Here is a 56,964-nt window from a genome sequence, read left to right on the forward strand (position 1 = left end):
CGGTGGCCGCATTATCACGCTCTCTTCGGTATCCGGGATGATGGGCAATCGCGGCCAGGTCAACTACAGTGCGGCGAAAGCAGGCATTATTGGTGCCACCAAGGCGCTGGCGATTGAACTGGCTAAACGTAAAATCACGGTTAACTGCATCGCGCCGGGGCTGATCGACACCGGCATGGAAGGGCTGGAGCCGCAGGTGATTGAAGAGGCGATGAAGATCGTGCCGATGAAGCGCATGGGTGCGGCTGAAGAGGTCGCCGGGCTGGCGAGCTATCTGATGTCCGATATCGCCGGTTATGTGACGCGTCAGGTGATTTCGATTAATGGAGGCATGCTGTGATCCAGCGGGTCGTCGTAACCGGCATGGGCGGCGTGACCGCCTTTGGGGAGTCCTGGGCTGAGATCTCGGCACGCATCCGTGCTGGCCGCAATGCGGTACGTTTTATGCCGGAGTGGCAGGTTTATGACGGACTGCATACTCTGCTGGCCGCGCCCGTGGATGATTTTGTGCTGCCTGCGCACTACACCCGCAAGCGTATCCGCGCCATGGGCCGGGTTTCGCTGCTGGCAACGCGCGCGACCGAGCTGGCACTGACTCAGGCGGGCCTGATTGATCATCCGGTGCTGACCAGTGGAGAAACGGGTATCGCCTACGGTTCGTCGACCGGCAGCACCGGGCCGGTCAGCGAGTTCGCCACCATGCTGACGGAAAAGCACACTAACAATATTACCGGCACCACCTATGTGCAGATGATGCCGCATACCGCTGCCGTTAATGCCGGGCTGTTTTTCGGCCTGCGCGGCCGGGTGATCCCGACCTCCAGCGCCTGCACCTCTGGCAGTCAGGCGATTGGCTATGCCTGGGAAGCGATTCGTCACGGCTATCAGACGGTGATGGTGGCGGGGGGAGCCGAAGAACTCTGTCCGTCGGAAGCCGCAGTGTTCGATACGCTGTTTGCCACCAGCCAGCGTAACGACGCTCCCCACACCACGCCCGCGCCTTTTGATCAGCAGCGCGATGGTCTGGTGATTGGTGAAGGGGCAGGCACGCTGATTCTGGAGTCGCTGGAACATGCTCAGGCGCGCGGCGCCACCATTTACGCCGAGCTCACCGGTTTTCACACCAACTGTGACGCGGCCCATATCACGCAGCCGCAGCGGGAAACCATGCAGATTTGCATCGAGCGGGCATTACAGAGTGCAGGAATTACAGCGTCAGAGGTGGGCTACGTGAATGCGCACGGCACAGCCACTGAGCGCGGTGATATGGCCGAAAGTCTGGCGACTGCGGCGGTATTTGGCGAAACCACGCCCATTTCTTCATTGAAATCCTATTTTGGTCATACGCTGGGTGCCTGTGGGGCGCTGGAAGCCTGGATGAGCATTGAGATGATGCGCGAAGGGTGGTTTGCGCCAACCCTGAACCTGACACAACCCACCGCCGACGGTGGTCAGCTGGATTACATCATGGGTAAGCCTCGAGAGCTGGAGACCGACTATATCCAGAGCAACAATTTTGCCTTTGGTGGAATTAATACCTCACTGATCTTCAGGCGCTGGCGCGGCGTCTGATCTCAGGCCCGTGCTGCACTGGCACGGGCCGGTTTATCTTTCAGAAGAAAAAACCGGACGATAATCAGCCTTTGATTTACACTGTCACCCGCCGCATCACTGTCGGCGATCCCTATTTTTCACAGGATAGTTATGTCTTTGCCCTTGCCGCCCGACGATCACGATGAGCCGATTCGCCAGTCACTTGACGATGCGCACTTTGCGATAGTGGTGCTTGCGGTGACCTCGGTAACGCTTATAATCTTTGTGCTGATGATTACGCTCTGGATGAGCTGACGCAGACAGGGGATCCAACGGACTGAATAAGGAGAAGGCGATGGACTCCGGAGATGATAAATTAATCGCAATTATCGGTTTACTGGCTGCCTGCCTGATCGGGGTGACCTTCCTGTTTACGATGGTCTGGCTTACCGACGTTCGTCATCCTGCCGACCCCACGCTCGACGTTCAGTCCTGTCACCCCAAAAAGTCACCGTCTCAGCCTGTCTGATTACGCGTCGCAAACTTAATCTGCTGACTGCGCAACACCAGCGCTAACGCCTCATGCAGGTTCCGGTTGCCATTGGGATCGGCTAATCCCAGCAGCGGACCTGGCGAACGTCGGTCATCGGCCCAGGCGGGATATTCCACCACCGGATAGAGCGATATCCCCTCCACCGCAATGCCCTGATCCAGCGCCACCGCCACATTTTCACTGATCTCCTGTAGCCAGGGCGCACGTGCATCACCTTCTGCGCCGGTTTCGGCAATCAGCATCGGACGCCGGAAGCGTTGCCAGCACTGCGCCAGCAGAATATGCAGCGGCTCGCGCACCGGATCATCTTGTGACATTGGCTGATTGGGGAAAAACCAGTGGTTGTCGGGATAGTAGTTCAGGCCCAGAATATCCAGGCAATCTTCACTGCCGCCTAACTCCTTATCAACGCGGCCAGCCAGCATATCCCAGGCTTCAAACTGCGCCTGGTGATGCGCATCGGCATAAGGCTTGCTGTCCGGGTTATCAGGATGATGGGCAATCTGAACCAGCGGGTCGGTCAGCACAAAGCGTGCCTCCGGATAGACGTCGCGAATCGCATGAATCGCCGCCAGCGAGGCGCGGACCAGCTGGCGCTTCAGCTCTTTACCACGCTGTGCGGCATGGGGATTAAACCAGGCGACATCCGCACCGGCCCACGACCAGAATGAGATTTGATTCACCGGCGTAAAAAAGGGGCGCTCAATGCCCTGGTCGCGCATCAGTTGCGCCATCGCGCGGGCGAACCGGCTAAAATGATCAACAAATTCGGCTTTCCAGATATTAAGATGATCGGGATAACCAAAGTGCGCCAGCTCCCAGATGATCTCCATCTGCTGACGTCGTGCGGCGTCAACCATGGGCAGAAAGCTCTGCCAGTCATACTGACCGGGAATCTTTTCAATCAGATGCCAGCGCGCACCGTCGCGGGCGGTCAGCAGATGCTGCTCAGCCAGCGCGGCATAATCTTTTTCCAGCAGCATATCGTGTCCGCTGCTGATCACCATATCCAGACGTTTCCCTGGCGTACGGCAGGCGGTGGAGCAGGGGAAACTTCCCTGGAAAAAGCTGCGAAACAGGCTGGGATGGTAGCGCTGGCGGGCATCTGTAAGGGATTGATGAGACATATTCCTCTCCTGCCGGACAAATGCCGGTCACAGATCGTCCGGTTAAGTCTAGACTAAAAAACGCCCGTGACCGCTCACTCAATCGGAGCAGAGGTATGGCGTCAGACGCCGGGCCGGGGAATAATAAAAATAACTGCATTTTACAGGGAATTTTCATGACCGAAGCGTTTGAGCTCTCGCAGCCATCAGAACAGACCAGCTGGCTGGAAACACGGCTGGAGCCTCAGTGTCAGCGCCATCCAGGGCTGAGCGGTGTCCATCAGCTGAGCGACGGGCTGGATGCCTTTGCTGCCCGCTATCTGCTGATGCAGAAAGCGGAGCGTTCACTCGATATTCAGTATTACATCTGGCAAAACGATCTCTCTGGCCGGCTGCTGTTCAGCGCTGTACTGGAAGCAGCCCGGCGCGGCGTGAAGGTACGGCTGTTGCTGGATGACAATAATACGCCGGGTCTGGACGAGACGCTGGCCCAGCTTAATCGCCATCCCAATATTGAGGTCCGGCTGTTTAACCCATTTTCGTTTCGCACGCTGCGAGCGCTGGGCTATCTCACTGATTTTGCCCGTCTGAACCGCCGCATGCACAACAAAAGCTTTACGGTGGATGGCGTGACGACCGTGGTCGGCGGGCGCAATATCGGCGACGAATATTTCGGCACCGGTAATGAACCGCTGTTTGCCGATCTCGACGTGATGGCGATTGGCCCGGTGGTGAAAGAGGTTGCAGAGGATTTTGAGCGCTACTGGCACAGTAAGCCGGTGTCCCCGCTGCAGAAGGTGCTGGATGACGAGGCGCCGGAAGAGGACAGTGTGAGTCTGCCAGCAGAATGGCGTCACAGTGAACCGGTGCAGCGCTACCTGCAGCGGCTGGAAAATTCATCGCTGCTGCAGGAGCTGGAAGAGGGGACGCTGGCGCTGACCTGGGCAAAAGCGCGCCTGCTGAGTGACGATCCGCGTAAAGGGCTGGGTAAAGCACGCGCCAGAAGCCTGCTGCCGCAGCGGATGCTGGAGGTGATTGGCACGCCACAACAGCAGTTCGACATCATCTCGGCCTACTTTGTGCCAACCCGCGCAGGTGTCGCCCAGCTGCTGGCGCTGAAGCGCAAAGGGGTGAAAATTGCCATTCTGACCAACTCGCTGGCGGCCAACGATGTGTCGATTGTTCATGCCGGTTACGCTAAATGGCGCAAAAAGCTGCTGCGCCACGGCATTGCGCTTTATGAGCTGAAACCGCAGGCGGGCGTCCCTGAAGCCCCGCACGACCGGGGCTTAACCGGTAATTCTGGCTCCAGCCTGCATGCCAAAACCTTTTCGGTGGACCAAAAAACGTTGTTTATCGGCTCGTTTAACTTCGATCCCCGTTCAGCCGTGCTGAATACCGAGATGGGACTGGTTATCGAGAGTGCGGCGCTGGCCGGAGAAACGCATCAACGTTTCAGCCAGTCGATGCGCGATCGGGTATGGACACTGCGGCTGGATAAGTGGGGACGGGTAAACTGGCTGGAGTATCCGGATGAGCCGCAGCAGATCGTGCACAAGCACGAGCCGGGCTGCTCCTGGTGGCAACGGCTTCAGGTGCGGTTAGTGTGGCGACTGCCGATTGAGTGGCTGCTGTAAGATCCAGGATGGACCCTGCGCGGGCTCAGGGAGCATACGCCCTTCGCAAAGACGCAAAACCCGCCATCCATGGCGGGCTCAGCGCGGGCCATCCCTGGCCCGCTATGCTTTGCTACTGGCGTTTGCTCCCATCGCTTTAATTTTTTGTGCTGTCTGTATATAACACCATCAATTCCCTTGTCCGGCCTGTTTGCGCTCAAACTTCCCGGAGAACAGGAACCGCAGCAGCGGGATGCGCAGGTGAATCTCATACAGCAGAAACGCGATGCCAAACACCATCAACAGGCCAACGAAGAAGCCCAGCGTGTTATTTTCGATGCGCGGCGTGACATAAATGCCATACAGCAGCGTCAGCGGATGGTGCACCAGGTAGATAAACAGCGATGCATTGACCAGATACATGATGCGCGGTGAATGCGCGTTCAGCAGTTTGTGACCAAAGCAGAAGCAGACGTTCAGCATGCAGAGGCCCATCAGCGTCGTGATGATCGCATCCAGCTCATATAACCAGCCATCGCCGCTGCTCAGTCGCTGATTGGTACAGTAGGCGACAAACATCAACACCGCGCCAATCCACATCACCGGATTAAACCGTACAAACAGCTGCTTCAGCGGTGGATGCTTCCACGCCAGCGCCCCGAGCATAAAGAATGGCAGATAGAAAAGTGTCTGCATCACAACAATGCTGAACAAACCATCCATCAGCCAGGCGGGCTGAAACATAAACACCAGACGGCGGAACACGCACCACACCAGCGCCCACGCCAGCATGCCAGCGGTCAGTGCACCCCAGCCAACCCGCGTGTAATCAATGGTGCGATGCTGATCGCGCAACCAGCGGAACGTCACCATGCCCAGCGTAGTCAGCATCACCAGCACCACCAGGAACCACAGGTGTGAAATCAGCTCCCACATCAGGTTATTAAACTTCTGATACGGCGTGAAACGCGGCCAGTCAGCCAGTTTATCTGTCCACGCTTTCAGCATGAAAAATTGCGGCAGCGTGAGCAGCGGAACGGCGGTGAGAAGCGGTATCCCCACGCGTTCCAGTCGCACCTTCAGGAAACGGCGTGGCTGATAGCGCAGATACAGCATGTAGGAGAAATAGCCCGAGATGACAAAAAAGACCTGCATGCGAAACGCATGGATAAAATCATTCAGCAGCGTCAGCCATAACGAGGCCTCCTGGCTGTTTACTGCCCATTTCTGTGCTGAGTAGATGAGGGAAACGTGAAACGGCACCCCCAGTAACATCAGATATGCGCGGATGGAGTCGAGGAAGTATTCACGTTCAGGTTTTACAGTACTCATAAAGTTCCAGTTCGTTAGTACGTTTGGCCAGTTTCACCCTGAAACCGGATTATGCTCTGGCAGAATTCTACCTGGGATAAACCGGGTATACTATCAGTGGAATCCGTAGTGTCTAATTGTCCTAAAAGTAGCGTTAAGCCTGACGAAATGCGGGAACAATGTTGCGCATAAGCTGTCGGAAAACCGAATAATCCTTTAAGATAAACGGGTTTGATTTAAGCACACGAAAGGGGGGGATGTGCTGACTAAAGAAAAAAATAAAGCCGGACTGATGAAGGTACGCTGGATTGGTACTGCGGTTCTGCTGGCGTTGTACGCTAATAACAGTTGGGCGTTTAACATCGATGATGTTGCAAAACAAGCCAAAGCGTTGGCAGGGAAAAGCTTCGAAGCGCCTAAAAGCAATTTACCCTCTCAATTTCGTGAAATGAAATTTGCTGATTATCAGCAGATCCAGTTTAACCACGATAAAGCGTATTGGGGCAAACTGCGCACGCCATTCAAGCTGGAGTTCTATCATCAGGGTATGTACTTCGATACCCCGGTGCAGATTAACGAAGTGACCGCCAGCGCGGTGCGCGAGATTAAATACAACCCCGATTATTTTAATTTCGGTAATGTAAAACATGACGCGGATGCGGTGAAAAACCTCGGTTTTGCCGGTTTCAAAGTGCTTTACCCTCTTAACAACAAGGGTAAAAACGATGAGATCGCCAGCTTCCTGGGTGCCAGCTACTTCCGGGTAATCGGTGCCGGTCAGGTTTATGGCCTGTCGGCGCGTGGACTCGCCATCGATACGGCACTGCCGTCCGGTGAAGAGTTCCCGCGTTTCAAAGAGTTCTGGATTCAGCGTCCTAAACCACAGGACAAACAGCTGGTGATCTATGCACTGCTCGATTCGCCGCGCGCGGCGGGTGCGTATCGCTTTGTGCTGCATCCGGGTGAGGCGTCAACCGTTGATGTGCAGTCAAAAGTTTACCTGCGTGATAACGTCGGCAAACTGGGTATTGCGCCGCTGACCAGTATGTTCCTGTTTGGTCAGAATCAGCCATCCACGGTGAACAACTTCCGTCCGGCACTGCACGACTCGGACGGTCTCTCCATCCACAATGGCAACGGGGAGTGGATTTGGCGTCCGCTGAATAACCCGCGTCATCTGGCGGTGAGCACTTACACCATCGAAAATCCAAAAGGTTTTGGTCTGCTGCAGCGCGGGCGTGACTTTAACAACTATCAGGATCTTGATGACCGCTATGACCTGCGTCCAAGCGGCTGGGTTGAGCCAATCGGCGACTGGGGTAAAGGCCGGGTTGAACTGGTTGAAATCCCGACGGCAGACGAAACCAACGACAACATCGTTGCGTTCTGGACGCCAGAGACACTGCCAGAGCCTGGCAAAGAGATGAACTTCAAATACCGTCTGCATTTCTCGCGCGACGAAAACCAGCTGCACTCCGATGATACGGCCTGGGTCAAAAATACCCTCCGTTCAGCGGGTGACGTGAAGCAGTCTAATCTCGTGCGTCAGCCGGATGGCACCGTGGCTTTCACCATCGACTTCGTGGGTAAAGACATGAGTAAGATGGCGGAAAACAGCCAGGTGGCCCCGCAGGTCAGCGTCGGCAAAAATGCCGATGTGGTTGAGCAGAGCGTACGTTATAACCCGGTCACCAAAGGCTGGCGTCTGGTGTTGCGTCTGCGTGTGAAAGATACCAAGCAGTCCACCGAAATGCGTGCGGCCCTGGTAAGCGGCGACAAGACATTGACGGAAACCTGGAGCTATCAGTTACCTGCCAATGAATAAATCCACTTTTACACCTCAACGTTATGTGGAATCTCTGCCGCTGGATGCGGCAGGGAAGGCCCGCCTGAGCGTCTCATTGCAGAATGCCGGCGAGTTCCACTTCATCCATGATGCGCTGGGCAGGGATGTCGCAGCCAGTGATCGTCCCGACGATGCGCCGTTAAAATCGGTCTCATCGCGGGTCGAAATGGCCTGGCCCGATTCGCTGGCTGACGGCCAGCAGTTAGGTAAAGATTATCTCGACCGCACCACGCTGAAAGCGATGCCGAAGGTCAAACGCTCACTGATGTTCCCGGAAGCCTGGCGTACCAACCCGGTTGCCCGTGCCTGGGACTCACTGCGTGGACACAAATCGGTGCCGCGTTATGCCAATGCGGAAGAGCAGCGTGCCGAAGAGAAGTGGCGTCATGTCGGTTCGATTCGCCGCTACATCCTGCTGATCCTGACCATTTTCCAGACCGTGGTTGCCACCTGGTACATGAAGAGCATTCTGCCCTATCAGGGCTGGACGCTGCTGGACCCGATGGAGATGATCAATCAGAACTGGCAGCAGTCGGTGATGCAGATCCTGCCCTATGTGTTGCAGACCGGCATCCTGTTCCTGTTCGCTATCCTGTTCTGCTGGGTTTCAGCCGGTTTCTGGACTGCCCTGATGGGCTTCCTGCAGCTGTTGATTGGCCGTGACAAATACAGTATCTCGTATTCAACGGTCGGAGATGAGCCGCTGAATCCGGAACATCGTACCGCGCTGATTATGCCGATCTGTAATGAAGACGTTGAACGTGTCTATGCGGGTCTGCGTGCAACCTGGGAATCCGTGGTTCGCACCGGGAACGCTGAACATTTTGACGTCTACATTCTCAGCGACAGTTACGATGCGGATATCGCCATTGCCGAGCAGAAAGCCTGGATGGAACTGGTGCGGGATGTTGGCGGGGCGGGCAAGATCTTCTATCGCCGCCGTCGTCGTCGTGTGAAGCGTAAAAGCGGTAACATCGATGACTTCTGCCGTCGCTGGGGTAGCAACTACAGCTACATGGTCGTACTGGATGCCGATAGCGTCATGAGCGGTGAGTGTCTGACCGGTCTGGTGCGCATGATGGACGCGAATCCGAATGCCGGTATCATCCAGTCGTCGCCGAAAGCCTCAGGTATGGATACGCTCTATGCGCGCTGTCAGCAGTTCGCTACCCGCGTCTACGGTCCGTTGTTTACTGCCGGTCTGCACTTCTGGCAGCTGGGCGAGTCTCACTACTGGGGCCATAACGCCATTATCCGCGTGAAACCCTTTATTGAGCACTGTGCGCTGGCCCCGTTACCGGGTGAAGGCTCCTTTGCCGGTTCGATCATGTCGCATGACTTCGTTGAAGCCGCGCTGATGCGTCGTGCAGGCTGGGGCGTCTGGATTGCTTATGACCTGCCGGGCTCTTATGAAGAGCTACCACCGAACCTGCTGGATGAGCTGAAGCGTGACCGCCGCTGGTGTCATGGTAACCTGATGAACTTCCGCCTGTTCCTGGTAAAAGGGATGCACCCGGTTCACCGTGCGGTATTCCTGACCGGTGTCATGTCCTATCTGTCGGCTCCGCTGTGGTTCATGTTCCTGGCGCTCTCCACTGCCTTACAGGTGGTGCATACGCTGATGGAACCGACCTACTTCCTGCAACCCAGACAGCTGTTCCCGGTCTGGCCGCAGTGGCGTCCTGAGCTGGCGATAGCGCTGTTCTCAACCACGATGGTGCTGCTGTTCCTGCCGAAGATGCTGAGTGTGGTGTTGATCTGGTTTAAAGGATCGAAGGCCTACGGTGGTCCGCTGCGCCTGCTGGCATCACTGGTGCTGGAAACGCTGTTCTCGGTGCTGCTGGCACCGGTGCGCATGCTGTTCCATACGGTGTTCGTCGTCAGTGCTTTCCTTGGCTGGGAAGTGGTGTGGAACTCACCGCAGCGTGATGACGATGCCACTCCATGGAGCGAGGCGTTTAAACGTCACGGTTCGCAGATGGCATTAGGTCTGGTGTGGGCAACTGGTATGGGACTGCTGGATCTTAACTTCCTGTGGTGGCTGGCTCCGATTGTCTTCTCACTGATCCTGTCGCCGTTTGTTTCGGTGATGTCGAGTCGCTCAACCCTGGGGATTAAGAGCAAGAAAGCCAAATTGTTCCTGATCCCGGAAGAGTACTCGCCGCCGCAGGAGCTGGTCGATACCGATCGCTATGTGCTGCTGAACCGCGAACGCGCGCTGGAAAATGGCTTTATGCATGCCCTGTTCCATCCCGCCTTCAACGCGCTGGCAACGGCACTGGCGACATCGCGTCATAAGCAGAGTCAGTTACTGGACTATGCGCGTGACCGCCGTGTGGATCAGGCGCTGAGCGATGCTCCGGATAAACTGGGTCGTGAACAGCGTCTGCAGTTGATCAGCGATCCGGTGGTGCTGGCCCGTGTTCACACCCGACTTTGGGAAAATGCGGACAAGTATCATCAGTGGGTAGAGAGTTATCAGAAACTTAACCTCAACCCGAACGCGCTGGCAAAAAACGCGTAATCTGAAAAAGCGGCAGCGATGCCGCTTTTTTTATCGGATTAAAACAGCGTCAGGATGATAAATTGAGTGCTGGACGCTACCGCAGGTAGCGCGTGACGACTTCAACGGCTGTTCAGGGCGGATATCAGTGGTGAAAGGGTTATTAAAGACAGGCGTTATCGTTGCGGCTGTGCTCTGTTTAAGCGGATGCGGCAGTATTATCAGCCGTACCGTGCCCGGACAGGGGCACGGTAATCAATATTATCCCGGCGTGCAGTGGGATGTGCGTGACAGCGGGTGGCGGGTACTGACTATCCTTGATCTGCCGCTGTCCCTGGTGATGGACACCCTATTGTTACCGGTGGATGCCAGTCACGGTCCTTACGAATAACTGCGATCGGAGTCGCTGTTATCATCCTCCCACTCTTGTGCCGCTGCTTCACCCTCTTCGGTGTCAAGCGGCGGCTCCAGCTGGAATTCGCCATCATCCCACTCGTGCAGCGTATTTTCCGCCAGCCACTCCTGACGCAGCTCCACTTCATCAAAGTCAGCATCAAAAATAGCCTGTGCGCCTTCACCGCTGCGGAAAGGCAGACATTCACCCGCATCACCTTCATCTGCCAGGAACTCAGCCTGCCACATGATATCGCCGTCCTGCATCACATATTTCTGCAGACCAAACTGACCGATTGAGGCTTCTTCTTCATCCACTTCAGGGTTGTTAGCGAGAAACTCCTCACGTGCAGCATCAATCGCTTCCTCTAACGTACTGTACATGCTCATCGCTCTTCTCCTTACGGGTTCATTAACTACGGATTGTTTTGATTTCAGTGAAGGATAGACGAAATCTGAGGGAGGGAAAGGGCAGGGCGGTGCAACTGGCGGGAAATAAGCCATTTCCCGCCAGCCAGGGTCAGATCATCTTTTGCGGGAAGTGCAGAACAGGTTGAACAGACTCATGAATCACCGGTGCGGAGTAGCGGATACAACATTTTATACAGGGCTTCACTTTCTTAAAATTAATTCTGGCGATCGAAAGTGCCTGACTCAGATTATATAGTGTGCCGATAAATATCAGCTCGTCTTTATCTGGCAGGCGTTTGCACCCCTTTCGATGCAGATAATGATAATTGTCCTGATCGGTGCTGATAGTAACGTAATAGTAGAGACCTTTGTTCATATAATCTGTCCCGTTAGAGGTTGCTGTGTATTGTCTTTTTATAATTTTAGTCAGGTCCATTAAAGGTCTGACTGTTACAAATGAAATTACCGATAAGCATAAACGACTACAAATTCCATAACGATCTATCAGCACGTTAAAAAAAATCAAAATGGAATATAAGCCAAATTAACCAAGTAATTGATTGTAAAATAAGTTAATTTTTATAGATTCATAAGCGCGGAGATACCATTAAGGCTGGCTAAATAGGATTAGGCCTGGAATACGGAATAAATAGCGCCAGATGAAATTAAACCGAGATCGATGCAATATTAATTAATAAAAAGCTAAAGTGCGCGCGCAGCGCTTTCCGGTAAAGGAATGGGTTAGCGAGTTTAACGGTAAACAGAAAGAAATTATATTCCGTCTATAGTCCCATACTCATCACTGGCACTGAAATATGGCTGAAAGGATTCTTCTGTGATGAGCGACTGATTTATTTAGCTGGATGTCGGGTCAGAAACGCGCTAAATGCCTGGCGGACATTTAGCGCGAACTGATTAATAACGTGAAGGCTCGCCTTCGGGGCGCGTTTTAAAGCGGCGGTGGAGCCACATGTACTGTTCGGGGGCCAGCAGGACGCCCTCTTCGACCACTTTATTCATTCTGGCGGCGGTCACTTCATCGCTTTCCAGCGTAAATTCGGCGCTGATGTCAGGCAGTATCATCAGTTCATAACCACGTCCGCCGGGCAGACGACGTGGCACGAAGGGGATAACCGCCGGTTTGCCGGTGCGGATCAGCAGATGAGTGCCCACCGTCGTGGCTGCTTTTTCCACGGCAAAAAAGGGCACAAAGACGCTGCTACGCGGGCCATAATCGTGATCGGGTGCGTACCAGATGATGTCACCGTTCTTCAGTGCGCGGATCATGCCTTTGAGATCTTTCCGGTCGATCATGCTTTTATTCGATCGCATCCGGCCTTTTACCTGCAGCCAGTCGATCAGTTTGTTGTCATTAGGACGATAGACGCCAATGCCAGGATTATGGATGCCAAACATGCGTGCACCAATCTCCAGTGTCAGAAAGTGCATGCCAATGAGCAGTACGCCACGCTGACTATCGCGCGCCTGCTGGATATGCTCCAGTCCCGAAGGCTTATGCCATTTGTTGATGCGCCAGTCCGGCCAGAACCACGCCATACCGGTCTCAATCAATCCCATGCCGACTGATTCGAAATTGTGCTTAACCATCGCTTCGCGTTCATTAACCGGCATATCCGGAAATGTTAATTCCAGATTACGTCGGGCTATATTGACGCGGCGCTTCATAAAACGCATCCCAATACGACCAATATTGCAGCCGAGCACATAAAGCAGGGGATAAGGAAGTAGCACCAAAAGATAAAGAGAAGCGACACCCAGCCAGGTCAGCCAATAGCGCGGGTGAAGCAGTTCTCGTGAAAACTGAGGCAACTGAGTCATGTGAAGGTTAATTTTCCTGCGTCGCGCACCATTCAGTGCTGATATCTCATTGATTTACGCCATTGTGCCAGTTTTTATCGTGCGTATAAATATCACTGACAGAACAGGCTACTGCAGGCTGATGTTAAATAACCAGATAGTGCCGGAAAAAACAGCAATCCGCGCATAATTCCGAGACTGGCCTTTGCATCCCGGTGAAATCAGGTATCATGTGCCCGCTAAATTTCTCCTATTGATAACAGGAAAGAACACCATGCCAGTGTTACATAACCTCGTTTCCAATAAAGAGCTAAAGGCGCGCATGCTGGCTGAAACCGAGCCGCGCACTACTGTCTCTTTTTATAAATATTTCCAGATTGCCGACCCTAAAGCCTTCCGCGATGCGCTCTACCTTGGCCTGACGTCACTCAAAGTCTTTGGCCGCGTCTATGTCGCACATGAAGGCATCAATGCGCAGATCAGCGTGCCCGCCAGCCAGTATGAAAAGATGAAAGCGTGGCTGTATGGCTTTGACCCGGCGCTGAACAACCTGCGAATGAATATTGCGCTGGATGACGATGGAAAATCATTCTGGGTGCTGCGTCTTAAAGTGCGCGACCGCATTGTGGCGGACGGTATTGAAGACGACAGCTTTGATGCCAGCGACGTGGGTCAGTATCTTAAAGCGGCAGAAGTTAACGCAATGCTGGACGATCCTGACGCCCTGTTCGTTGACATGCGTAACCACTACGAATATGAAGTGGGTCGCTTCGATAATGCACTGGAAGTACCTGCTGATACCTTCCGCGATCAGCTGCCGATGGCGGTTGATATGTTGCAGGATCAGAAAGACAAAAAGATCGTCATGTACTGCACCGGCGGGATCCGCTGTGAAAAGGCGAGCGCCTGGATGCGGCATAACGGCTTCGAGGATGTCTACCACATTGAAGGCGGCATCATCGAGTATGCCCGACGCGCCCGTGAACAGGGATTACCGGTTCGCTTCAAAGGCAAAAACTTTGTGTTTGATGAGCGGATGGGGGAGCGGATCTCTGACGACGTGCTGTCGAACTGTCATCAGTGCGGCGAACCCTGTGATACCCATGTCAATTGCGTGAATGACGGCTGTCATCTGCTGTTTATCCAGTGCAAAAGCTGCGCAGAGAAGTTTGAGAACTGCTGTAGCCCGATCTGTCAGGAAGAAGCAAAACTCTCACCGGAGGAGCAGCGCGCTCGCCGGGCGGGACGTGAGAATGGCAACAAGATCTTTAACAAGTCGCGTGGCCTGTTAAACATGACTATTCCGTCGCCAGTGAAGAAATAAGCGTGGCCGCCTGAAGTGAGCTTCAGGCGGCTTGCTGTTTTACTGGCGCACACCTTCAACCGAGATCATCAGCTCAACCTTCTGCGAAGCTGGCCCCAGATCTTTGGTAATATTAAAATCTTTCAGTGTAATTTCGCCTTCGGCTTCAAAGCCTGCGCGGTAGCCGCCCCACGGATCTTTGCCTTCACCCAGCATTTTCGCCTCCAGCGTCACCGGTTTAGTCACGCCATTCAGCGTGAGATCGCCGGTAATCTTTAGCTCGTCACCCTCTTTCTTCACTGCTGTAGATTTGAACGTTGCCTGCGGGTTTTTGCTGCTGTTCAGGAAGTCAGCGCTACGCAGGTGCTTGTCACGCTCCGCATGATTGGTGTCAACGCTACTGGTGTTAATGGTCACGTCAACTTTATCTGCGGCCGGGTTCTTCTCATCGAAGGTGAAGCTGCCGTCAAAATCTTTGAAGGTGCCGTAGAGCCAACTGTAACCCAGATGCTGAATACGGAACTGAATAAAGGCGTGCTGGCCCTCTTTATCAATCTTATAGTCCGCGGCATTGGCAGTCATTGAACCGAGCAGCAGGCTGGCACCGGTCATCGCCAGCAGGGTCTTCTTAAACATATTATTTATCCTTTTCAGAGGGAGAGGGGAGACGTAAACCTGACATCCGTTTTAGGGTGATATCGCGATCGATAAGGTGATGCTTAAGCGCAGCCAGACCATGCAGTACCGACAGGACCACAACCGTCCAGGCTAGCCAGAGATGAATGTCGCCTGCCAGGTCTGCCTGTTCGCCTGCGCCGCTGAACAGCGCGGGCAGCGTAAACCAGTTAAATACGGCGATCGGTTTGCCATCGGCGGTGGAGATCAGATAGCCACTGATCAGAATGGCCAGCAACAGGGTATAAAGGAGCAGGTGCGCCACTACCGAACTGATGCGCACCAGCGGGGAATAGCTGCTCAGCGGCTTTGGCGGCGGGGAAATAACGCGCCACAGCAGGCGAAGGATCAGTGTCAGCAACAGGATGACGCCAATACTTTTATGGATTTCCGGTGCATCGTGGTACCAGCTGTCGTAATAGCCGAGACCCACCATCCAGAGTCCCAGTGCAAACATGGCATAAATCGCCAGCGCCATTGACCAGTGTAGTAGCACAGCAACCAGTCCAAACTGATGAGGTGTATTACGTAATAACATAATGTGGTTTTCATGAAGAAATAATCTGAAATAAGCATCCACATTATGAAATATAAAAGCAATCGACCTTACGCTTCTATAAATTTTAATTTCCGGGATGAAAAGGTTGAATAAAACTGCGGTGAAATGACCAGTATTACTGAATGAGATATTTCTGGCGGGTTAGTCGTCAACGTTAAATAACGTTAATTAACGATATGGGCGAAATATAAATCACCATTATGTCAGTAAGATTCATTTTTCGTCAGATTATGTCAACAGGGCGGCATCAGACTGATGCCACCCGTTATCAGAGTCAGAAACGCGAGAGGCGGAAGGGGGACAAATCAAAGGAGAACGGTTTTTGCTGTGCGAATTCCGCAGCAAGCTCGCCTAACACGCTGGCAAATTTAAAACCATGTCCGCTGAGTCCAGTGATTAACAGGCGGTCAGGTTCACCCGGCAGGGTATCGATAATAAAGTCTTCGTCCGGGCTGAAATCGTAGCTGCAGGCTTCGCCATGCAGACAGACGCCGACGCCAGGTAAAAACTGACGGAGAAAACCAAAGGCCTCACTGCCGTCCGCCGCTACCGCGCCAAAAGGTTTACGATCTTCAGGCTGCTGCATCAGCTGACCGCCATCATGGCGACCTACCTTCAGTGCGTTATTATCCGCTGGAAAGCCGTAAAACTGGCTGCCATCTGCCATTTCAACCGTAAAGCCGGGAAACTTATTATTCTCGCTGTAGCGGCCATCTGCCTGATACCAGGCAAATACTTTGCGGGTAGGGGCGACCGGCAGGCCAGGGATTAATTTGCCGACCCAGGTGCCAGCGCTTATCAGCATTTTGCGGCCCCGATAGATGCCATCCAGAGTGGTGACCTGCTGCAGGTCGCCATCACGACCAATCTCTGAGACCGGGCAGTTAAACAGCTGCGCACAGCCCGCCTGTTCCGCCAGCTGGATCCAGCTCCGAACCGCCTGTTCACATTTCAGAAAGCCGGACTGCGGCTCAAAGACGCCCAGATAACCCTCTGGCACGTTGATTTGCGGCCAGCGCTTACGCACGTCATCGGGCTGCATCACTTCGATATTGAGCTGCCAGCGGCTCGCGCTGTCGATAACGTTCCGGATAAAGGGGGAGTGGTCAGGTGCAAGGTTAAGTACGCCGCTGCGGTGCATGATGCGCTCACCGGCGCGCTGTTCCAGCTCATCCCACAGCGTCTGCGCCCGCAGAACCAGCGGAACATAACGTTCGCCTTCACCATACGCGTGACGAATCAGCCGGCTCTCGCCATGATGCGTTCCCTGATTGTGGGGAGGATGGGCGCTGTCGATCATTAGTACCGATAAACCCGCCTGGGTAGCATAGTAGCCAGCCGCCGCGCCCACTGAGCCGCTGCCGACGACGATAAGATCATAAATCATGATAACGACACTCTAAGAGTCACATAATCAAAAGCATACCAGAAACAGAAACGAAAAAGGCACCCCTGAGGGCGCCTCTTTGATGCGGCAGAAATTAATGCTTATTGAGGAGTCGTTCTGGTTGCTCGGCTGATTCTATCTTGGCGATGCCTGCTTCGAGGATCGAGATAAACTGCCTTGCCACATCCGTTGTCAGCCAGTAGGTCGGGCCAACATCCGCTTCTTCTTCTTTTTGATCCTGCGACGACAGCGAGTGCAGGCGGATCATCATGGCGTCATAGCTATCAACGGTACTGATGTCCCAGCCCACCAGTGGATGGGTCTGGATAACGTCTTTTCTTCTGTCCATTATAACCTCCTTATTACTCGTTAAACGAAGTGCATGATGAGGTTCAATGCGGCTTTTTTATTCCGATAGCGAAACAATTATAACAGTAAACCCGGGTATCACTGTTTAAAAAATGCCGTGAGCCAGCTTCTCACAGAATATTTGCGTTTGAAAGGAGGGCGTTGAAAAATAAAATGCCTGACGGGCAGGCATTTTTATCACTGTTCAATGGGCATGCAAAAAGCGGGTTAAGCCGCGTGAACGGGCTTAAAGTGCCGGGGTTTCCGGCACGATGCCGCCGCCACGTTTTTGCAGTGTTTCTGCCAGACGGGCAAAGTGCTGCTGAAGCTGCTCATCATGGTTTTGATTTTGGGCTTCCAGCGACAGATTGTGCACCAGCAACTGACTGGCACGATCGTCAAGACAGAAAATCAGACTGGAAAAGGCATTTTCCAGCACCGTTAAACGACGCTGCTGATCACCAATCAGTGCTAACAACTCACCAAAGGTCATCGCCTCTTCCGGTTTATCAGTAGTCATGGTGTCGCACCTCCTGTTATGCGTGACGAGCGCAAGGATAGGGCATTGATCATTAAGAGTCTAGATGCAGAGAGGGGGAAGTGCGAGAGGGGAGAAAAGATAAAAAAACCGGGTGGCGACACCCGGAAAAAAAGCACAGTGGCGGTTAATCAGTAATGAACCAGTCGTCAGCGCTTTCCCACGTCTGCTGCAGGATTTCGCTGATCTGGTCGCGCGTCTCTTTTCCACCGCCCAGCACGCTGAGATTGTTAGCACTGGCGTAACGTACCTTGACGTGATTGGTCGAGTCAGGGAACTGTTCGTCGATGCGGCGCGATAATTCATCGCTTAACGCTTCTATCGCGCCAGCAGGAAGAGGTCGGGTATTGGATACGGTAATTTCAACGCGCATAATAGCCTCCGGTTAAGATACTGTATATATTTACAGTATTGGTGGTCCGGAGGCAAGTAAAATTATGCGATGCGCCAGTTCAGCGTTTCACCGGCCAGGAACGGCACCAGTGAGTGGCTGCCGAGCGCAATTGACTCCGGCACCTGCCACGGCTCACGCACCAGCGTGATCGTCCCCTCATTCAGTGGCAGACCGTAAAAACGCGGGCCATTTTCAGAACAGAACGCTTCAAAATGTTCCAGCGCATTCAGCTCTTCAAAAACGGTGGCGTAGGCGGGCAACGACGTCGGCGCATTAAAAACGCCCGCACAGCCGCAGCTGGCCTCTTTAAGATGACGCAGATGCGGCGCGGTATCGGTGCCAAGGAAGAAGCGTGGATTCCCGCTCGCTACCACTTTACGCAGCGCTTCCTGATGCACGTTGCGCTTAAGGATGGGCAGGCAGTAGAGGTGCGGGCGAATTCCGCCCACCAGCATATGGTTGCGGTTAAACATCAGATGCTGCGGGGTAATGGTTGCGCCCAGCGTCTCACCGGCATCAGCAACATATTCAGCGGCGTCCTGCGTCGTAATGTGCTCCATCACCACTTTCAGTGCCGGAAACTGGCTGCGTAGCGGCACCATTACGGTTTCAATAAAGCGGGCTTCGCGGTCAAAAATGTCGATATGTGCATCAGTCACTTCACCATGGATCAGCAGTGGCATACCGAGCGTCTGCATCCGATCCAGCACGCGGGCAATCGACGCGATATTGGTCACGCCATGACTGGAGTTGGTGGTAGCGTGCGCCGGATAGAGCTTCGCCGCGGTGAACAGACCGGCGGTGAAACCGCGCTCAAGCTCATCAGGATCCAGCGAGTCGGTCAGGTAGCAGGTCATCAGCGGCGTAAAGGCGTGGTCGGCGGGCAGTGCCGCCAGAATGCGATCGCGGTACGCTTCACCGGCCGCCACGCTGGTTACCGGCGGCACCAGGTTTGGCATCACAATGGCACGACCATTCACCGCGCTGGTATAGGGCAGGACCGTTTTGAGCATCTCATCATCCCGCAGATGAATATGCCAGTCGTCAGGGCGACGCAGGGTAAGTTGCTGAGGTTGTGCTGTCATCAGTGAAGCTCCGGCAGAAAGGAAACAAAAGGCGTGTTTTGGCCGGGGTCTAAGCATAAGGATTCAGGCAACCGTTTGCACCTGCTTTTTATGCCGCCAGAGAAAATCCGCGCCAGTAGGCGCGGAAATCGGGATTACTGCGTAAAGGGAATGACCAGTTCGCCAGGCTTCACTTCCAGTCCTTTGGCAAATTTCTTCGCCAGCGATTCGCCTTTGCTGCGGTCAGCGCTGAGCACATAGGCGGGTTTTTGATCAAAATAGCTTTTCAGCGACTGATTCAGGTAAGGCGTCAGCGTCTTCATGATTGAGGCCATTTTTTCCGGGGCAACCTGGGCATCGACAATCTCCAGATCGCGCAGATAAATGGCGCCCTGCTGCTGATCATAAACCGGCTGAGCACGCATCTTCAGTTGCATATCGGCCTGCTGCGGGCCAAACAGTGAGGTCACATTAATTTTAGCGTTGCCGGAGAGCGTCACTTTACCCGGCTCTTCGCGGCCAATCTGGCTGGTCAGATTGTTCAGCACGATGTGTGCGTTAACCAGTCCGGAAACGCCAATATCTTTCTCGTAGTTGTTGTGCTTATGCAGCGCCTGATTCACTTCCTGTTCGCTGATGGTGTATTGCGTCAGTTGATTACAGCCGCTGACCAGCAGCGCCATCAACAGGGCAGTCAGCCCGAAAAAAGCCTTTTTCATCGATCTTTATCCTGAATATCAGAGCCAGTAAACAGGCCATAGCCTGCCTGAATGCGTGACGGGTGTCATCAGGAAAGGGATGAGAAACGCCGCAGCGTCTCTCATCAGGGCGGGACTAATGCGCTATCGAAGAGAGCAGATTAACCTGGGTCTGTTTGGCCATGTTATCGCGGTAGTCCGCCACCCGGCTCGGCCAGTCGATACCGGCGACCAGCGTCAGGGAGCGCAGTAGCGGGAAGAGATTAAAATCATCTTCCGACAGTTCGCCGTTTACCGCATTAGGCTGAACGATGAGTTTGTCCAGTTTGCGCAGATCCTCACTCACATTCTTAATCAGCCCGGCAGAGTGACTCTTCAGCGTTTCAAAATCACCGAGGCTCGCCTGTTTTTTGCTACGGAAATAGGCACGCGCCTCAGGTGTCGCGAATTCGGCAAAGGCCGCTTCGGCAATGCGCGGCAGCAGCAGTTTATTGACATAGCTGTTCATGTGGCGCAGCCAGTCGCCAATCGCCGGGTTCAGCGCGCCGGTGATCAGCGGCGCGCCATCCTGCTGATCGACGTAATGCACGATCTCCATGCTTTCAGGCATTGCGCTGCCATCCTGCTTTTGCAGAATCGGTGCCATTTTCTGCCCGATCAGTCGTTTTGGCGTCTCTTCATCGTCGTTGAGCATCACCACCAGCTCAACCGGCTTATTCTTCAGACCGAAAATCATTCGCGCCTTAACGCAGAAAGGACAGTGGTCATAGATATAGAGTTTCATCCTGATCTCCCGGATTTTTACAGGTTTAGTGTTTAACAGAGTGAATCAATTCATCCTGTTTTCGGGCGCTCAAAAAGTATGGAAGAGATTACCCTGCAGGGCAAACCTGCCAGCCAGGATTGGTGGCTGTAGCCGGGCGAACCGACGGGTCATCGCTGTGATAACAGAGCAAAATCAACCTCTTTAAAGCTAAACCGCTGTAACGTTTTACCGCAGCCCAGGCGGCGGTTATAGTGAAAGCCGGGTAATGACGGCTTTCACTCACAGCCATTGATTTCAGGAGTCAGGATGTTTGGCTATCGTTCTGCCGCGCCCAGGGTGCGATTAACCACCGATCGACTGGTGGTCCGTCTGGTTCACGAACGTGATGCCTGGCGAATGGCAGATTACTATTCGGAAAACCGCCTGTTTTTAAAACCGTGGGAGCCGGTGCGCGATGACAGCCACTGCTACCCGTCGGGCTGGCAGGCGCGCCTCGGGCTGATTTCCGACATGCATAAGCAGGGGTCGGCCTTCTATTTCATTTTAATGGACAGCGATGAAACCGAAGTGCGGGGCGTGGCGAACTTCAGCAACGTGCTGCGCGGTTCCTTTCACGCCTGTTATCTCGGCTATTCACTGGGTGAAAAGTGGCAGGGGCAGGGGCTGATGTTTGAAGCCTTGCAGTCGGCTATCCGCTATATGCAGCGCCAGCAGCATATTCACCGCATCATGGCGAACTACATGCCGCACAACCAGCGCAGCGGCGATCTGCTGGCGCGACTCGGTTTTGAAAAAGAGGGTTACGCGAAAGATTATCTGCTGATCGACGGACGCTGGCAGGATCACGTGCTGACGGCCTTAACCCTGCGGGAATGGACGCCTGACCGGCGTGGACAATAATGAGGACGCGAGCATGAAGATGGCTTTATCCGCGCAGGCATTGCGCGTGCTGGGCTGCCTGCTGGAGAAGCAGGTCACCACGCCAGAGCAGTATCCGCTGTCACTGAATGGCGTAGTGGTGGCCTGTAATCAGAAATCGAATCGCGAGCCGGTGATGGAGCTGAGTGAAAGCGAGGTACAGAATCAGCTCGATCAGCTTGAAAAGCGTCATCTGGTCACCGGCAGCAGCGCCGCCGGACAGCGGGTGGTGAAATATGAGCAGCGTTTCTGTAATTCCGCGTTTGGTACACTGAAACTCAATAGTGCGGAAGTCGCTCTTCTCACCCTGCTGCTGTTGCGCGGGCCGCAGACGCCAGGTGAACTGCGTACCCGCAGCGGTCGTCTGCACGAGTTCAGTGATGTCGGCGAAGTGGAGCAGACGCTGAAAGGCTTGATGCAGCGCGAAGACAGTGCACAGGTCATCCGCCTGGCGCGTGAGCCAGGCAAGCGTGAAAGCCGCTTTATGCATCTACTGGGCGATGAAGATGACGCGCATCAGGCTGCCGACGCGCCGGAGGAGCAGGGCGACCTGGCGGCGCGCGTCACTACGCTGGAACAGCAGGTCGCAGCACTTCAGGCACAACTCACCCAATTGCTGCAACCGGAGAGCTGAGATGACATTACGTATTGGCGTGGTGGGATTGGGCGGTATTGCACAGAAAGCCTGGCTGCCGGTGCTGTCGGCTGCGACAGACTGGACGCTGGTGGGGGCGTTTTCCCCGAATCAGGCCAAAGCCCGCCCGATCTGTGACAGCTATCGCATGCAGTGCTTTGGCTCACTGAATGAGTTAGCCGCAGCCTGCGACGCGGTGTTTGTTCACAGCAGCACCGCCACCCACTATGAGGTGGTCAGGGCGCTGCTGCTGGCAGGAAAAGATGTCTGCGTCGACAAGCCGCTGGCTGAAACCCTGGAGCAGGCTGAAGCGCTGGTGGCGCTGGCGGAAAAACACCAGCGTAAACTGATGGTGGCCTTTAACCGCCGGTTCGCCCCGCGCTATCAGCAGCTGCGGGCGGAGATGGCTGGCGCGGCTTCTCTGCGGATTGAAAAGCACCGTAGCGACAGCGTCGGACCATGGGATCTTCGCTTTACCCTGCTTGATGACTACCTGCATGTGGTGGACACCGCGCTCTGGCTGGGCGGCAAGCCGTTTCGCCAGGTTCAGGGACGCATTGATACCAACGAGCAGGGGCAGATGCTCTATGCCGAACACCATTTCGCTGTTGAAGGCCTGGCGATCACCACCAGTATGCACCGGCGCGCAGGCAGTCAGTGCGAGCGGGTCAGCGCAGTGTGTGACGGTAAGTGCATCGACATCAGCGAGATGCGCGACTGGCAGGAAGAGCGCAGTGATGGCCTGCTAATCACCCCGCCGCCCGCCTGGCAGAGTCATCTGACACAGCGCGGCTTCAGCGGTGCCGCACGCCATTTTATTGACTGCGTACAAAATCAGACGAAGCCTGAAACCAGCGGTGAGCAGGCGCTGATGGCGCAGCGTGTGGTGGAAAAACTGTGGCGTGAGGCGACGCAGGAATAACGCCTTGTAACACTCCGTGCTGGTCATTTCCCTCCGTGGCAGTAGACTGTCGCCGGGCATCCTCGGGTGCCCGCGCTAATTCTCCTTTTTTGCCGATTCTTTTCAGGATGCGCCGTCAATTATGAATTTGTTGAAATCGCTGGCAGCGGTCAGTTCTATGACCCTGTTTTCCCGCGTACTGGGCTTTGCCCGGGATGCCATCGTGGCGCGGGTGTTTGGTGCCGGAATGGCGACCGATGCCTTTTTTGTTGCGTTTAAACTGCCCAATCTGCTGCGCCGTATTTTCGCTGAAGGCGCATTTTCTCAGGCGTTCGTGCCGATTCTGGCTGAATATAAAAGCAAGCAGGGTGAAGAGGCGACGAAACTGTTCCTGGCGTACGTCTCAGGCCTGCTGACGCTGGCACTGGCGCTGGTCACGGTGGCGGGGATGATCGCTGCGCCCTGGGTCATCATGGTCACGGCCCCCGGCTTTGCCGACAGTGCCGATAAGTTTGCCCTGACCAGCTCGCTGCTGCGGGTGACGTTCCCCTACATTATGCTGATTTCGCTGGCCTCGCTGGCGGGGGCGGTGCTGAACACATGGAACCGCTTCTCGGTGCCGGCGTTTGCGCCAACCCTGCTGAATGTCAGCATGATTGGTTTTGCGCTGTTTGCTGCGCCGCACTTTCATCCACCGGTAATGGCGCTGGCCTGGGCGGTAGTCGCGGGCGGCGTGCTGCAGCTCGGCTATCAGCTTCCTCACCTGAAAAAGCTGGGAATGCTGGTGCTGCCGCGTCTTAATCTGCGCGACGCGGGCGTGTGGCGAGTGATGCGTCAGATGGGACCGGCCATTCTGGGCGTTTCCGTCAGTCAGATCTCGCTGATCATCAACACCATCTTCGCCTCGTTTCTGGTTTCGGGTTCGGTCTCCTGGATGTACTACGCGGATCGCCTGATGGAGTTTCCTTCGGGTGTGCTGGGCGTGGCGCTGGGCACCATTCTGCTGCCGTCGCTGGCTAAAAGTTTTGCCAGCGGCAACCATGATGAATATTCCCGACTGATGGACTGGGGTCTGCGCCTCTGCTTCCTGCTGGCGCTGCCGAGTGCCGTGGCGCTGGGCATGCTCTCCGGTCCGCTGACCGTGGCGCTGTTCCAGTACGGTAAGTTCACCGCCTTTGATGCATTGATGACGCAGCGTGCGCTGATCGCCTACTCCGTCGGACTGATGGGCCTGATTGTGGTTAAGGTGCTGGCGCCGGGCTTCTATTCCCGTCAGGACATCAAAACGCCGGTGAAAATCGCGATTATCACGCTGATCATGACGCAGCTAATGAACCTGGCGTTTATTGGCCCGCTGAAACATGCCGGTCTGTCACTGTCGATTGGTCTGGCGGCCTGTCTGAATGCGTCGCTGCTCTACTGGCAGCTGCGTAAGAAGAATATCTTTATGCCGCAGCCGGGCTGGAGCAGCTTCCTGCTCCGCCTGCTGATCGCTGTAGTGGTGATGGCCGGCGCGCTGTTTGCCATGCTGCAGTGGATGCCGGCCTGGGAACAGGGCGCCATGCTGTGGCGACTGCTGCGTCTGGCGGCGGTTTGTGCAGTGGGTGGCGGGGCTTATTTCCTGGCGCTGGGGCTGCTGGGCTTCCGGCTGCGTGACTATGCGCGGCGCACGGCTGTGTAAAGCTTGCCGCAATAAATAAACTCAACGCGCAGGGAACAGGGGCAGAGGAGGAAAGCGTCCCGCGCCCTGGACAAAAACGCCGGGAGCGTTTTTGAACAATGCGAAGCGTTGGCCCGGCAACGGGCGCACCTCAGGGATGAGGTGCGTAATCGCGCGGGCCGAGCGGCCAGGGATTGGCTTTAGCGTCTTTCCGATCTGCCCCTGTTCCCTGTGCAGGCTCAATTTCAAAGCTAATCATGGTGAAGGAAAAAACGCACCAATAAAAAATCCCGCACCAGGCGGGATTTTTTTTCGCTACTTTTCGGCTCAGGCTTTACGACTTAACGTCGCCTGGCCTTTACCCATCCCATCCGGGCCATAGAAGGCCTGAGTCTGATGCGGCTTCAGCACTTCAAGTGCATTTTCCGTGTAGCGAATCTGATGCTGCAGCAGCATGCCATTATGAACATTGGCATCCTGCAGACGACGGGTATGCTGCTGAATAGTGTCCCAGCGGCGCGCCATGTCGTTCTGACCACGATAAGGTGCCGATGTCGCCTGACTCTGTTCAGCGGTGCGGCGCATCTCATCCAGATAGTTCAGCGTACTGAGCAGCGCACTTTTATCTTCGGTGATGCGCTGTAACAGGTTGCTGTTAATGCTGCCCGCTGCCAGTTGCTGCTGCTCTTCTTCCAGCACCGCTGAAAGCGACGCCAGCACGTCCTGCATCTTATCTAATGTGGTCTGCAAATTACTCATGGGAATTAATTACCCTCTAAATACGCCTTAGTGTCGGCAATCAGCGCATCGGCGATTTTGCCGGCATCCATCTTCAGTTCGCCATTACGAATGGCGGTTTTCAGTTGTTCAACGCGCTCGACGTTAATATCTTTGCTGCTCGGCTGCATCAGCTGCGACTGCGCGCTGCTCAGGCTGACCTGAGCTGCAGCGGGGGTCGTGGCTGCTACCGGGCTGGCACTCTGACGCACTTTGCTGCTGCCAGACTCACTGCTGTCGCGGCTCTGTACGGTGCTGGCGGGTTTCAGAGGTTGCGTTCTGTCAATGCTCATATTCGGGCTCCTGTACGGTCAGGGGAAGTCTGCCACCTGAATCATAATAGCGTTATCGCTTTGTTGATTCTTCTATCGGCAGCACTGCGGGCTTCTTTAACACTTTACAGCGTTATAAGAATATTCCCATCCTCGCGCACCTTACCGCTGACAATCTGGCCATTTCCCATCCTCACCCGAACTGACTGCGAGCGGGCGGCATTGTTCAGCGCCTTGCCTTCACCGCTGGCGTCAAAGCCGTCGCCGCTGGCAATCACCATCACATTCTGACCCGCCTTAACACGCCATGGCTGACGCAGCGTGGAGGGATTAATCGGCTGTCCTGGCTGGATATCACGCAGCACTACGGCGTCTGCGACTGCGTCCGCATTCAGCAGGGCGCGGGCAGGCAGGGTATCAAGGCGGCCGGTCTGCAGCGTGAAATCACTTTCGCTGACGCTGCTGCCCTGGTTCAGCAGCCGGGTCGCTACCAGATAGGAACCGGTGACCTGAACCTGTACCTGGATATAACGGCGATTCTCATCGCAGTTTGCCGCCACGCTCATGTTGCCCCATAACCGGCTATTGCCTGGCAGGGTAAACTTAGGCGTCTCACAGGCTGGCCATTGCTCTTTCGGCGTGCGAACTACTACCACCATGCCTTCAGCATGCTGAGCGTCACGCGCTTTAAAAAATTGATTCAGTTGTGCATTGAGATCCCCGGCAGCAGCCGGCAGGGCGATCACGACCAGCAGGCTGGTCAGAAGAGTCAGATATCGACGCATTGTGCAGTTCCTCACTGATGATGGCGACGAGTGTACCCGTTAAGAAAAATCCTCAATTGTCAAAATAGCGGTCATTTAAGGCGTTATTCAGACGATGACGGCTTGCTTTTTCAAATTAAGCTGCGAGCTCGAAATTCTCATATGCGGAGGAAACATGCTCGACAAACTGGATGCGGCGCTGAAATTTGGAACGGAGGCCCTCAACCTGCGTGCTCAACGTCAGGAGATCCTGGCGTCAAATATTGCCAACGCCGATACCCCTGGTTATCAGGCCCGGGATATCGACTTTGCCAGCGAGCTGAGTCGGGTGATGTCCAATGGTCGTGCGGAAGGCAGCAGCATGGCGTTAAAAGTCACATCAGCTCGCCACATTGAAGCACAGACAAACGGGGCGCCATCAATGGATATGCTTTATCGCATTCCTGACCAGCCGGCTGCCGACGGCAACACCGTAGATATGGACCGTGAGCGTACACAGTTCGCGGATAACAGCCTGAAATATCAAACCGACCTCACCCTCATCAGTAGCCAGATCAAAGGCATGATGAGCGTGTTACAAGGGCAATAATTATGGCCTTGCTGAATATTTTTGACATTGCCGGCTCAGCGATGACCGCGCAATCACAGCGATTAAACGTCAGTGCCAGTAACCTGGCAAACGCCGACAGCGTCACCGGCCCCGATGGCAAGCCTTACGTGGCAAAGCAGGTGGTCTTCCAGACTGATGCGGCACCGGGTTCAGCGACCGGCGGTGTGAAAGTGGCACGCGTCGTGGACGATCCTACCCCTGCGAAGCTGGTCTATGACCCGGGTAACCCGATGGCCGATGCCAAAGGCTACGTGAAGATGCCGAACGTGGATGTGGTTTCTGAAAGCGTCAACACCATGTCGGCGTCACGCAGCTACCAGGCCAACGTCGAGGTGCTCAACACCGTGAAGTCGATGATGATGAAAACCCTGACGATCGGGCAATAACGGAGAAAAATTATGGCTATCGCGGTAGGCGTTAATGAAAAGCTGGACCCCACGGTCCTTAGCTCATCCAGCACCAGTGGCACCGGCAACAACGCGCAGGATCTGCAGAATCAGTTCCTGACCATGCTGGTGACGCAGTTAAAAAACCAGGATCCAACCAATCCAATGGATAACAGCCAGCTCACCACGCAGCTGGCACAGATCAATACCCTGAGCGGCATTGAAAAACTGAATACCACACTGGGATCTATCTCCGGACAGATCAGCACCAGCCAGTCGCTGCAGAGCTCCACGCTGATTGGGCATGGCGTGATGGTTAATGGCGGACAGATTCTGGTAGGCAACGGCACCACAACGCCATTTGGCGTGGAGCTGGCTTCCGCCTCTACCGGCGCATCCGCCACCATTAAAGATGCCAATGGCACGGTGATCGACACCGTCGATCTGGGCGCGCTGAGCGCTGGCGTCCACACCTTCTCGTGGGATGGCAAGCTGACTGATGGCTCTGTCGCACCGGATGGTAAATACAGCGTTGCGATTGCCGCAAGCAATGGCAACACACAACTGGTGGCACAACCGCTTAACTACGCCTACGTCAATGGGGTGAGTACTGCGAACAACACCACAAAACTGGATCTCGGCACCATGGGCTCCGCCACCCTTGACGACGTACGTCAGATTCTCTGATTAACCTGTAGACAGGAAACAAACACATGTCATTTTCCCAAGCGGTCAGCGGCCTTGGTGCTGCTTCAAGTAACCTTGATGTCATCGGTAACAACATTGCTAACTCCGCGACAGCGGGCTTTAAATCCAGCACCATCGCGTTTGCCGATATGTTTGCCGGTTCTAACGTCGGTCTCGGTACCAAAGTCGCTGCGGTGATCCAGAACTTTAACGATGGCGCGACCACCACGACCAGCCGTGGCCTGGACGTTGCGCTGAGCGGCAACGGTTTCTTCCGTATGACCGACAGCAGCGGCGGCGTCTTCTATTCACGTAACGGCCAGTTAACGCTGGATGCCAACCGTAACCTGGTGAACACCCAGGGTCTGAACGTGACCGGCTATCCGGCAAGCGGTTCACCGGCCACCATCCAGGCGGGTGCGAACCCGGTGGCGCTGAAGATCCCTACCACGCAGATGTCAGCCCGCGCCACCACTACCGCCGGTCTGGTTGCCAACCTGAACTCAACGGATACCACGCCAACGGTGACCACCTTCTCGACGGCGAACGCAGACAGCTACAACAAGAAAACCACCGCCACCGTGTTCGATTCGCAGGGTAATGACCACGCGCTCGACATGTATTTCGTGAAAGACACTACCAGCAACAGCTGGACCGTCCACACCATTGATGGCAACACCGGCACCTCAGCGGGTGACTTCAGAATGGCGTTTGACACCAGCGGTAAGCTGACCAGCGTCTCTAAGCTCGATGCCACCGGTGCCGTTGTGAGCACCACCACGGATGGCACCGTCGGCCTGACGCTGAACGTAGGCGGCGCCAATGGCGCGGTCGCCAATCAGCCGATCAACCTGAGCATGCTGGGCAGCCTGCAGCAGAACACCGGCGCTACCACCTTTGGCAGCCCGACGCAGGATGGCTATGCGCCAGGCGATCTGACCAGCTACGCGATCAATGATGACGGCACCATTACCGGCAGCTACTCAAACCAGAAAACCCAGCTGCTGGGTCAGATTGTCCTGTCGAGCTTCTCAAACCCGGAAGGTCTGGAATCGAAAGGCGACAACGTCTGGCAGGCTTCGAGTGCATCCGGTCAGGCAGCCATTGGTCTGGCTAACACCGGCACCTTCGGCTCACTGACGGCGGGCGCACTGGAATCGTCCAACGTCGACATGAGTAAAGAGCTGGTGAACATGATCGTCGCACAGCGTAACTATCAGGCGAATGCGCAGACCATCAAAACTCAGGACCAGATTCTCAACACGCTGGTTAACTTACGTTAATTCGCTAACAGGATTGCCATATGGATCACGCGATATATACCGCGATGGGCGCGGCCAGCCAGACGCTGGATCAGCAGGCGGTTACCGCCAGCAACCTCGCCAACGCCTCTACCCCCGGTTTTCGTGCACAGCTGAATGCGCTGCGCGCGGTGCCGGTGAGTGGCTGGTCGCTGCCGACCCGTACGCTGGTCGCCGCCTCTACACCCGGCGCCGACATGAGTCAGGGCGCGATGGATTACACCGAGCGTCCGCTCGATGTGGCGGTGCAGCAGGATGGCTGGCTGGCGGTGCGTACCGCTGACGGCAGCGAAGCCTATACCCGCAACGGCAATATGCAAATCAGTCCGACCGGTACGCTGACGGTTCAGGGCAATCCTGTGATGGGCGATGGCGGTCCGATTGTGATCCCGCAGGGTACGGAAATCACCATTGCGGCAGACGGCTCCATCACCGGGCTGAATGCCGGTGATTCACCGAACGCCACGGTTCAGCTGGGCAAGCTGAAGCTGGTCAGGGCAACCGGGCAGGAGCTGCAGCGCAGTGATGACGGCATGTTCCGTCCTACTGCGTCGACGCAGGCGACCCGCGGTGCTGCACTGCAGGCTGACGCCACTATGCAGGTGATGCCTGGCGTGCTGGAAGGCAGCAACGTCAAACCAGTGGAAACCATGGTCGATATGATCGCCAACGCCCGACGTTTTGAGATGCAGATGAAAGTCATCACCAACGTCGACGAAAATGAACAAAAAGCCAATCAGCTCCTGAACATGAGCTAAGGCGCGAGGATAACAACATGATTCGTTCTTTATGGATCGCTAAGACCGGTCTTGATGCGCAGCAGATGAACATGGACGTCATTGCCAACAACCTGGCAAACGTTAGCACCAACGGTTTTAAACGTTCACGTGCCGTGTTCGAAGATCTGATGTACCAGACTATGCGCCAGCCGGGCACGCAGTCATCAGAACAGACAACGCTGCCATCGGGCCTGCAGATCGGTACCGGTGTTCGTCCGGTGACCACTGAGCGTCTGCACACCCAGGGCAACCTGTCGCAGACCAGTAACTCAAAAGATATCGCTATTAACGGTCAGGGTTATTTTCAGATTCAGATGCCGGACGGCACCTCTGCGTATACCCGTGATGGCGCGTTTCAGGTTGATCAGAACGGCCAGCTGGTGACCAACTCCGGTTTCCCGGTGCAGCCAGGCATTACCATTCCGGCCAACGCCACCAGCATTACGGTGTCGCGTGACGGTGTGGTCAGCGTGACGCAGCAGGGGCAGGCCCAGGCCGCGCAGGTCGGTCAGTTAACACTGAGCACCTTTATGAACGACGCCGGTCTCGATAGCGTGGGTGAAAACCTCTACAAAGAAACGCAGGCATCGGGCGCACCGACAGACAGCACCCCAGGCCAGAACGGCGCGGGTCTGCTCTATCAGGGCTACACCGAAACCTCGAACGTAAACGTGGCGGAAGAGCTGGTCACGATGATTCAGACGCAGCGCGCTTACGAAATCAACAGCAAGGCGATCAGTACCTCTGATCAGATGCTGGCGAAATTAACTCAGCTTTAATCCCGAACAGGGCCAGCCCGTGCTGGCCTGAATGACAGACATTAATAAGGTCGTGACGCCGTGGCGAAGCAACAGATTCTCAAGCCTGGACATTGGTTAGTCGCCTCGTTGCTGCTAACCCTCAACGGATGTGTCCTGGTCCCGCGTACCCCGCTGGTCGAAGGTGCAACTACAGCGCAACCAATGCCGTCCGCGCCACCGGTGGTCAACGGCTCTATATTCCAGGGCGTCGCGCCACTTAACTACGGCTATCAGCCGCTGTTTGAAGATCGCCGTCCACGCAACATCGGCGATACCCTGACCATCACGCTGCAGGAAAACGTCAGCGCCAGCAAAAGCTCCTCAGCCAGTGCCAGCCGCGACGGCAGCAACAGCTTTGGTGTAAGCGGCGTGCCGACGGGTCTGGCAGGCCTGGTGGGTGCAGGTGGCGAAAAAGCCAATCTCAGCGCCGAAGGCAAAAACGACTTCGCAGGTAAAGGCGGCGCATCTGCCAATAACACCTTTACCGGCACCATTACCGTCACCGTGGATCAGGTGTTGTCAAACGGCAACCTGCACGTGGTCGGTGAAAAACAGATCGCCATTAATCAGGGCACGGAGTTCATTCGCTTCTCGGGCGTGGTCAACCCACGCACCATCAGCGCCAGTAACGCCGTGTTATCTACCGCTGTCGCCGATGCACGTATTGAGTACGTCGGAAATGGTTACATCAATGAGGCGCAGACCATGGGCTGGTTCCAGCGTTTCTTCCTGAACATCTCGCCGATGTAAGAGGTTTCAATGAAAAAGTTAACGCTGTTACGCGCCGGGCTGGCGCTGCTGCTGGGCGTCAGCCTGCTGGCCAAAGCCGATTTGATTCGCGATTTAACCACGATACAGGGCGTACGTGATAACCAGCTGCTGGGCTACGGCCTGGTCGTGGGCCTGGATGGCACCGGTGACCAGACCACGCAGACGCCATTTACTACCCAGACAGTGAGCAACATGCTGTCACAGCTTGGCATCACCGTGCCTGCGGGCACCAACATGCAGCTGAAAAACGTGGCAGCCGTTATGGTGACCGCTAAGCTGCCGTCGTTTGCCCGTCAGGGACAGAACCTGGATGTGGTGGTCTCATCACTGGGTAACGCCAAAAGCCTGCGCGGCGGCACGCTGTTAATGACGCCGATGAAAGGGGTTGATAACCAGGTCTATGCGCTGGCGCAGGGCAACATCCTGGTCGGTGGTGCGGGTGCCTCTGCGGGTGGCAGCAGCGTTCAGGTCAACCAGCTGAACGGTGGCCGTATCACCGGCGGTGCAACGGTTGAACGTGAACTGCAGAGCAACTTTGGTTCGCAGAACACCATTAACCTGCAGCTTAATAACGAAGACTTCTCAATGGCGCAGCGTATTGCTGATGCGATCAACGCCCGTGGCGGTTATGGCGCAGCGCAGCCGCTGGATGCCCGTACCGTGCAGATCCGCGTGTCACCCAATAATGGTGCGCAGGTGCGTCTGCTGGCCGAGATCCAGAACATTGATGTCTCGATTCCGGTTGAAGATGCCAAAGTGATCATCAACTCCCGTACCGGCTCGGTAGTCATGAACCGCGAAGTCACGCTGAATCAGTGTGCAGTGGCGCAGGGCAACCTGTCAGTGACGGTTAACCAGCAGCAGAACGTCAGTCAGCCTGATACACCGCTGGCCGGTGGTCAGACCGTGGCGACGACGCAGACCCAGATCGATCTGCGCCAGACCGGCGGTGCGCTGCAGCGCGTCAATGCCAGCGCTAACCTGAACAACGTAGTGCGTGCGCTGAATGCGCTGGGTGCATCACCTATCGAACTGATGTCGATTCTGCAGTCGATGCAAAGTGCCGGCTGTCTGCGTGCCAAACTGGAAATTATCTGATGGCTGATATGCAATCTGTCACGAGTCCGGCTTTCGACAGCCGCTCCCTGAATGATCTTAAACGCCAGGCGAGCAACGATCCGAAAGGACATGCGTTGCAGGTTGCACGTCAGGTCGAAGGGATGTTTGTACAGATGATGCTGAAGAGTATGCGTGATGCGTTGCCGCAGGACGGCATTATGGGCAACGAGCAGACCAAACTCTTTACCTCTATGTATGACCAGCAGATTGCACAGGAGATGGGCAAGCGTGGCCTCGGCCTGGCGGAAACCATCGTCAAACAGATGCAGCCCGCCACCGCGCCGGATGAAAAAGCCGGTACGGTGCCGATGAAGCTGGATAACAGCTTTATTCTCAGCACCAGCGGGGCCACACCACTGCCCGCCCAGCAGCTGGAGCAGATGGTGCGTAAGGCGATGCCGCGTCTGCCGCCGGTCGCATCACCGACCGGGCTGCCGAGCGACAGCCGTGAGTTTATCGCCCAGTTGACGCAACCGGCACAGGCTGCCAGTCAGCAGAGTGGCATTCCGCATCACCTGATTCTGGCGCAGGCGGCGCTGGAGTCGGGCTGGGGCCAGCGTCAGATCCTGACCCGCGACGGCAAGCCGAGCTATAACGTGTTTGGCATTAAAGCCAGTGGCGACTGGAAAGGTGAGACCACCGATATCATGACCACCGAATATGAGCAGGGTGCAGCGAAGAAAGTGCGTGCCAGCTTCAGGGTGTATAACTCCTATTTCGAGGCGCTGACGGACTACGTCAAACTCCTGTCCAATAACCCACGCTATGCGGCGGTAACCAACGCCACATCGGCAGAGCAGGGTGCGCAGGCGTTACAGGCGGCAGGCTACGCCACCGATCCGAAATATGCGCAAAAGCTGGTGGGAATGATTCAGCAATTCAAAAGTATGGGCGACAAAGTCGTCAAAGCGTACAGCCAGGATATGGGCGACCTGTTCTGATCATTACGCCTCAAGTTTCACTTAAGCAAGCCGATAACATCCCTATAGCCAGAAGCGTTTTCGCCTGCTGGCGCCCACTTTGATGTCTGCCAGCCCGGTTGACGGGGAACGTAAGGAACCGAGATGTCCAGCATAATTAACTCCGCGATGAGCGGATTGAGTGCCGCGCAGGCCGCTCTGAGCACTACCAGTAACAACATTTCTAACTACACCGTGGCGGGCTATTCACGTCAGACCACGGTACTGGCGCAGGCGAACAGTACCCTGCAGGGCAACAGCTATTATGGTAACGGCGTGAATATCACCGGTGTACAACGTGAATATGATGCGTTCATTGCTACGCAGCTGCGCGGTTCCAGCGCGAACTACAGCGCGGTAAGCACTCAGCACAGTCAGATTTCAAACATTGACGACCTGCTGTCGACCTCGACGACCAGCCTGTCGACCTCGCTGCAGGGCTTCTTTACCAACCTGCAGAACGTGGTGAGCAACGCCAACGATCCGTCCGCGCGGCAATCAATGCTCAGCAATGCCCAGGGTCTGGTCAGTCAGTTCCAGACCTCAGCGCAATACCTGAACAATATGCAGAACAGCGTCAATGCGGATATCGGTTCCAGCATCAAGCAGGTCAACACGATTACCAGCCAGATTGCCGATCTTAACCAGCAGATTGGCAAACTGAGTACCGCCAACGGTGCCGCACCCAACGATCTGCTCGATAAGCGCGATCAGCTGGTGAATACCCTGAATAACGTGGTTGGCGTGACCGTATCGCAGCAGGATGGCGGCGGCTATACCGTCGCGATGGCAAATGGCCTGACGCTGGTGAATGGCGACAAATCTCACGATCTGGTGGCGATGAATTCCAGCAGCGATCCGACGCGCACCACTATTGGCTATGTCGATAAGCAGGCGGGCAACGTTGAGATCCCGGAAAAACTGATCACCACGGGTTCGTTGGGCGGTCTGCTGGCCTTCCGTACTCAGGATCTGGATCTGGCACAGAATCAGCTGGGTCAGTTAGCGGCTGCGTTTACTACCAGCTTTAACGATGTCCACAAACAGGGCTTTGACAGCAACGGCGACCAGGGCGTCGATTTCTTTAATATCGGCAGCCCGCTGGTCGTGAGCAACAGCAAAAACAGCACCGCTGCCTCGGTTACCGCAGAGTGGACCGATACCAGCGCGTTGAAAGCCACTAACTATAACGTCAGCTTTGACGGCACGAACTGGACTGCCACGCGTGCCTCTGACAGCACCGCAGCCGCCATCACGCAGAGTACCGATGCCAGTGGCAATACCACGCTGAGCTTTGACGGCCTGAAACTGACCGTTGGCGCCACGCCTGCACCTGCCGCTAAAGACAGCTTCCTGGTGAAGCCGGTCCAGAATGTGGTTAACGACATGTCCGTCGCCATCACCAATGAATCTCAGGTGGCCGCAGCAGGTGCCGTAGGCGGTGAGAGTGATAACCGCAATGCACAAAAGTTGCTGGCTCTGCAGGACGCGAAGCTGGTCGGCGGCAATGCCACGCTGTCACAGGCTTACGCGACCATCGTCAGTAGCGTGGGCAATAAAACCAGTTCACTGGAAACCACCAGCGATACACAGAAAAGCGTGGTCAGTCAGCTGACTGAGCGCCAGCAATCGGTCTCTGGCGTAAACCTCGATGAGGAGTACGCCAACCTGACTAAATATCAGCAATATTACATGGCCAATGCGCAGGTGCTGCAGACTGCCAGCACCGTGTTTAATGCATTGATCAATATTCGCTAAGGGCAGGAGATAACATGCGAATCAGTACAAATATGATTTTTGAGCAGCAGGTGCGTGGCATCACTGACTCACAGGCCTCCTGGCTGAAATCAGGTGAGCAGCTCTCCAGCGGCCGCCGTGTGAATAATCCTTCGGACGATCCGATTGCGGCGTCCCGTGCTGTGGTGTTGTCACAAACCCAGCAGCAGGGCAAACAATATGCGCTGGCGCGTACCTTTGCCGAGCAGGGCCTGTCACTGGAAGAGAATACGCTGAAAGGCGTCACCGATGGGATCATTGCTGCACAAGGACTGATCGTCAACGGTTCAACCGGTACCCTGAGCGATAGTGACCGTGGATCGATTGCCACCCAGCTGGAAGGTATTCGCGCCCAGTTGCTGAACCAGGCAAACAGTCAGGATGCCAATGGCCGCTATATTTTTGCCGGTTATAAAACCGACAGCGCGCCGTTTGTGGATACGGCGGGCACCGGCGTAAGCTACGCAGGCGGCACCGATGCGATTACCCAGAAGGTTGACACCAGCCGGACCATGACCGTGGGACATACCGGTGACAATATCTTTATGGCAATCTCCGGCAATGCCACCAAAGAGCCGGATGGCAGCGCCAGTGAAACCAACGTGTTTAAAATGCTGGATAGCGCCATTGCGGCACTGAAAGTGCCACAGGATGATGCGGACGCTGCAACCAAACAGACCTTCCAGGATGCGATGGATAAAACCAACCGCGGCCTGGGTAACTCACTGAATAATGTTTTAACGGTGCGTTCTGAGATTGGTACTCAGCTGTCAGAGATTGATACGCTGAATGCGCAGGGCGATGACCGTAGTGTGATTTACAGCTCGCAGATGAGTGATCTGGTCAACGTCGATTTAACCGAAGCGGCGTCCAGCTATACCATGCAGCAGACAGCACTTCAGGCCTCTTATAAGACCTTCACTGATATGTCCAAGATGTCTCTGTTCCAGATGAATTCGTAGTCTGACCTGAAATTTTGAGCGTACTTTAACCGGATGCGCTTACTTTTTCCCACCCTCCCGATAAAGGAGGGTGGGATTTTTTTGTCTGTGATTCAGCTGGTGGCAGGGCGATTTTTCATAAAGTCTGCCTGTATGGCTTTCCTGCTTCCTCATTTCACACTATCCCGCAGCCATGCATGCCTGATGCTTCCCCGCACTTTGTTACGGCCAAAATGACTGACGCCGTCTTTCCTGATGGCTGACAACGTAAACGGGGCGGTATTAATTCTTTGTCTGCCTGCGGACTGAATTGATGCCATAAAAAAACCCCGGCTTTCAGGCCGGGGTTCAGTTCACAACAACTTATGGGTTACGGCTTTGTCGCCGGGGCAGTGGCCTGGTGGGTGGCGCTATGACCACCCGCAGAACCGCGACCGTCGAACTCATACGGCGCACGGACCCAGTCACTGTGCGGAGCGGGTTCTGACTGCCAGACCGGCGCAGGCGCTTTGGTCATCGGCGCAGAGGCATAGTGCTTCCAGCGCGTACCGTCATTTGGCACCGCTTCAGCAGCCGGCGCTGATGAGACAGACTCGACCGCCGTTACCGGTGCTGCAGGCGCGACATCACGCGCGGCAACCGGCGCATGAGGTTCACTGACTGGCGCGATTTCAGCGTTAGCAGCAACCGGCGCGTTCAGCACTTCTTCCACCTCTGCTGCGATCGCTTCGCTGACATCAGTAGCTGACTGCTCAGCAACGTCGGCAGGCTGTGCAACGTCGACAGGCTGTGAAACCTCAGCAGCTGGCGTTACCACCGCTGTTTCGGTGACCGGCTCAGCAGGCTGTGACACGGGCGTTTCAGCGACGGGCTCAGCAGGCACGGCTTCAGCCGCTACAGCTTCCGCTTTAGCTTCATCAGCAGCCGGAACAACAGAAGGCTGCTCATCAACCGGGGCGTCGATAGCACGGGTATCGTCAGTGTTGACGATCGCCACCGGCGTTTCTGCCTGCGGCTCGGCCTGGTGCACTGGCGCGTCCTGAGCAACCGATTCAACGGCGGCAGCAACCGGCAGCGCAGGGGTCGCGTCTGCGGTCTCTTCGCTGTTATAAGCTGGCGTCTCATGCGTTACATTCTGAACCTGCTCTTCGCTGGCCTGGCTCACCGGATAGCGAATCCAGACTTTGCCGGATGCCATTTCAGGTGAAGCAGCGGCAGCGGCCAGAGGCATAGCTGACTGCGTCGGGTAACGCTCATCACGGTAACGACGACGACGCTGTCCGCTGACGCGCAGATGACGTGGCGAACGACGTGAACGACGCGGCATATTGGCGTTATCACGGCTGTCGTTGTCATCCTGCTCGTCGCTCTGCGAAGCCTGGAACTCAGGCTGTGTCTGAGCAACGTCAGCTGGCTGTGACTGACGCACTTCAGCAGGCTGGGCAATGTCGCTGGCTTCGGCTGGCATAGGCGGACGGTTATCATCCACACGTACCTTCTGGTTCAGCTGACGCGGCTTACGACGCGGCATAACCTGAACGCGTTCATCATCCTGCGCCTCAGTGACGTCCAGGGCTTCAGCAACGACGGCTGGCTGCTCAGCGGCTTTGGCCGCTTCTTCACCGGCACGTTTCTCTTCCTGACGACGACGCTGACGTTCAGCACGCTGTTCACGACGCTGTTGCTGCTGCTCATCACGCTGCTGACGCGCTTCTTCGCTCAGTGCCGGACGCTCTTCGCGCACTTCACCCGTCTGAGACTGACGCTTGTTGCGACGGTTGTCGTTGCCATCGCGCGGCTCGCGGCTTTCACGTGGCTCACGACTTTCGCGCGGTTCACGGCTTTCACGCGGCTCGCGACTTTCGCGTGGTTCACGGCCTTCACGGGACTGTGCATTGTCACCGTTACGCGGCGTACGTTCACGGCGATTGTTGTTACGACGGTTGTTATTGTTGCTGCGGCGCTCGCCACGACCACTGTTGCTTTCCTGCTCTTCAGTCGCTTTCTGCGGTTCAGCAACCTCAGTGGCCACTGGTGCAGCAGCAGGCGCTTCTTCGCCAGCCAACATTTTTTTCAGGCCGCCAAGCAGACGCCCGAAGAAACCGGTGCTGACGGTCGCTGGAGCAGCAACAGCCGGGGCTGATTTTGCTGCTGGCTGAGCTTCAGTGCGCTTCACTTCAGGCTCAACTTCTACCGGCGCAGGAGGCGCATCAGGCATCACAAAGGCGGCCAGAGCAGGCTGCTCAGGACGACGGCGCTCAGCATGTTCCTCTTCCGATGGCATCGCCATTTCGGCTTCATGCAGCTTCGGCAGATGATAACTCAGGGTCTGCGTCTCTTCGCCTTTACGTACGCGCAGCACGGAGTAGTGCGGGGTCTGCATCTTGTCATCAGGAACGATGATTGCCCGCACGCCACCCTGGCGTTTTTCGATCGCATTAACCGCTTCACGTTTTTCATTCAGCAGGTAAGAAGCAACCTGAACCGGAACAATGGCGTGAACTTCTTTGGTGTTGTCTTTCAGCGCTTCTTCTTCAATCAGACGCAGAATGGACAGCGCCAGTGACTCGTTATCACGGATGGTGCCGGTGCCACTACAGCGTGGGCAGACGTGATGACTGGATTCACCTAATGACGGGCTCAGACGCTGACGGGACATCTCCAGCAGGCCGAAACGTGAAATGTGGCTAATCTGAATACGGGCGCGGTCCTGACGGACAGCTTCACGCAGACGGTTCTCAACGGCGCGCTGATGGCGTACCGGCGTCATATCGATGTAATCGATAACGATCAGGCCGCCCAGGTCACGCAGGCGCAGCTGACGGGCAATCTCATCGGCCGCTTCAAGGTTGGTGTTGAAGGCCGTCTCTTCGATGTCACCGCCACGCGTGGCGCGAGCTGAGTTGATATCGATAGCGGTCAGCGCTTCAGTACTGTCGATCACAATCGAACCACCGGAAGGCAGGCGGACTTCACGCTGGAAGGCGGATTCGATTTGCGATTCTATCTGATAGTGGCTGAACAGCGGGATTTCACCGGTGTAGAGCTTAATTTTGCTGCTGAAGTCCGGACGACCCAGTGCCGCGATATGCTGACGCGCGAGTTCCAGCACTTTCGGGTTATCGATAAGGATTTCACCGATGTCCTGACGCAGATAGTCGCGGAAGGCACGCACAATCACGTTGCTCTCCTGATGGATCAGGAACGGAGCAGGGCGGTTTTCAGCGGCTTTCTTAATCGCTTCCCAGTGTTTGAGACGGAAGCTTAAGTCCCACTGCAGCGACTCGGCAGATTTACCGACGCCGGCAGTGCGCACAATCAGGCCCATGCCTTCCGGCAGATCCAGCGCTGACAGGGCTTCTTTCAGTTCGGTACGATCGTCACCTTCGATGCGGCGAGAGATACCGCCTGCACGTGGGTTATTCGGCATCAGTACCAGGTAGCTGCCCGCCAGAGAGATAAAGGTTGTCAGCGCAGCGCCTTTGTTGCCGCGTTCTTCTTTATCAATCTGAACAATGACTTCCTGGCCTTCACGCAGCACGTCTTTAATATTCGGACGACCATGTGCGTTATAGCTGGAGGGGAAATATTCGCGGGAAATTTCTTTTAACGGGAGGAAACCGTGACGCTCTGCGCCATAATCGACAAACGCAGCTTCAAGGCTGGGTTCAATGCGAGTGATTTTACCTTTGTAGATGTTGGCTTTTTTCTGTTCGTGTCCAGGACTTTCGATATCCAGATCGTACAGACGCTGACCGTCAACCAGGGCAACGCGCAACTCCTCCTGCTGAGTTGCGTTTATTAACATTCTTTTCATCGTGACTTACTCGTTATTCTTTCATGAGTGATTACAGCTGCGGGCATAGTTACCCTGGACGAGTATCAACCGATGGCCCCGTGACTTAGTGCAATGTCGTCAGCCTCACGGCTGTCGACCGCGCGAGGGGCGCAAATAACGTCGGTGGCCTGTTTTTCATAAGGGAAAACAGCACCAGATAGTGGAAATGCCTGAGAGAATAATGAAAACCCGTGCATCCCATACTGTTGTCCAGGCCGCAACCCGCAGCCCGCTAAGTGCCTGATTTCGCATTACGTCTTACGCCATTGCTGCGTGTCTGCTCAATCCGGCAAAATGACAATTTCGCTCGGTTTCTGCTCTGAAATGCTTCAGTTAAGAAACTCAGGCATTATTCCATTGCTAACCTTCATATAGCAAGGCGACTTTAGCCAGCTTGTGAAGTTTCTTTACATTTAACTTGCTAATGTGTCGGACAAAGCAGCGGTTTGCTGAAAAAGCCAGCAGAGAAGCGACCTGCCATCACATCAACCCCAGAGTTAAGCACAGAAAAAGGGGTGGCGCTATCAGGGGACACTATTTAGAATCGCCGCCATGAAAACAGAGAATCCCGGCGTACATTTTGTCGCCATCACGGCTGAAAATGCCGGACAACGTATTGATAACTTTTTGCGCACCCAGCTCAAGGGTGTGCCAAAGAGCATGATTTATCGCATCGTACGCAAGGGTGAGGTGCGGGTGAATAAAAAGCGCGTCAAGCCTGAGTACAAGCTGGAGGAGGGGGATGAGGTTCGCATTCCGCCGGTCCGGGTCGCGGAGCGCGATGAAGACGCCGTATCACCTAAGCTGGCGAAGGTCGCTTCGCTGGCGGACGCTATTCTCTTTGAGGATGAGTCGCTGCTGGTGATGAACAAGCCGTCCGGCACGGCCGTGCATGGTGGCAGCGGACTCAGTTTCGGGGTGATTGAAGGGCTGCGTGCGCTGCGCCCGGAAGCGCGCTTCCTGGAACTGGTGCATCGCCTGGATCGTGACACCTCGGGCATTCTGCTGGTGGCAAAAAAACGCTCGGCGCTGCGTTCCCTGCACGAGCAACTGCGTGAAAAGGGGATGCAGAAAGATTATCTGGCCCTGGTACGCGGCAACTGGCCCTCGCATCTGAAGGTCGTTCAGGCTCCTCTGCTGAAAAATATCCTCCAGAGTGGTGAGCGTGTCGTGCGCGTCAGCAGCGAAGGTAAAGCCTCTGAAACCCGCTTTAAAGTGGAAGAGCGGTTTGAGTTTGCCACACTGGTGAAAGCCAGTCCGGTCACCGGACGCACCCACCAGATTCGTGTACATACGCTGCATGCTGGCCATCCCATCGCCTTCGACGATCGCTATGGCGAACGTGACTTTGACAGTCAGCTGGCGTCAACCGGTCTGAAACGTCTGTTCCTGCACGCGGCGGCACTGACCTTTACCCATCCCGGTACTGGCGAAGTCATGCGTGTCGAAGCGCCGCTGGATGAGGGCCTGAAGCAGTGCCTGAATAAGCTGCGTCAGCTGAAAGCATAACGGTTCCCCGGCATCACTCCGTTAAAGGATTGATGCCGGCCTGCTGCAACATCCCGTTGAGTGCAATCAGCGGCAGCCCGACCAGCGTATTAGGATCGCGCCCCTCCAGCCGGTCAAACAGACAAATTCCCAGACCTTCACTTTTAAAACTGCCTGCACACTGCAGCGGCTGCTCCTTTTCCACATATCCGGCGATTTCAGCGTCGGTCAAGGTGCGGAAATGCACCACGAAGGGTTCGCAACACTGCAGCAGCCTGCCACTGGCCGGATGAAACAGCGCCAGTCCGGTGTAAAAGGTAATCGCCTGACCGCTGGCGGCACGCAGTTGCGCCCGCGCATTCTCAGCCGTGTGTGGTTTACCGGCGATCGCGCCATCCAGCACGCAGACCTGATCTGAGCCGATTATCCAGTGGCGGGGATAGGTTCCAGCCAGCGCCTGCGCTTTCGCCACGGCAAGACGAATCACCAGTGCTTCGGCATTTTCACCGGGCTGCGGTGACTCATCTACCTCAGGCGCAGCGGTAATAAAAGGCAGGCCCAGCTTACGCAGTAATGCCTGCCGGAAGGGCGAGGTTGAAGCTAAAAGAATCGATGGCGTCATTTTTTTTCAATAGTGATAGCGAATTGGTGACAGTCATTTTAAACTGTGCGCCGCACTGGATGCGAATAGTGGTTGAAAGATGCTGTTTAACGGCCTTTTTCTTTGACTCTATGACATTACAAAGTTAATATGCGCGCCCTATGCAAAAGGTAAAATTACCCCTAACGCTGGACCCTGTCCGCACCGCTCAGAAGCGCCTTGATTATCAAGGTGTCTACACATCTGTTCAGGTGGAGCGTGTGGCCGAGTCGGTCGTTAGTGTGGACAGTGATGTGGATTGTGCCATGTCGTTTGCGGTTGATAACCAACGTCTGGCGGTACTGACGGGTACTGCTGAAGTACAGGTGACGTTACGTTGTCAGCGCTGCAACCAGACCTTTCCCCATCACGTAAAAGTGAGTTATTGCTTCAGCCCTGTCTCTTCTGAAGAGCAGGCCGAAGCATTACCGGAAGCGTACGAGCCGGTCGATGTCAACGAGTTTGGTGAAATCGATCTGCTGGCGGTTGTCGAGGATGAACTGATTCTCGCGCTGCCGGTCGTTCCGGTGCACGATTCTGAACACTGTGAAGTGTCCGAGGCGGACATGGTCTTTGGCAAACTGCCTGCAGAGGCGGAGAAACCAAATCCATTTGCCGTATTAGCCAGTTTAAAGCGTAAGTAATAGGAGTAAGGTCCATGGCCGTACAACAGAATAAACCCACCCGTTCTAAGCGTGGTATGCGTCGTTCACACGATGCGCTGACCACTGCTGCTCTGTCAGTAGATAAAGTTTCTGGCGAAACTCATCTGCGTCACCACATCACTGCGGACGGTTACTACCGCGGTCGCAAGGTTATCGTTAAGTAAGTTTCTTGCTTAGCAAGGCGATACCTTGACACGTTTGACCCTGGCGATTGATGCCATGGGCGGGGACTTCGGTCCCTGCGTGACAGTGCCTGCAGCATTGCAGGCACTGGCCTCTCATTCGGAACTATTCCTTCTTCTGGTCGGACATCCCGACACTCTCACGCCATTGCTTGCCAAAGCGGATTCCTCCCTGACGGGGCGTTTGCAGGTGATCCCTGCCGAATCGGTTATTGCAAGTGATGCGCGGCCCGCTCAGGCCATCCGGAACAGTCGCGGCAGTTCAATGCGCGTGGCACTGGAGATGGTGAAAGAGGGACGTGCAGAGGCCTGCATCAGCGCCGGCAATACCGGTGCGCTGATGGGGCTGTCGACACTCTTATTAAAACCGCTGGATGGAATTAAGCGTCCGGCGCTGATGTCCGTTTTACCGCATCAGCAACAGGGTAAAACCGTGGTGCTGGATCTGGGTGCGAATGTGGGCTCAGACAGTGCGATGCTGGTGCAGTTTGCTGTGATGGGGTCGGTGATGGCTGAGCATGTGCTTGGTATTCCACGGCCCCGTGTCGCGTTGCTCAACATTGGTCATGAAGAGACCAAAGGGCTGGAAACCATCCGCGATGCCGCAGTAGTGCTGCGAGAATCACCGCAAATCAACTATATTGGTTACCTCGAAGGTAACGAGCTGCTCACCGGCAAAACGGATGTAATGGTCTGTGACGGTTTTGTCGGAAACGTCACGCTGAAGACGATGGAAGGCGTGGTAAGAATGTTTCTTTCTCTGCTGAAGTCATCAGGGGAAGGTAAAAAACGGTCATGGTGGCTTCAGTTGCTGGGGCGCTTAATCCAGAAACGTCTGGCGAAACGCTTCGGGCAACTCAACCCTGACCAGTACAATGGCGCTTGTCTGTTAGGATTGCGCGGAACAGTGATCAAGAGTCACGGCGCAGCAAATCAACACGCCTTCGCCGTGGCGATAGAACAGGCAGAGCAGGCGGTGAGGCAGCAAATTCCCGAGCGAATTGCTGCGCGCCTTGATGCTGTATTAGCCAGGAGTGACAAAGCCTAGATGTATACCAAAATTATCGGTACGGGCAGTTATCTGCCCAGCCAGGTTCGCACCAATGCCGATCTGGAAAAAATGGTGGAGACGTCGGACGAGTGGATTGTTACCCGTACCGGCATCCGTGAGCGTCGCATTGCTGCGCCTGACGAAACCGTCGCCACCATGGGATTCAGCGCGGCGCAACGCGCGCTTGAAATGGCAGGCATTGAGCCGAACGATGTTGGGCTGATTATTGTCGCCACGACCTCGTCCAGCCATGCTTTCCCCAGCTCCGCCTGCATGATCCAGCAAATGCTGGAGATTAAAGATTGCGCGGCATTTGACCTTGCTGCCGCCTGTGCGGGTTTCACCTATGCACTGAGCGTAGCCGATCAATACATCAAAAATGGCGCAGTTAAGCATGCTCTGGTTATCGGCGCTGATGTCCTGGCGCGCGCGCTGGATCCGGAAGATCGCGGCACCATCATCCTGTTTGGTGATGGCGCGGGTGCGGTCGTGCTGGGCCAGAGTGAAGAGCAGGGGATTATCTCTACCCATCTTCATGCTGATGGTCGCTATGCGCAGCTTCTGACGCTGCCTTATCAGGATCGTGCCCATCAGGATCAGCCCGCCTATGTCACCATGGCAGGTAACGAAGTCTTCAAGGTCGCCGTCACCGAACTGGCCCACATCGTTGATGAAACGCTGCAGGCTAATAATCTCGATCGTGAAATGCTGGACTGGCTGGTTCCGCATCAGGCAAACCTGCGCATTATCAGCGCTACCGCGAAAAAACTCGGTATGACCATGGACAAAGTGGTCGTCACACTGGATCGCCATGGCAATACCTCTGCTGCATCGGTGCCAAGCGCACTGGATGAAGCGGTTCGTGATGGCCGCATCAAACCCGGACACCTTATTCTGCTGGAAGCCTTTGGTGGTGGATTCACCTGGGGTTCTGCGCTGGTTCGCTTTTGATTGACAGGAACAGAAGATGACGCAATTTGCATTTGTTTTTCCAGGTCAGGGTTCACAGACCGTGGGCATGCTGACTGAATTAGCAGCAACCTATCCGCTGGTAGAAGAGACCTTCCGTGAAGCCTCTGACGCGCTGGGTTATGACCTGTGGCAGTTAGTGAGTCAGGGTCCGGCTGAAGAGCTGAACAAAACCTGGCAGACTCAGCCTGCGCTGTTAGCTGCCTCTGTGGCCATCTACCGTGTCTGGCAGCAGCAGGGCGGTGAACAGCCTGTCCTGATGGCGGGTCACAGCCTGGGCGAATATTCGGCGCTGGTTTGTGCGGGTGTGCTTAACTTTGCGGATGCCGTGAAGCTGGTTGAACTGCGTGGCAAACTGATGCAGGAAGCGGTGCCAGAAGGCACCGGCGCAATGCAGGCGATTATTGGCCTGGATGACGCGGCTATTCGCAAAGCCTGTGAAGAGAGCGCGCAGGGCCAGGTTGTCTCACCGGTTAACTTCAACTCGCCAGGCCAGGTGGTTATTGCGGGTAACAAAGAAGCCGTTGAGCGTGCAGGCGCTGCCTGTAAAGCTGCGGGCGCTAAGCGTGCTCTGCCACTGCCGGTCAGCGTGCCTTCTCACTGTGCACTGATGAAGCCTGCCGCTGATAAACTGGCGGTTGCGCTGGAGAGCATTACGTTTAATGCACCAGCGGTGCCGGTGATCAATAACGTCGATGTGAAAGCCGAAACTGACGCTGCGGCCATCCGTCATGCGCTGGTTCGTCAGCTCTACAGCCCGGTTCGCTGGACCGAGAGCGTGGAAGCGATGGCGGCACAGGGCGTGACACAGCTGCTGGAGATGGGTCCAGGTAAAGTCCTGACCGGTCTGACCAAACGTATTGTCGATACCCTGACAGCGGCTGCCGTTAACGATACGGCATCCCTGGCGGCTGCACTCGGTAAGGAATAAGAGGAAAATCATGAGCTTTGAAGGTAAAGTTGCGCTGGTTACCGGCGCGAGTCGCGGCATTGGTCGTGCGATTGCAGAAACCCTGGCGGCACGTGGTGCCAAAGTGGTAGGAACTGCAACCAGCCAGAGTGGCGCCGACGCCATCAGTGCTTACCTTGGCGACAAGGGTAAAGGCCTGTTACTGAACGTGACTGATGCTGATTCAATTAACAGCGTTTTAGAGAATATTCGCGCTGAATTTGGCGAAGTGGATATTTTAGTCAATAATGCAGGCATTACGCGTGATAATCTTCTCATGCGCATGAAGGACGATGAGTGGCAGGATATCCTGGATACTAACCTCACATCGGTATTCCGCCTTTCTAAGGCGGTCCTGCGTGCCATGATGAAAAAACGCGTGGGCCGTATCATCACCATTGGTTCCGTTGTTGGCACCATGGGTAACGCGGGCCAGGCAAACTACGCAGCAGCAAAAGCGGGTTTGATTGGCTTTAGCAAATCACTGGCGCGCGAAATCGCGTCACGTGGCATTACCGTCAACGTCGTGGCTCCAGGCTTTATTGAGACTGACATGACGCGGGCACTGAACGAAGATCAACGTTCCGGTATTTTGGCGGAAGTCCCTGCGGGTCGCTTAGGCGACGCACAGGAAATCGCCAATGCTGTGGCATTTTTAGCCTCTGACGAAGCAGCCTACATCACAGGTGAAACGCTGCACGTCAATGGCGGAATGTACATGGTCTGATAAATCACGAAATCATTTGCTTTATTTGCGGTTAAAACCGCAAAATAACGCAAAATCGTGGTTCGACCAGCCGGGATTTTGTTGCATCTTTTTCACCATTTTATACACTACGAAAACCATCGCGTAAGCGAGTTTTGATAGGAAATTAAATAGTATGAGCGATATCGAACAACGCGTTAAGAAAATCATCAGTGAGCAGCTGGGTGTGAAAGAGGAAGAAGTCACCAACTCTGCATCTTTCGTAGAAGACCTGGGTGCCGATTCTCTTGATACCGTTGAGCTGGTGATGGCTCTGGAAGAAGAGTTTGATACTGAGATTCCAGACGAAGAAGCTGAGAAAATCACTACCGTTCAGGCAGCGATCGACTACATCAATAGCCATAAAGGCTAATGAATATCTTCAGGCGGTCGCTCGACCGCCTGATTTTTTTGTTTGTCCCACATAGTTCCCTATTTCCCCTCCCTGGAGGACGAACGTGTCTAAGCGTCGTGTAGTTGTGACTGGTCTTGGCATGTTGTCTCCTGTCGGCAATACCGTAGAGTCTACCTGGAGTGCTCTCCTTGCCGGTCAGAGCGGCATTACCCTGATCGACCATTTTGATACCAGTGCTTATGCAACCCGTTTTGCAGGTCTGGTAAGAGATTTTAATTGTGATGACTACATCTCGCGCAAAGATCAGCGCAAGATGGATGCCTTCATCCAGTACGGCATTGTGGCCGGTATGCAGGCCATGCAGGACAGCGGTCTGGTTATTACCGATGAAAATGCAAGCCGTATGGGCGCAGCAATTGGCTCCGGCATCGGTGGCTTAGGTCTGATTGAAGAGAATCATACCTCACTGGTCAACGGCGGCCCGCGTAAAATCAGCCCATTCTTTGTGCCTTCAACCATCGTTAACATGGTGGCGGGTCATCTCAGCATCATGTATGGCCTGAAAGGTCCAAGCATCTCTATCGCGACAGCCTGTACCTCTGGTGTGCATAACATCGGTCATGCCGCACGTATCATCGCCTATAACGATGCTGACGTGATGCTGGCGGGTGGCACAGAGAAAGCCAGCACGCCATTAGGCGTCGGTGGTTTTGGTGCAGCACGCGCCCTCTCGACGCGTAACGACAACCCGCAAGCGGCCAGCCGCCCGTGGGATAAAGATCGTGATGGTTTTGTGCTGGGTGACGGCGCTGGCATTGTGGTGCTCGAAGAGTACGAACATGCGAAGAAACGTGGTGCGAAAATCTACGCAGAAATCGTAGGTTTCGGTATGAGCAGCGATGCCTACCACATGACGTCACCACCAGAAGATGGTTCGGGTGCAGCGGCGGCAATGATCAATGCGCTGCGTGATGCTCAGCTTACGCCAGAGCAGATCGGCTATGTCAACGCACACGGCACCTCCACGCCAGCCGGTGATAAAGCTGAAGCGCAGGCGGTGAAATCGGTCTTTGGGGCAGCAGCCAGCAGCGTCATGGTCAGCTCAACCAAATCAATGACCGGACACTTACTGGGTGCCGCAGGTGCGGTAGAATCGATTTACTCGATTCTGGCACTGCGCGACCAGGCCGTTCCACCGACCATTAACCTGGACAATCCGGATGAGGGCTGCGATCTCGACTTCGTGCCGCACACCGCGCGTCAGGTTCCTGGACTGGAGTACACGCTGTGTAACTCCTTCGGTTTCGGCGGAACCAACGGTTCGTTGATCTTCCGTAAAGTGTAATCGTTGCAGATTGCTAAAAAGGCCCGCGATGCGGGCCTTTTTTTATCCTGCAAAATGCGCTGAAATCACGTCTCACGCTCAGGAGAGAACGATGTGGATTAACGGAGTCAAACAATCGACGCTGGCTGCCAGCGACCGCGGCATGCAGTTCGGCGATGGCTGCTTTACCACCGCCGCTGTCCTTCAGGGTAAAATCCTGCTGCTGGAGAGCCATCTGCTGCGCCTTAAAGCAGGCTGCGAGCGGTTATGGATCGGCGGCGTCGACTGGGATCAGCTGGAGGCTGAGATGAGACAGGCCGCACAGGAGCAGGCGCAGGCAGTGCTGAAAGTCATCATCAGCGCGGGCAGCGGCGGACGGGGTTATAGCCGCCTGGGCTGTGGTGAACCCACGCGCATCGTCTCATTAGCGCCCTGGCCGCAACACTACGCCGGGTTACAGCAGCATGGTGCTTCACTCCGGCTGAGTCCGGTTCGTCTGGCGCGAAACCCGCAGTTTGCCGGTATCAAGCACCTTAACCGTCTGGAGCAGGTGATGATTCGGGCTCATCTTGACCAGACAGACGCTGACGAGGCGCTGGTGCTTGACACTGAAGGTTGGGTGGTGGAATGCTGTGCGGCCAATTTATTCTGGCGGCAGGACAGACAAATTTTTACGCCTGATGTATCCGCGTCAGGCGTGGACGGCATTATGCGGCGAAGTCTGATGGCGCAACTTGCAGCAGCAGGTCACGCTTGTCAGGTGATAAAAAGCGAACCGGCACAGCTGCTGGATGCTGATGAAGTGGTGATATGTAACGCGCTGATGCCGGTTCTGCCGGTCCGACAGATAGAAGCCGTACAATTTACTGAGCGCTCGCTGTTTAATCAGTTGCACGCTAGCTGTAAAAAGATAATGGATGCATCATGATTCGAAGCAAAAAAATTCTCGTCAGCCTGCTGGCGATTGTGGGTCTCGCGGCTGTGCTGAGTTACTGGCAGGTTAAGCAGTTCGCGGCCACCCCGTTGACCATTAATCAGGAAACTATCTACACATTGCCAGCCGGTACAGGCCGGGTCGCACTCCAGGCGCAGCTGGAAGAGAAAAACATCATTCCGCGCAGTATCTGGTTTGGCGCGCTGCTGCGCCTGGAGCCGGAGCTGGCGACCTTTAAGGCGGGCACCTATCGCCTTGAACCGACCATGACCGTGCGCGCGCTGTTACAGCTGCTGGCCAGTGGTAAAGAGGCGCAGTTCCCTGTGCGGTTTGTGGAGGGGCAGAGGCTGAAAGAGTGGCTCAGCGAGCTGCGTAAAGCGCCCTATATCCGCCACACTCTGAAAGATGATCAGTTCGCCACCCTTGCCAGCGCACTCAACGTGGAGCCAGAGCAACTGGAGGGCAACTTCTTTCCGGACACGTATCTCTACACCGCCAATACGACTGATATGGCGCTGCTGCAACGTGCGCATGATCGGATGAAGAAAACCATCGATGAGGTGTGGCAGGGACGGGCGGATAATCTGCCTTACAAAACGCCACAGGATCTGGTGACCATGGCCTCGATCATCGAGAAAGAGACCGGCGTCAGCGAAGAGCGCGCGCGCGTGGCATCGGTGTTTATTAATCGCCTGCGCACAGGTATGCGTTTGCAGACCGATCCCACGGTGATCTATGGCATGGGTGACAGCTACAACGGTACACTGACCCGCAAAGATCTTGAGACGGCCAGCGCGTACAATACCTATATTATTAATGGCCTGCCGCCTGGACCGATCGCGATGCCGGGCAAAGCCTCATTGCAGGCAGCGGCCCATCCCGAGAAAACGAACTATCTCTACTTTGTTGCAGACGGCAAGGGCGGACATACGTTTACCACCAACCTCGCCAGCCATAACAAGGCGGTGCAGGTCTACCGGCAGACGCTGAAGGAAAAAAATGAACAGTAAGTTTATCGTCATTGAAGGCCTGGAAGGCGCCGGAAAAACCACCGCGCGCGACGCCATTGTCGCTACACTGCATGCCCGTGGTATCAGTGATCTGGTCTTTACTCGCGAGCCTGGCGGTACGCCGCTGGCAGAACAGCTTCGGGTTTTGGTTAAGCAGGGTATTGAAGGTGAGCAGGTGACGGATAAAGCCGAACTGCTGATGCTCTATGCAGCGCGGGTTCAGCTGGTAGAGACCGTAATAAAACCGGCGCTGGCTCGCGGTGCCTGGGTAATCGGCGATCGTCACGATCTCTCCTCGCAGGCTTATCAGGGTGGCGGTCGGGGTCTTGACAGCGGACTGATGCAGACGCTGCGCGATGCGGTATTAGGCGATTTTCGTCCCGATCTGACGCTCTATCTTGATGTCACGCCTGAGATCGGTCTGCAGCGCGCCCGTGCGCGCGGTGAGCTGGATCGTATTGAGCAGGAGTCGCTGCGCTTCTTTGAACGTACCCGAGCGCGCTATCTGGCCCTTGCTGCAGAAGATTCCACTATCCTGATCATCGACGCCACTCAGTCGCTGACCGAGGTGACAGCGTCACTTCAGGTGGCGCTGGCGAGCTGGCTGGCGGAGCAGGCGTGATGAACTGGTATCCGTGGCTGAATCAGCCTTATCGCCAGGTGATTGGCCAGCATCAGGAGAATCGCGCGCATCATGCGCTGTTGATCCAGGCGATGGCTGGCATGGGCGATGACGCGCTGGTCTGGGGGATGAGCCGCTGGCTGATGTGCCAGCAGCCGGATGGACTGAAAAGTTGTGGATCGTGCCACGGTTGCCAGCTGATGCAGGCTAATACTCACCCTGACTGGTATCGGTTAGAGGCGGAGAAGGGCAAAAGTACCCTGGGCATCGATGCGGTGCGGCAGGTGACAGAAAAAATGTATCACTTTGGCCAACAGGGCGGCGCGAAAGTGGTCTGGCTGCCGGATGCTGCACAGCTTTCGGAAGCGGCCGCTAACGCCCTGCTGAAAACGCTGGAAGAGCCGCCAGCCAACAGCTGGTTCTTCCTCAGCAGCCGCGATCCGTCACGTCTGCTGGCCACACTGCGCAGTCGCTGCATGACGCTGCATCTGACGCCGCCCGATGAAGGACAAAGCCTGCTCTGGCTGAAGAAGCAGTCCTCGCACGATGAACAGATGCTGCTGGCGGCGCTACGCCTGAGCGCCGGCGCGCCGGGGGCGGCGCTGAGCCTGCTGGAAAACGGGCCGTGGCAGACGCGGCAAAAGCTCTGCGATGCGCTGCCCGCGGCATTGCAGCAGGACATCCTGCAACTGTTACCTGCGCTGAATGCTGACGATGCGGCAGCACGTATCGGCTGGCTGCTCTCTTTGCTTCTGGATGCGATGAAATGGCAGCAAAATGCAGGTCAGTGGCTGAGTAATATTGACCGCCAGGATGTGGTGCAGTTGCTGGCCGGATGCTTTTCAGCCTGCGCACTCAACAGCAGTACCCTGGCATGGATGCGCTGTCGCGAGCAGTTACTGCATGTGGCGTCAGTGAATCGCGAATTATTGCTGACCGATCAGCTTCTGAGCTGGGCGGACCAACAGAAGCCTGCGCTGGTCGGCTAAACCTATCTGAGAGTAATTATGTTTATTGTGGATTCCCATTGCCATCTCGATGGCCTGGATTATGAAAAGAACCATCGTGACCTTGATGATGTGATCGCTAAAGCGGCGGCACGTGATGTGAAATTTATGCTGGCTATCGCCACTACGCTGCCGGGTTTCCATACCCTGAAGAGCCTGGTCGGCGAGCGGAAAAATATTGCGCTCTCCTGCGGCGTGCATCCGCTGAATCAGGAAGAGGCTTATGACGTTGAAGAGTTTCGCCGGCTCTCTGCCGATCCTCAGGTGGTAGCGCTCGGTGAAACCGGGCTGGATTATCACTATCAGCCAGAGACCAAAGATCAGCAGCAGCGCTCATTCCGGGAACATATCCGAACCGGGATCGCGCTGAATAAGCCGATCATCGTCCACACCCGTGATGCGCGCGAAGATACGCTGGCGATTCTGCGTGAAGAGCAGGTTGAGCGCTGCGGCGGCGTGCTGCACTGTTTCACTGAGGATCAGCCCACCGCCGCTAAGCTGCTCGATATGGGCTTTTATATCTCCTTTTCCGGGATCGTCACCTTCCGTAATGCTGAACAGCTACGCGAAGCTGCGCGTTATGTGCCGCTGGACCGGATGCTGGTGGAAACGGATTCACCTTATCTGGCACCCGTGCCGTATCGTGGCAAAGAGAATCAGCCTGCTTATACGCGCGATGTTGCCGATTACCTGGCGGTACTGAAAGGTGTCGATGTGGAAACGCTGGCTGCCGCCACCACGCAAAATTTCTCAACGCTGTTCCATATCCCGATGAGCCAGCTCGGCGCCTGATCGGCTTTTATTTCAGCCTCTGTAATTAATCTGTAACCTGCCTATATGACCCTGTTTTTTCAGACAGGGTCAGCTTTTTATCGTCAATTACCGATGCACGTCAGTGAGAAATTTCGTAAAGTGCGCCCCTGTGATTGTCGAAACGTGATAGCCATCAAAGTAACAAAAGGGGATTTATTTTACCCTTCGTAATAAATCAAAAGGCGGTCACCGCCAGCCCGGCAAAGAATCCTCCCTCTTTGCCATGCGCATTGCGCAAATATGCACTCATACTCAGGAGCTTCACGCTATGTTCAAAAATGCTTTTGCCAACCTTCAAAAGGTCGGTAAATCGCTGATGCTGCCGGTATCGGTTCTGCCGATAGCCGGTATTTTGTTAGGGGTCGGTTCAGCCAATTTTAGCTGGTTACCTGCAGTGGTTTCGCATGTAATGGCAGAGGCGGGTGGATCGGTGTTCGCCAACATGCCGCTGATTTTTGCTATCGGTGTGGCGCTGGGCTTTACCAATAACGATGGCGTTTCGGCACTGGCAGCAGTTGTTGCCTATGGCATCATGGTGAAAACCATGGCGGTGGTTGCGCCGCTGGTGCTGCATATGCCTGCGGCAGAGATCGAGGCTAAACACCTCGCCGACACCGGGGTACTGGGCGGTATTATCGCGGGTTCCATCGCCGCCTATATGTTCAACCGCTTCTATCGCATTAAACTGCCGGAATATCTGGGCTTCTTTGCCGGTAAACGTTTTGTGCCGATTATTTCCGGTCTGGCCGCTATCATTCTCGGCGTGCTGCTCTCCTTTATCTGGCCACCGATTGGTTCCGCGATTCAGGAATTCTCGCAGTGGGCGGCCTATCAGAACCCGGTTGTCGCCTTTGGTATTTATGGCGTAATCGAACGCGCACTGGTGCCGTTTGGTCTGCATCATATCTGGAACGTTCCTTTCCAGATGCAGATTGGTGAATACACCAATGCGGCAGGTCAGGTGTTCCACGGTGATATCCCACGCTATATGGCGGGTGACCCGACCGCAGGTAAACTCTCAGGCGGCTTCCTGTTCAAAATGTACGGTCTGCCAGCGGCAGCGATTGCTATCTGGCATTCAGCGAAGCCTGAAAATCGCGCTAAAGTAGGCGGTATTATGATCTCCGCTGCGCTGACCGCATTCCTGACCGGTATCACCGAACCGATTGAATTCTCATTCATGTTCGTCGCACCGATCCTGTATGTGATCCATGCGCTGCTGGCAGGTCTGGCATTCCCAATCTGTATCCTGCTCGGTATGCGTGATGGCACCAGCTTCTCACACGGTCTTATCGACTTTATCGTGCTGAGCGGCAACAGCAGCAAAATCTGGCTGTTCCCGATTATCGGTATCATCTACGGCCTGATTTACTACACCATATTCCGCGTGCTGATCGCCAAACTGGATCTGAAAACGCCTGGCCGTGAAGAGAGCAGCAACAGCGAGCAATCTACCGCGACCGGTACAGAGATGGCGGGCAAACTGGTGGCGGCGTTTGGTGGTAAAGAGAACATCACTAACCTGGATGCCTGTATCACCCGTTTACGCGTCAGCGTCGCTGATGTGGCTAAAGTGGATCAGACTGAACTGAAAAACCTCGGCGCCCGTGGCGTGGTGGTAGCCGGTTCCGGTGTGCAGGCAATTTTCGGGACTAAATCCGATAACCTGAAAACCGATATGGATGATTACATCCGCAGCATGTAATGATTCAGCGAAATGAAAAAGCCCCGCTAAGCGGGGCTTTTTTTTGGGGCGCGTGTTACAGGTAAACGCGCAAGTACTCAGTCAGGCAGAGCAGGGCCATCGCCTGACCGTAAGGCATTGAGGTGAGAGGAACAGTGCGGTAGTAGTCCAGGTCACTGCCCATCGCGGTTCCAAAGGAAACCTGTTTCAGCTCGCCATCGTCATCGATATTCGCAATCACGCCGCGCAGCGCTTTTTCTGCTACCTCCAGATACTCCGCGGGGAGATAGCGCTTGCGAACCCCTTTCAGAATGCCATAGGCAAATCCTGCCGTGGCAGAGGCTTCCGGGTAGCTGTTCGGGTCATCAAGCAGAGTGTGCCACAAGCCGCTGCTGTGCTGACAGGCCTTAAGCGCTTTGACCTGGGTCTCCAGAACCTGCTGCAGGAAGCGGCGGGTCGCGTGATGCTCAGGCCAGTTCATCATCTCCAGGAAGTCAGGAATCACAATCGTCACCCAGCTGTTGCCACGCGCCCAGCGTGCATCAGCAAAGTTATGGCGACCGTCGAAGTTCCAGCCGTGGAACCATAAGCCGGTTTCACGATCCATCAGATACTGGGTGTGTAGCAGGAACTGATAGCTCGCTTCTTCCACCCACTCATCGCGTTTCAGCAACTGGCCGATTTTGGCCAGCGCCATGACGCTCATCATCAGCGTATCGTCCCAGAGCTGCTGGGTGTTTTCATTGTTATAGACGATGTGCTGCAGGCCCCCCTGTTCGGTGCGCGGCATTTCATACATGACCCACTCAGCCCAGCGCTCAAGTACCGGCACCCAGGCCGGGTTACCGGTCTCTTCATAACGGTAAGCCAGCGTCAGAAAAGGACAAACGGTATTCACATTTTTGGTCGGCGTTCCTTCCGCCAGACGCTCAGTGAACCATTCATCAATGATCGCCAGCGTCTGCTGGTCGCCGGTTTGCTGATAGTAGTGCAACATGCCATACAGACCGATGCCATGTGTCCATTCCCAACCCGCCCAGCCTTTGGTATCAATCACCCGGCCATCGTCCAGCCGCAATAAAAATTCGCCTGTCTCATCGGTGATGTTAACCAGATTTTGTGTCAGCTTTTGAATCAGCTGTACCAGTTCGCTGCGTGGCAGCAGATGCTCAGGTTGGCACAATAATTTGCTGTGTTTAACGGGAAATACAGTCATGGTTTATTCCTGTCGTTTTAAGGTCGAGTTTATAGAAGGGTGTAAAGAGGGATGCGCGGACAATTTTTCCGGCGCTGGCTTATTCCGGTTAAGGAAGCCAATGTTATTGTTGCCCCACAGATTTTCGTAAGGCATGCCAGCCAGTGTTTCAACTATCCCGCGTGCTTCCGGGGTGATGCTTTCCGGCACGATGCGGTCCGCTTCACGCATTTTCAGCGTTTCCTGGCGCAGGACAGTATGGGTCTGCAGATTAAGTTTAAAGCGCAGTGACACGATAAAGCCGCAGGCCAGAACGGCCACTGTACCGATACTCAGGATCGCCAGGATGGTGTGGCTGACGCCGGGTACCTGGGTTGCCTGGCCAGAGACAAAACCAGAGAGCTGCAGCACGATACCGACCAGCATGACGGCACCCGCCTGCGACGCTTTACGCGTCAGGGTCATAATGCCGGCAAAAATGCCTTCACGGCGCTGACCGGTGATGGCCTCATCGACATCCGCGATATAGGTGTAGGTGTTCCATGGCACATAGTTAATGCCGCCACGTCCCAGACCTGCCAGGGCAGAGATCACTAACAGCAGTGACATATTGTCG

Annotated in this window: 60 protein-coding genes (2 of these 60 only partly in view); 39 read left to right on the top strand and 21 right to left on the bottom strand. The window is 55.3% G+C overall.

The features are described 5' to 3' along the window. The 4 genes from IBT54_RS03865 to IBT54_RS03880 form a co-directional block, all read left to right on the top strand. Positions 1-340, top strand: partial view of a 3-ketoacyl-ACP reductase FabG2 gene (locus IBT54_RS03865; protein ID WP_013357412.1) — the final stretch only. It extends 392 nt beyond the left edge of the window; only the last 340 of its 732 coding nucleotides appear in the window; the start codon falls outside the window, past its left edge; its stop codon occupies positions 338-340. Further along, positions 337-1,572: a beta-ketoacyl-ACP synthase gene (locus IBT54_RS03870; RefSeq protein ID WP_187266171.1), complete on the top strand. Its 1,236-nt coding sequence runs from the start codon at positions 337-339 to the stop codon at positions 1,570-1,572. Before IBT54_RS03865 ends, IBT54_RS03870 begins: the two co-directional genes overlap by 4 nt. Positions 1,573-1,704: 132 nt before the next feature. Next, positions 1,705-1,848 (top strand): hypothetical protein, encoded by a 144-nt coding sequence (locus IBT54_RS03875; RefSeq protein ID WP_010246429.1) that lies wholly within the window; start codon positions 1,705-1,707, stop codon positions 1,846-1,848. A gap of 40 nt (positions 1,849-1,888) precedes the next feature. Further along, a complete protein-coding gene (locus IBT54_RS03880) occupies positions 1,889-2,062 on the top strand; it encodes a hypothetical protein (RefSeq protein WP_013357414.1) in 174 nt (57 codons plus the stop codon). Here the strand turns inward: IBT54_RS03880 and IBT54_RS03885 are convergent. Next, positions 2,050-3,213, bottom strand: coding sequence for a hypothetical protein (locus tag IBT54_RS03885; RefSeq protein WP_061062140.1), 1,164 nt, complete (start codon positions 3,211-3,213; stop codon positions 2,050-2,052). The two genes, IBT54_RS03880 and IBT54_RS03885, sit on opposite strands and share 13 nt — an antisense overlap. Before the next feature lie 155 nt (positions 3,214-3,368). Here IBT54_RS03885 and IBT54_RS03890 point away from each other — a divergent pair, with 155 nt between their 5' ends. Beyond that, positions 3,369-4,829, top strand: coding sequence for a phospholipase D family protein (locus tag IBT54_RS03890; RefSeq protein ID WP_201251599.1), 1,461 nt, complete (start codon positions 3,369-3,371; stop codon positions 4,827-4,829). Between the two features lie 168 nt (positions 4,830-4,997). Here IBT54_RS03890 and mdoC read toward each other — a convergent pair whose 3' ends face one another. Beyond that, positions 4,998-6,140, bottom strand: coding sequence for a glucans biosynthesis protein MdoC (gene mdoC, locus IBT54_RS03895; RefSeq protein ID WP_013357417.1), 1,143 nt, complete (start codon positions 6,138-6,140; stop codon positions 4,998-5,000). Between the two features lie 268 nt (positions 6,141-6,408). Here mdoC and IBT54_RS03900 point away from each other — a divergent pair, with 268 nt between their 5' ends. From IBT54_RS03900 to IBT54_RS03910, 3 genes are all read left to right on the top strand, one after another. Next, a complete protein-coding gene (locus IBT54_RS03900; RefSeq protein WP_179291200.1) occupies positions 6,409-7,944 on the top strand; it encodes a glucan biosynthesis protein G in 1,536 nt (511 codons plus the stop codon). Continuing rightward, positions 7,937-10,489 carry a glucans biosynthesis glucosyltransferase MdoH gene (gene mdoH, locus IBT54_RS03905; protein WP_041456749.1) on the top strand — a complete coding sequence of 851 codons (2,553 nt, stop codon included), beginning with the start codon at positions 7,937-7,939 and terminating at the stop codon, positions 10,487-10,489. The genes IBT54_RS03900 and mdoH overlap by 8 nt, the downstream gene beginning before the upstream one ends. 157 nt (positions 10,490-10,646) lie before the next feature. Continuing rightward, entirely contained in the window at positions 10,647-10,859 is a 213-nt protein-coding gene (locus IBT54_RS03910; RefSeq protein WP_161733850.1) for a YceK/YidQ family lipoprotein, read from the top strand. Here the strand turns inward: IBT54_RS03910 and IBT54_RS03915 are convergent. From IBT54_RS03915 to IBT54_RS03920, 3 genes are all read right to left on the bottom strand, one after another. After that, on the bottom strand, positions 10,850-11,251 hold the full coding sequence (locus IBT54_RS03915) for a MysB family protein (protein ID WP_013357421.1): 402 nt from the start codon (positions 11,249-11,251) through the stop codon (positions 10,850-10,852). The two genes, IBT54_RS03910 and IBT54_RS03915, sit on opposite strands and share 10 nt — an antisense overlap. A 130-nt stretch (positions 11,252-11,381) precedes the next feature. Then, on the bottom strand, positions 11,382-11,648 hold the full coding sequence (locus IBT54_RS25130) for a hypothetical protein (RefSeq protein ID WP_236262874.1): 267 nt from the start codon (positions 11,646-11,648) through the stop codon (positions 11,382-11,384). 539 nt (positions 11,649-12,187) lie between these two features. Beyond that, complete coding sequence (locus IBT54_RS03920; protein ID WP_013357422.1) at positions 12,188-13,111, bottom strand: Kdo(2)-lipid IV(A) acyltransferase; 924 nt, start codon at positions 13,109-13,111, stop codon at positions 12,188-12,190. 253 nt (positions 13,112-13,364) lie between these two features. On the opposite strand from IBT54_RS03920, the gene IBT54_RS03925 reads away from it, so the two are divergent. Then, entirely contained in the window at positions 13,365-14,414 is a 1,050-nt protein-coding gene (locus tag IBT54_RS03925; protein ID WP_110331684.1) for a rhodanese-related sulfurtransferase, read from the top strand. Between the two features lie 39 nt (positions 14,415-14,453). Here IBT54_RS03925 and IBT54_RS03930 read toward each other — a convergent pair whose 3' ends face one another. From IBT54_RS03930 to grxB, 9 genes are all read right to left on the bottom strand, one after another. Beyond that, positions 14,454-15,029: a YceI family protein gene (locus IBT54_RS03930; protein ID WP_195857140.1), complete on the bottom strand. Its 576-nt coding sequence runs from the start codon at positions 15,027-15,029 to the stop codon at positions 14,454-14,456. Position 15,030: 1 nt separating this feature from the next. Next, positions 15,031-15,606: a cytochrome b gene (locus IBT54_RS03935; RefSeq protein ID WP_147788402.1), complete on the bottom strand. Its 576-nt coding sequence runs from the start codon at positions 15,604-15,606 to the stop codon at positions 15,031-15,033. A gap of 295 nt (positions 15,607-15,901) precedes the next feature. Further along, positions 15,902-17,014 carry an N-methyl-L-tryptophan oxidase gene (solA, locus tag IBT54_RS03940; RefSeq protein WP_013357426.1) on the bottom strand — a complete coding sequence of 371 codons (1,113 nt, stop codon included), beginning with the start codon at positions 17,012-17,014 and terminating at the stop codon, positions 15,902-15,904. 94 nt (positions 17,015-17,108) lie between these two features. Further along, on the bottom strand, positions 17,109-17,363 hold the full coding sequence (gene bssS / locus IBT54_RS03945; protein WP_013357427.1) for a biofilm formation regulator BssS: 255 nt from the start codon (positions 17,361-17,363) through the stop codon (positions 17,109-17,111). Positions 17,364-17,609: 246 nt separating this feature from the next. Further along, on the bottom strand, positions 17,610-17,882 hold the full coding sequence (locus tag IBT54_RS03950) for a hypothetical protein (RefSeq protein WP_013357428.1): 273 nt from the start codon (positions 17,880-17,882) through the stop codon (positions 17,610-17,612). A 145-nt stretch (positions 17,883-18,027) separates the two neighbouring features. Then, positions 18,028-18,273: a DNA damage-inducible protein I gene (gene dinI / locus IBT54_RS03955; protein WP_003849907.1), complete on the bottom strand. Its 246-nt coding sequence runs from the start codon at positions 18,271-18,273 to the stop codon at positions 18,028-18,030. A 62-nt stretch (positions 18,274-18,335) separates the two neighbouring features. Next, entirely contained in the window at positions 18,336-19,379 is a 1,044-nt protein-coding gene (gene pyrC / locus IBT54_RS03960; protein WP_013357429.1) for a dihydroorotase, read from the bottom strand. A 134-nt stretch (positions 19,380-19,513) separates the two neighbouring features. Continuing rightward, positions 19,514-20,077, bottom strand: coding sequence for a lipoprotein (locus IBT54_RS03965; protein WP_201251600.1), 564 nt, complete (start codon positions 20,075-20,077; stop codon positions 19,514-19,516). 115 nt (positions 20,078-20,192) lie between these two features. After that, positions 20,193-20,840 (bottom strand): glutaredoxin 2, encoded by a 648-nt coding sequence (grxB, locus tag IBT54_RS03970; RefSeq protein ID WP_013357431.1) that lies wholly within the window; start codon positions 20,838-20,840, stop codon positions 20,193-20,195. Positions 20,841-21,128: 288 nt separating this feature from the next. Between grxB and rimJ the strand changes: the two genes are divergently transcribed. The 4 genes from rimJ (at position 21,129) to murJ (ending at position 24,956) form a co-directional block, all read left to right on the top strand. Beyond that, a complete protein-coding gene (rimJ, locus tag IBT54_RS03975; RefSeq protein ID WP_013357432.1) occupies positions 21,129-21,722 on the top strand; it encodes a ribosomal protein S5-alanine N-acetyltransferase in 594 nt (197 codons plus the stop codon). 13 nt (positions 21,723-21,735) lie between these two features. After that, complete coding sequence (locus IBT54_RS03980) at positions 21,736-22,374, top strand: DUF480 domain-containing protein (protein WP_201251601.1); 639 nt, start codon at positions 21,736-21,738, stop codon at positions 22,372-22,374. 1 nt (position 22,375) lies between these two features. After that, positions 22,376-23,296, top strand: coding sequence for a Gfo/Idh/MocA family protein (locus IBT54_RS03985; protein WP_201251602.1), 921 nt, complete (start codon positions 22,376-22,378; stop codon positions 23,294-23,296). 121 nt (positions 23,297-23,417) lie between these two features. Then, positions 23,418-24,956, top strand: a complete 1,539-nt coding sequence (murJ, locus tag IBT54_RS03990; protein WP_033782617.1) for a murein biosynthesis integral membrane protein MurJ — start codon at positions 23,418-23,420, stop codon at positions 24,954-24,956. 306 nt (positions 24,957-25,262) lie between these two features. Here the strand turns inward: murJ and flgN are convergent, their stop codons facing one another. The 3 genes from flgN to flgA form a co-directional block, all read right to left on the bottom strand. Then, complete coding sequence (flgN, locus tag IBT54_RS03995; RefSeq protein WP_013357436.1) at positions 25,263-25,694, bottom strand: flagellar export chaperone FlgN; 432 nt, start codon at positions 25,692-25,694, stop codon at positions 25,263-25,265. A gap of 5 nt (positions 25,695-25,699) precedes the next feature. Further along, positions 25,700-26,005: a flagellar biosynthesis anti-sigma factor FlgM gene (gene flgM / locus IBT54_RS04000; RefSeq protein ID WP_095707389.1), complete on the bottom strand. Its 306-nt coding sequence runs from the start codon at positions 26,003-26,005 to the stop codon at positions 25,700-25,702. A gap of 104 nt (positions 26,006-26,109) precedes the next feature. Further along, a complete protein-coding gene (gene flgA / locus IBT54_RS04005; RefSeq protein WP_013357438.1) occupies positions 26,110-26,769 on the bottom strand; it encodes a flagellar basal body P-ring formation chaperone FlgA in 660 nt (219 codons plus the stop codon). Between the two features lie 154 nt (positions 26,770-26,923). On the opposite strand from flgA, the gene flgB reads away from it, so the two are divergent. The 11 genes from flgB to flgL all read left to right on the top strand — a co-directional run bounded on the left by flgB (position 26,924) and on the right by flgL (position 36,898). After that, positions 26,924-27,337: a flagellar basal body rod protein FlgB gene (gene flgB, locus IBT54_RS04010; RefSeq protein WP_013357439.1), complete on the top strand. Its 414-nt coding sequence runs from the start codon at positions 26,924-26,926 to the stop codon at positions 27,335-27,337. A gap of 2 nt (positions 27,338-27,339) precedes the next feature. Then, positions 27,340-27,744: a flagellar basal body rod protein FlgC gene (gene flgC / locus IBT54_RS04015; protein WP_013357440.1), complete on the top strand. Its 405-nt coding sequence runs from the start codon at positions 27,340-27,342 to the stop codon at positions 27,742-27,744. 12 nt (positions 27,745-27,756) lie between these two features. Beyond that, positions 27,757-28,431, top strand: a complete 675-nt coding sequence (gene flgD / locus IBT54_RS04020) for a flagellar hook assembly protein FlgD (RefSeq protein WP_013357441.1) — start codon at positions 27,757-27,759, stop codon at positions 28,429-28,431. 26 nt (positions 28,432-28,457) lie between these two features. Further along, positions 28,458-29,714, top strand: coding sequence for a flagellar hook protein FlgE (gene flgE / locus IBT54_RS04025; RefSeq protein WP_013357442.1), 1,257 nt, complete (start codon positions 28,458-28,460; stop codon positions 29,712-29,714). A 20-nt stretch (positions 29,715-29,734) separates the two neighbouring features. Next, a complete protein-coding gene (locus IBT54_RS04030; RefSeq protein WP_013357443.1) occupies positions 29,735-30,490 on the top strand; it encodes a flagellar basal body rod protein FlgF in 756 nt (251 codons plus the stop codon). 17 nt (positions 30,491-30,507) lie between these two features. Beyond that, positions 30,508-31,290, top strand: coding sequence for a flagellar basal-body rod protein FlgG (flgG, locus tag IBT54_RS04035; RefSeq protein ID WP_003849881.1), 783 nt, complete (start codon positions 30,508-30,510; stop codon positions 31,288-31,290). Positions 31,291-31,350: 60 nt separating this feature from the next. After that, the gene (locus IBT54_RS04040; protein ID WP_201251603.1) at positions 31,351-32,061 is read left to right on the top strand and encodes a flagellar basal body L-ring protein FlgH; all 711 of its coding nucleotides are present in this window, start codon (positions 31,351-31,353) and stop codon (positions 32,059-32,061) included. A 9-nt stretch (positions 32,062-32,070) separates the two neighbouring features. Beyond that, positions 32,071-33,180: a flagellar basal body P-ring protein FlgI gene (locus IBT54_RS04045; RefSeq protein WP_095707388.1), complete on the top strand. Its 1,110-nt coding sequence runs from the start codon at positions 32,071-32,073 to the stop codon at positions 33,178-33,180. Further along, on the top strand, positions 33,180-34,142 hold the full coding sequence (gene flgJ / locus IBT54_RS04050; RefSeq protein WP_013357446.1) for a flagellar assembly peptidoglycan hydrolase FlgJ: 963 nt from the start codon (positions 33,180-33,182) through the stop codon (positions 34,140-34,142). The genes IBT54_RS04045 and flgJ overlap by 1 nt, the downstream gene beginning before the upstream one ends. Positions 34,143-34,265: 123 nt before the next feature. Then, the gene (gene flgK, locus IBT54_RS04055; RefSeq protein WP_013357447.1) at positions 34,266-35,918 is read left to right on the top strand and encodes a flagellar hook-associated protein FlgK; all 1,653 of its coding nucleotides are present in this window, start codon (positions 34,266-34,268) and stop codon (positions 35,916-35,918) included. Between the two features lie 14 nt (positions 35,919-35,932). Continuing rightward, positions 35,933-36,898 (top strand): flagellar hook-associated protein FlgL, encoded by a 966-nt coding sequence (gene flgL, locus IBT54_RS04060; RefSeq protein WP_013357448.1) that lies wholly within the window; start codon positions 35,933-35,935, stop codon positions 36,896-36,898. 349 nt (positions 36,899-37,247) lie between these two features. Here the strand turns inward: flgL and rne are convergent, their stop codons facing one another. Beyond that, entirely contained in the window at positions 37,248-40,694 is a 3,447-nt protein-coding gene (gene rne / locus IBT54_RS04065; protein ID WP_201251604.1) for a ribonuclease E, read from the bottom strand. Between the two features lie 573 nt (positions 40,695-41,267). Between rne and rluC the strand changes: the two genes are divergently transcribed. Then, a complete protein-coding gene (gene rluC / locus IBT54_RS04070; RefSeq protein WP_033732248.1) occupies positions 41,268-42,224 on the top strand; it encodes a 23S rRNA pseudouridine(955/2504/2580) synthase RluC in 957 nt (318 codons plus the stop codon). Between the two features lie 13 nt (positions 42,225-42,237). On the opposite strand, the gene IBT54_RS04075 is transcribed toward rluC, so the two are convergent. After that, complete coding sequence (locus tag IBT54_RS04075) at positions 42,238-42,825, bottom strand: nucleoside triphosphate pyrophosphatase (protein ID WP_201251605.1); 588 nt, start codon at positions 42,823-42,825, stop codon at positions 42,238-42,240. A 140-nt stretch (positions 42,826-42,965) separates the two neighbouring features. Between IBT54_RS04075 and yceD the strand changes: the two genes are divergently transcribed. The 14 genes from yceD to ptsG all read left to right on the top strand — a co-directional run bounded on the left by yceD (position 42,966) and on the right by ptsG (position 55,174). Further along, positions 42,966-43,487, top strand: a complete 522-nt coding sequence (yceD, locus tag IBT54_RS04080; protein ID WP_008925931.1) for a 23S rRNA accumulation protein YceD — start codon at positions 42,966-42,968, stop codon at positions 43,485-43,487. Positions 43,488-43,501: 14 nt separating this feature from the next. After that, entirely contained in the window at positions 43,502-43,672 is a 171-nt protein-coding gene (gene rpmF / locus IBT54_RS04085; RefSeq protein WP_003849870.1) for a 50S ribosomal protein L32, read from the top strand. Positions 43,673-43,697: 25 nt separating this feature from the next. Continuing rightward, on the top strand, positions 43,698-44,738 hold the full coding sequence (plsX, locus tag IBT54_RS04090) for a phosphate acyltransferase PlsX (RefSeq protein ID WP_013357452.1): 1,041 nt from the start codon (positions 43,698-43,700) through the stop codon (positions 44,736-44,738). Beyond that, the gene (locus IBT54_RS04095) at positions 44,739-45,692 is read left to right on the top strand and encodes a beta-ketoacyl-ACP synthase III (RefSeq protein ID WP_013357453.1); all 954 of its coding nucleotides are present in this window, start codon (positions 44,739-44,741) and stop codon (positions 45,690-45,692) included. A gap of 16 nt (positions 45,693-45,708) precedes the next feature. Then, positions 45,709-46,641 (top strand): ACP S-malonyltransferase, encoded by a 933-nt coding sequence (gene fabD, locus IBT54_RS04100; RefSeq protein WP_013357454.1) that lies wholly within the window; start codon positions 45,709-45,711, stop codon positions 46,639-46,641. A 10-nt stretch (positions 46,642-46,651) separates the two neighbouring features. Further along, entirely contained in the window at positions 46,652-47,386 is a 735-nt protein-coding gene (gene fabG / locus IBT54_RS04105; protein WP_013357455.1) for a 3-oxoacyl-ACP reductase FabG, read from the top strand. A gap of 154 nt (positions 47,387-47,540) precedes the next feature. Beyond that, complete coding sequence (acpP, locus tag IBT54_RS04110) at positions 47,541-47,777, top strand: acyl carrier protein (protein WP_003849865.1); 237 nt, start codon at positions 47,541-47,543, stop codon at positions 47,775-47,777. An 85-nt stretch (positions 47,778-47,862) separates the two neighbouring features. Next, positions 47,863-49,104 carry a beta-ketoacyl-ACP synthase II gene (gene fabF, locus IBT54_RS04115; RefSeq protein WP_033782642.1) on the top strand — a complete coding sequence of 414 codons (1,242 nt, stop codon included), beginning with the start codon at positions 47,863-47,865 and terminating at the stop codon, positions 49,102-49,104. 91 nt (positions 49,105-49,195) lie between these two features. Next, complete coding sequence (pabC, locus tag IBT54_RS04120; protein WP_201251606.1) at positions 49,196-50,011, top strand: aminodeoxychorismate lyase; 816 nt, start codon at positions 49,196-49,198, stop codon at positions 50,009-50,011. Further along, the gene (gene yceG, locus IBT54_RS04125) at positions 50,008-51,027 is read left to right on the top strand and encodes a cell division protein YceG (protein WP_201251607.1); all 1,020 of its coding nucleotides are present in this window, start codon (positions 50,008-50,010) and stop codon (positions 51,025-51,027) included. Before pabC ends, yceG begins: the two co-directional genes overlap by 4 nt. Continuing rightward, positions 51,017-51,649, top strand: coding sequence for a dTMP kinase (tmk, locus tag IBT54_RS04130; protein WP_195857131.1), 633 nt, complete (start codon positions 51,017-51,019; stop codon positions 51,647-51,649). The genes yceG and tmk overlap by 11 nt, the downstream gene beginning before the upstream one ends. Further along, positions 51,649-52,638, top strand: coding sequence for a DNA polymerase III subunit delta' (gene holB, locus IBT54_RS04135; RefSeq protein ID WP_147788390.1), 990 nt, complete (start codon positions 51,649-51,651; stop codon positions 52,636-52,638). The genes tmk and holB overlap by 1 nt, the downstream gene beginning before the upstream one ends. Positions 52,639-52,656: 18 nt before the next feature. Further along, complete coding sequence (locus IBT54_RS04140; RefSeq protein WP_013357461.1) at positions 52,657-53,448, top strand: metal-dependent hydrolase; 792 nt, start codon at positions 52,657-52,659, stop codon at positions 53,446-53,448. A 289-nt stretch (positions 53,449-53,737) separates the two neighbouring features. Continuing rightward, positions 53,738-55,174, top strand: a complete 1,437-nt coding sequence (gene ptsG, locus IBT54_RS04145) for a PTS glucose transporter subunit IIBC (protein WP_013357462.1) — start codon at positions 53,738-53,740, stop codon at positions 55,172-55,174. Positions 55,175-55,229: 55 nt separating this feature from the next. Here ptsG and IBT54_RS04150 read toward each other — a convergent pair whose 3' ends face one another. Together IBT54_RS04150 and IBT54_RS04155 are read right to left on the bottom strand one after the other, a co-directional pair. After that, entirely contained in the window at positions 55,230-56,369 is a 1,140-nt protein-coding gene (locus IBT54_RS04150; protein ID WP_013357463.1) for a glycoside hydrolase family 105 protein, read from the bottom strand. 3 nt (positions 56,370-56,372) lie between these two features. After that, positions 56,373-56,964 carry the end of an MFS transporter gene (locus IBT54_RS04155; RefSeq protein ID WP_201251608.1) on the bottom strand. Its footprint extends 1,007 nt past the window's final position, so 592 of the gene's 1,599 nt are visible here — the last part of the coding sequence; its start codon lies beyond the right edge, outside the window; it ends in the stop codon at positions 56,373-56,375.

The sequence above is a fragment of the Pantoea sp. S62 genome (genome assembly GCF_016658625.1).
In the GTDB taxonomy this organism is placed as follows: domain Bacteria; phylum Pseudomonadota; class Gammaproteobacteria; order Enterobacterales; family Enterobacteriaceae; genus Pantoea; species Pantoea vagans.

Coding starts and splice junctions, on each gene's coding strand:
- IBT54_RS03875 (WP_010246429.1), top strand. CDS start 1,705: ATGTCTTTGCCCTTGCCGCCCGACGATCACGATGAGCCGATTCGCCAG.
- IBT54_RS03880 (WP_013357414.1), top strand. CDS start 1,889: ATGGACTCCGGAGATGATAAATTAATCGCAATTATCGGTTTACTGGCT.
- IBT54_RS03885 (WP_061062140.1), bottom strand. CDS start 3,213: ATGTCTCATCAATCCCTTACAGATGCCCGCCAGCGCTACCATCCCAGC.
- IBT54_RS03890 (WP_201251599.1), top strand. CDS start 3,369: ATGACCGAAGCGTTTGAGCTCTCGCAGCCATCAGAACAGACCAGCTGG.
- mdoC (WP_013357417.1), bottom strand. CDS start 6,140: ATGAGTACTGTAAAACCTGAACGTGAATACTTCCTCGACTCCATCCGC.
- mdoH (WP_041456749.1), top strand. CDS start 7,937: ATGAATAAATCCACTTTTACACCTCAACGTTATGTGGAATCTCTGCCG.
- IBT54_RS03915 (WP_013357421.1), bottom strand. CDS start 11,251: ATGAGCATGTACAGTACGTTAGAGGAAGCGATTGATGCTGCACGTGAG.
- IBT54_RS25130 (WP_236262874.1), bottom strand. CDS start 11,648: ATGAACAAAGGTCTCTACTATTACGTTACTATCAGCACCGATCAGGAC.
- IBT54_RS03920 (WP_013357422.1), bottom strand. CDS start 13,111: ATGACTCAGTTGCCTCAGTTTTCACGAGAACTGCTTCACCCGCGCTAT.
- IBT54_RS03925 (WP_110331684.1), top strand. CDS start 13,365: ATGCCAGTGTTACATAACCTCGTTTCCAATAAAGAGCTAAAGGCGCGC.
- IBT54_RS03930 (WP_195857140.1), bottom strand. CDS start 15,029: ATGTTTAAGAAGACCCTGCTGGCGATGACCGGTGCCAGCCTGCTGCTC.
- IBT54_RS03935 (WP_147788402.1), bottom strand. CDS start 15,606: ATGTTATTACGTAATACACCTCATCAGTTTGGACTGGTTGCTGTGCTA.
- solA (WP_013357426.1), bottom strand. CDS start 17,014: ATGATTTATGATCTTATCGTCGTCGGCAGCGGCTCAGTGGGCGCGGCG.
- bssS (WP_013357427.1), bottom strand. CDS start 17,363: ATGGACAGAAGAAAAGACGTTATCCAGACCCATCCACTGGTGGGCTGG.
- IBT54_RS03950 (WP_013357428.1), bottom strand. CDS start 17,882: ATGACTACTGATAAACCGGAAGAGGCGATGACCTTTGGTGAGTTGTTA.
- dinI (WP_003849907.1), bottom strand. CDS start 18,273: ATGCGCGTTGAAATTACCGTATCCAATACCCGACCTCTTCCTGCTGGC.
- pyrC (WP_013357429.1), bottom strand. CDS start 19,379: ATGACAGCACAACCTCAGCAACTTACCCTGCGTCGCCCTGACGACTGG.
- IBT54_RS03965 (WP_201251600.1), bottom strand. CDS start 20,077: ATGAAAAAGGCTTTTTTCGGGCTGACTGCCCTGTTGATGGCGCTGCTG.
- grxB (WP_013357431.1), bottom strand. CDS start 20,840: ATGAAACTCTATATCTATGACCACTGTCCTTTCTGCGTTAAGGCGCGA.
- rimJ (WP_013357432.1), top strand. CDS start 21,129: ATGTTTGGCTATCGTTCTGCCGCGCCCAGGGTGCGATTAACCACCGAT.
- IBT54_RS03980 (WP_201251601.1), top strand. CDS start 21,736: ATGAAGATGGCTTTATCCGCGCAGGCATTGCGCGTGCTGGGCTGCCTG.
- IBT54_RS03985 (WP_201251602.1), top strand. CDS start 22,376: ATGACATTACGTATTGGCGTGGTGGGATTGGGCGGTATTGCACAGAAA.
- murJ (WP_033782617.1), top strand. CDS start 23,418: ATGAATTTGTTGAAATCGCTGGCAGCGGTCAGTTCTATGACCCTGTTT.
- flgN (WP_013357436.1), bottom strand. CDS start 25,694: ATGAGTAATTTGCAGACCACATTAGATAAGATGCAGGACGTGCTGGCG.
- flgM (WP_095707389.1), bottom strand. CDS start 26,005: ATGAGCATTGACAGAACGCAACCTCTGAAACCCGCCAGCACCGTACAG.
- flgA (WP_013357438.1), bottom strand. CDS start 26,769: ATGCGTCGATATCTGACTCTTCTGACCAGCCTGCTGGTCGTGATCGCC.
- flgB (WP_013357439.1), top strand. CDS start 26,924: ATGCTCGACAAACTGGATGCGGCGCTGAAATTTGGAACGGAGGCCCTC.
- flgC (WP_013357440.1), top strand. CDS start 27,340: ATGGCCTTGCTGAATATTTTTGACATTGCCGGCTCAGCGATGACCGCG.
- flgD (WP_013357441.1), top strand. CDS start 27,757: ATGGCTATCGCGGTAGGCGTTAATGAAAAGCTGGACCCCACGGTCCTT.
- flgE (WP_013357442.1), top strand. CDS start 28,458: ATGTCATTTTCCCAAGCGGTCAGCGGCCTTGGTGCTGCTTCAAGTAAC.
- IBT54_RS04030 (WP_013357443.1), top strand. CDS start 29,735: ATGGATCACGCGATATATACCGCGATGGGCGCGGCCAGCCAGACGCTG.
- flgG (WP_003849881.1), top strand. CDS start 30,508: ATGATTCGTTCTTTATGGATCGCTAAGACCGGTCTTGATGCGCAGCAG.
- IBT54_RS04045 (WP_095707388.1), top strand. CDS start 32,071: ATGAAAAAGTTAACGCTGTTACGCGCCGGGCTGGCGCTGCTGCTGGGC.
- flgJ (WP_013357446.1), top strand. CDS start 33,180: ATGGCTGATATGCAATCTGTCACGAGTCCGGCTTTCGACAGCCGCTCC.
- flgK (WP_013357447.1), top strand. CDS start 34,266: ATGTCCAGCATAATTAACTCCGCGATGAGCGGATTGAGTGCCGCGCAG.
- flgL (WP_013357448.1), top strand. CDS start 35,933: ATGCGAATCAGTACAAATATGATTTTTGAGCAGCAGGTGCGTGGCATC.
- rne (WP_201251604.1), bottom strand. CDS start 40,694: ATGAAAAGAATGTTAATAAACGCAACTCAGCAGGAGGAGTTGCGCGTT.
- rluC (WP_033732248.1), top strand. CDS start 41,268: ATGAAAACAGAGAATCCCGGCGTACATTTTGTCGCCATCACGGCTGAA.
- IBT54_RS04075 (WP_201251605.1), bottom strand. CDS start 42,825: ATGACGCCATCGATTCTTTTAGCTTCAACCTCGCCCTTCCGGCAGGCA.
- yceD (WP_008925931.1), top strand. CDS start 42,966: ATGCAAAAGGTAAAATTACCCCTAACGCTGGACCCTGTCCGCACCGCT.
- rpmF (WP_003849870.1), top strand. CDS start 43,502: ATGGCCGTACAACAGAATAAACCCACCCGTTCTAAGCGTGGTATGCGT.
- IBT54_RS04095 (WP_013357453.1), top strand. CDS start 44,739: ATGTATACCAAAATTATCGGTACGGGCAGTTATCTGCCCAGCCAGGTT.
- fabD (WP_013357454.1), top strand. CDS start 45,709: ATGACGCAATTTGCATTTGTTTTTCCAGGTCAGGGTTCACAGACCGTG.
- fabG (WP_013357455.1), top strand. CDS start 46,652: ATGAGCTTTGAAGGTAAAGTTGCGCTGGTTACCGGCGCGAGTCGCGGC.
- acpP (WP_003849865.1), top strand. CDS start 47,541: ATGAGCGATATCGAACAACGCGTTAAGAAAATCATCAGTGAGCAGCTG.
- pabC (WP_201251606.1), top strand. CDS start 49,196: ATGTGGATTAACGGAGTCAAACAATCGACGCTGGCTGCCAGCGACCGC.
- yceG (WP_201251607.1), top strand. CDS start 50,008: ATGATTCGAAGCAAAAAAATTCTCGTCAGCCTGCTGGCGATTGTGGGT.
- tmk (WP_195857131.1), top strand. CDS start 51,017: ATGAACAGTAAGTTTATCGTCATTGAAGGCCTGGAAGGCGCCGGAAAA.
- holB (WP_147788390.1), top strand. CDS start 51,649: ATGAACTGGTATCCGTGGCTGAATCAGCCTTATCGCCAGGTGATTGGC.
- IBT54_RS04140 (WP_013357461.1), top strand. CDS start 52,657: ATGTTTATTGTGGATTCCCATTGCCATCTCGATGGCCTGGATTATGAA.
- ptsG (WP_013357462.1), top strand. CDS start 53,738: ATGTTCAAAAATGCTTTTGCCAACCTTCAAAAGGTCGGTAAATCGCTG.
- IBT54_RS04150 (WP_013357463.1), bottom strand. CDS start 56,369: ATGACTGTATTTCCCGTTAAACACAGCAAATTATTGTGCCAACCTGAG.